Source organism: Acinetobacter sp. HA (assembly GCF_000264725.1).
GTDB classification, from domain to species: domain Bacteria; phylum Pseudomonadota; class Gammaproteobacteria; order Pseudomonadales; family Moraxellaceae; genus Acinetobacter; species Acinetobacter schindleri.
In genome coordinates this window covers 1-57671 of sequence record NZ_AJXD01000039.1, presented here as the reverse complement: position 1 = coordinate 57671, position 57671 = coordinate 1, and the positions used below count along the sequence as shown (strand labels likewise).

The following is a 57671-nucleotide window of genomic DNA, read 5'->3' as shown; positions in this document are numbered from 1 at the left end:
TCGCAAAGGTATTGGTGAAGTCGATGTTCCACTGTACTTTGGCGGCGTGACTTTTCAATCAGGTGAATACGTTTATGCGGACAATAACGGGATCGTGCTGTCTAAAGAAAAACTGGTGGACTAATCCTGTTTATTGAAAACATACAAAAATCAGCTATACCGTGAAAGTCAGTCAGTTTAGATTGCTGCTTTCACGGCTTTAAAACAATAAAGAGGACAGACGATATGTTAGGCCATCAGATTAAAGTAGCACAGGCATTGGCATCCGCATTTCTGGAAGGTGGACGAGGAGTTTCCGGAACGCCATTTCCAAACCAGCCTGAAAAACCCTTAAAGCTTTATGAGTACGAAGGCTCGCCATTCTGTCGCCGTGTCCGTGAAGTGATGACTTTACTCAACCTTGATTATGAAGTGTATCCATGCCCACGAGGCGGTAAACGCTTCCGTCCTGAAGTAAAACAGCAGGGAGGCAAACTCCAGTTCCCATTTTTAGTAGATGAAAATACGGGAGATAAACTTTACGAATCTCAGGATATCATTCATCACCTGTTTAAGCATTATGGCAAAACTGGTAAGACTCCGGCGAAATATTCAAATTATCCAAAGGTGCCGGTGGCTGCAATTGCCGGTACGATGGTCAACGGTTTACGCGGTGGTATGGCAAAACCATTAAAGAAAAATAAACCTGCACCTGAACAGCTTCTGGAGCTGTGGGGGTTTGAAGCCAGCCCGTATACCCGTATAGTCCGTGGTGTATTGTCTGAGCTGGAAATTCCTTATATCTACCACAATGTGGCGAAAGAACGCTGGCAAGATTATGGCCCAGCCAAGCTACGCTTAAAGCCAGGAAAATACGAGCCCTTGCCAGGCGGTAAACGCGAACAGCTGTTCACCATGATGGGGAACAATATCCAGGTGCCTTATCTGGTCGATCCGAATACCAATGTAAAAATGTTCGAATCTAAAGATATTGTGAAATATCTAAAAGGTCAGTATGGCGCTTAATTTTCGTAAATTTTTTAATTAAAGAATTTCCTAGGTCACCAACAAAAAAAGAGGATCAAATGACCCTCTTTTTTTGTTTGTTATTCTTCTTCAGCAGGCGGAACCAGCATGAGGATGGATTCATTGAGCAGATCTGCCAGGTCTTCCAGCATATCTTCATCAGCAAAGTCCAGATTGAGCATCACAGACTCCCCATTGGCGATCAGCTTGAGTTTTTCTGCAAAAGCTTCTGAGACACATAAACCTTCACCATTGCCCCAGAATAGTATTTCATCATCTTCTTCAGTATAAAGCAGGCGTGATGCAGGCTCGAGCATAATGCTATAGCCTTGGTCTAATGCTTCTTCTAGGTCGCCAGTACCAATTTCTTCTGCTTCTGGAATATTTTCTGGGTATTTAGGTTCAGACATCAGGCTCATGATGGCATCTTCAAGTACATTGGAGTTATGTAACTGCTCCATGATTTTACTTTTCAGATATTCAAGCTCATTAGTTGTGACTTCACCAGCAGCACTGATTTGATCACGAATGATATCGGTCAGAGGATTACGTAAGACTTCATTTTCAGCAAACTTGTCTCCAACACGATCCATCATGTCACTGACATTTGGCATACGGAAACCAAAAGAGAAAGTTAAACAGTCATCTTCAGCTACGCCGTAGTGTGAAAGCCCAGGTGGAACATACAGTAAGTCGCCTGGAGCAAGGACTTCATCAAAGTTTACATCCATTTCTGGAAGTAATTTTAATGGCTGACCCGGAACAAGTTCAGTCTCTGCATTACACATCTGACCTAATTGCCAGCGACGGTGACCATAACCTTGTACAAGGAAGACATCATAGAAGTCGAAATGCTTGCCTACAGAACCACCCTGAGGCGCATACGACACCATGATGTCATCACGGCGCCATTGTGGAATGAATGGAAATTTTTTCCAGAGTTCTGATAGATCAAAGGAATAGTGATCTACTGCCTGAACAAGGAGTGTCCATAATTTAGGCATTTTCTGGAAATCAGCTTTTAGTAAAGGTGAAGATTTCACTGACCATTGGTTCGGGTCGCGGTCTTTTTGCTTGATCAGGCGTGCAGTGACGTTTTCATCCAGAGCCAGCTCCATGACGTCGTCAGGTTCAAGCAGGCCAGCAATTTCAGGCATGGCATTACGTACAAGGAGAGGTTTTTTCTGCCAGTATTCAGCAAGGAATTGTTCAGCGGTAATTCCGCCTAATACATCTAAAGGTTGGGACATGGGATTAACTACAAGATAAATTTTGCTTATTGTCCCTTGAGTTATTGAATGGTGCAAGCGAGATAGTGAGAAATAGGTGTTTTATAAATACCAGGAGAGCAAACTAAGTAATATTTATTTTCATAAAATAAATGATGAGAATTTTATTTAAAAATTAATCTATTAAAAAAATTTAGCGCTCTTAAAAAATTGAATAAGAAGAATAGCATTTTGAATTAAGGATAAGAATTACAAAGATATGAACCAAATTAGAGTAGCTTAATTAAAAGTGATAATTACGTAAATAAAATAGTGAAAAACATACTTTGATTGACATTAGTGATGAAATGACACAATTTTTTGTAAGGAGAATAAAAATAATTTGGAAAATAAAATGAAAGAAATTCAATTAATTAATAAAAAAACAAAAGAAAAAATAACAGCTGAATGCTGATACGGTTCGAGTCGATCAAAGCTCCATTGTAAAAATCAAAATTTCTAAATCAGATATTGTCCAGATGTCTCAAGACGGTACAAATCTGATTTTAGTATTGAGAAATGGCGAAAGATTGGTAGTTGAAAATTTTTATGCAAACAATCATGAAGGTTTAACGTCTAGTCTTGTGATTGAAGAGCAAAGCGGTACTTTGTATTGGTTTGATGAGGTGACCAAGCAATATAAGCAGATTTCAAGGACAGATACATTATTACCATCTTCCTCGTTTCTTGCAGAAAATTGGGAGTGGATAGCGATTGGTACATTGCTCATTGGTGGAGTTGCAGCGACAGACAGTGGTGAGGTTGAAGATGATGAACAGTTAGAGCTAAATGAGCCAGTGCCAATAGATCCTGGGCCGGAAGTGCCAGTAGAACCTGAACCGGAAATACCAGTAGAGCCAGAACCTGAACCTGAGCCGGAAGTACCGATAGAACCTGAGCCAGAAGTTCCGGTAGAGCCAGAACCGGAACCAGAAGTGCCGGTAGATCCAGAACCAGAGCCGGAAGTGCCAGTAGAGCCAGAACCAGAACCAGAAGTACCAGTAGAACCAGAAGTGCCAGAACCTGAACCAGAAGTACCGGTAGAGCCTAAACCGGAACCAGAGCCGGAAGTACCGGTAGAACCGGAACCAGAGCCGGAAGTATCAGTAGAACCTGAACCAGAAGTACCAATAGAATCAGAGCCGGAACCAGAAGTGCCAGTAGAACCTGAGCCAGAGCAACCAGAACCAACAAATCCAACACTTCGACTAGCTCGATTTAACCTGGCTGAACAAAATGAAGATAGCGTTATTGATCAAGAAGCTATGAGCAGGTTCAAAACATCACAAGAATTTATGAGGAACAGCTCTGAAGAGCAACAAGTGGCAGTTGATACTAATCATGATGTTATTCCATCAGATGGGAACGAGGACCTTATTGATGCTAAACAGCTCATAGATTTCATTTCTTCGGGCTTGGATAGCAATATGCAAGTTTATAAAATGCTAAATACAGCGGATGCGATTTCAAATTTCAACAATCAGATGAATCTGTTGTTAGAGGGTACAGAAAAAGAAAGTAGTTTGATGGATATCGACTTTGTGCGAACAGATACAGTTTCATTAGCTGAGCTGCTTTCTGATTCTAGTCATGTAGACAATATTATTGTGGTAGGGAATGAAGGGGATCAAATTATGATTCGAACTGACGCTGAAGAGGTTGCACAAGCCAGCGATCCGTTGATATTGGAAAACCAATCAGATCTCATGTTGCAACAGCTTTTATCTGAGCAGCAACAGATTATTGGTTAAATATTTACCTGATCAATAGTTGCTAAAAAGCAGTCCTAAAACTGCTTCCTTACTAATTTTTAAGGTACTAGAATATCCAGCTCACGCAAGATATTGCATAGTTTGATCATCGGCATGCCCATTAACGTCGTCTGGTCCTGACCAATCATTTCTTCAAACAGACTAATGCCTAAGCTTTCACATTTAAAGCTACCAGCGCAGTGCAGAGGCTGTTCAATGTCAATATAACGTTCGATTTCAGCTTGAGATAGCTTGCGGAATTTTACCTTATAATGCTCAACCAGAGTTTGCTCAAAACCGCTAGATTTCTGTTGTACGCTCAGTGCTGTACTAAAATATACAATCTTGTCTGAATTGGCCTGTAACTGGCGAACTGCCTTTTCAGCAGTTAAGGGCTTGCCGATAAAAATATCTGGTGCGCCTTCACGCCAAGCCACCTGGTCAGAGCCAATGACGATTGCATCTGGGTGTTGCTCAGCCACATGTCGGGCTTTTTCAAAAGCCAGTCGCTTGGCTAAGTCATCCGCATGATTTTCACCTTGCGGTGATTCATCGATATCCGGGACGATCGATACGTAGTCAAGACGTAAGCGATTCATCAATTCTTTACGGGTCTGGCTGGAAGAGGCCAGAATAATCTTTGCGGTATTCATTAGACAGCGTATTCTTCTAAAACATGCAGAGGGACATAGGCTAGAACTGCTTTATGGCAGGCTTGCAGCTTGATTGGTGGCGCCTGGCCTGCTTCATAAGCTTCTACCCAGCGGGTCACGCAAATACACCAGAAATCACCTGGCTGAAGCCCCGGAAAACCGACTTCTGGTAATGGTGTAATCAGATCATTACCTACTTTTTGGGAGAAATTTAAAAACTCCGAAGTCATCTGTGCACAAACTGTATGCTGGCCCAAGTCACTAGGGGAAGTGTGGCAGAAACCATTACGGAAGTAGCCGGTAATTGGGTCAAAACAGCAGCTCGCCAATGGCTCGCCCAAAACATTTAAACGGTTTAAATCTGGATCTGGATGTATCGACATGGGTACTGAATCTGATGGATGCTTTTTTCTATCATAACAAAACTTTGGCAATCGTTAGCTTTTCTGCAAAAGATGCTAACCTTTTTCTGCATAATCATTTAAAATCGCCTCGTTTTTAATATCTATAAAGAGAGCTCTAGATGAACTTTCAACGTATGACTGACCTTGACCTTGCGGGTAAGCGCGTTCTTATTCGTGAAGATTTAAACGTCCCTGTTAAAAATGGCGTGATTACTAGCGATGCGCGTTTACGTGCAGCATTGCCAACTATTAAAGCTGCCGTAGAAAAAGGTGCAGCGGTTATGGTGTATTCACACCTTGGTCGTCCAGTTGAAGGTGAGCCTAAAGCTGAACAGTCACTTGCACCTGTAGCAGCATATTTGACTGAAGTATTAGGTCAGGAAGTAAAGTTATTCACTGACTACTTGAATGGCGTTGAAGTTCAACCTGGTCAAGTGGTTTTACTTGAGAACTGTCGTTTTAACGTCGGTGAAAAGAAAAATAACCCTGAACTTGCCGCGAAATATGCAGCACTTTGTGACGTATTTGTAATGGATGCATTTGGTACAGCACACCGTGCAGAAGCATCTACTGAAGGTGTGGCTCGTCTGGCGAAAGTGGCGGCAGCGGGTCCTTTACTTGCAGCAGAATTGGATGCTTTGGGTCGTGCGTTGAAAACTCCTGAAAAACCAATGGTGGCAATCGTTGCTGGTTCCAAGGTTTCAACTAAACTAGACGTATTGACTTCACTTTCTGATATCTGTGATCAATTGATCGTAGGTGGTGGTATCGCGAATACTTTCCTTGCAGCTGCTGGCTACAATGTAGGTAAATCACTGTGTGAAAGTGATTTGATCGACACAGCTAAAGCAATTGCAGCCAAAGTTTCTGTTCCGCTTCCAACGGACGTTGTGGTTGCTGATGCATCTGAAATCAATTTTGATGACTTCCTGGGTTCATTGGCTGCTGCTAAAGCGGTTGTGAAAAAAGTTGAAGATGTTGCTGACAACGACATGATCCTTGATGTAGGTCCAGAAACTGCAAAAGCATTTGCTGAAATTTTGAAAACGTCTAAAACGATTCTTTGGAACGGTCCAGTGGGCGTATTTGAAGTCGATCAATTCGGTGAAGGCACGAAAACTCTATCGTTAGCGATTGCTGAATCGGAAGGTTTCTCGATTGCAGGTGGTGGTGACACGCTTGCTGCGATTGATAAATACAACGTTGCTGACAAAATTGGTTATATCTCGACTGGTGGCGGTGCATTCCTTGAATTTGTCGAAGGTAAAACCCTTCCTGCAGTTGCGGTACTCCTAGAACGCGCTTAATTGCATGTTTTAGCCTAAAAAAAGCTGGCCAAGTGTCAGCTTTTTTTATGTCATTTTTTTTGACAGCGGATACTTACCATTCATGGCTTCGTCATTAAAATGCAATAAATCTGTCATAAGATGCACACATTAAATCACCAAATGATGAGATTACGTGATGAAAAAACAGTTAACTTTAGCGGCATTATTGGCAGCATCATTGGCACTGACTGCATGTGCGAAACAGGAAAATGCCCCAGCAGCTGAAGCAGAAGCTTCGGCAGCTGTTGCAGATGAGACTGTAACGCCAGAACAGCAAGCAGCGATTGATGCAATTGATCAGCCGGTTCTAGATGAAAAAAATACCGACATTCCTGCTGAAATTGCGAATGCTCCGGCAGATGCAGCGACTGCAGACGAGTCAGTTGCAGCAACTTCGGAAGCAGTGGCACCTTAATTGGGTCAATGTGAGACAAAATCCCTGCAAATGCAGGGATTTTTTTAAATAGTGTTATTTGTTGCTGAATTGAAACCTTTGTGCATGTAGAATATGTGGCATTCACTGGGAGGATATTATGGCTCTTATTTCATTGCGCCAGCTCTTGGATCACGCCGGCGAACATGCTTACGGCGTACCAGCATTTAACGTAAACAACTTAGAACAAATGCGTGCCATTATGTTGGCAGCAGACCAAACAAATTCACCTGTAATCGTACAGGCATCTGCGGGTGCACGTAAGTACGCAGGTGCACCGTTCTTGCGTCATCTGATTTTGGCAGCAATCGAAGAATGGCCACACATTCCAGTGGTAATGCATCAAGACCACGGTACCAGCCCTGACGTATGTCAACGTTCTATCCAGTTAGGCTTCTCATCAGTGATGATGGATGGTTCTTTGGGTGAAGACGGTAAAACACCAACTTCATATGAATACAACGTCGATGTAACTCGTCGTACGGTACAAATGGCGCATGCGTGTGGCGTTTCTGTTGAAGGTGAAATTGGTTGTCTGGGTAGCCTTGAAACAGGTATGGCGGGTGAAGAAGATGGTGTGGGCGCTGAAGGTGTACTCGATCATTCTCAGCTTTTAACTTCAGTTGAAGAAGCGCGTCAATTCGTAGCTGATACTAACGTTGATGCTTTAGCAATTGCTGTAGGTACTTCTCACGGTGCGTATAAATTCACGCGTCCACCTACAGGTGATATTCTTGCGATCGACCGCATTAAAGAAATTCACGAAGCACTGCCAAATACGCACCTTGTAATGCACGGTTCAAGCTCTGTGCCACAAGAATGGTTAGCTGTAATTAACCAGTATGGCGGCGATATCAAAGAAACATATGGTGTTCCTGTTGAGCAACTGGTTGAAGCGATCAAACACGGTGTTCGTAAAATCAATATCGACACAGACTTACGTTTAGCTTCTACTGGTGCAATGCGTCGTATGATGGCTGAAAAACCAAGCGAATTCGATCCACGTAAATTCTTTGCTGCAACAGTTGAAGCAATGAAGCAAATCTGTGTAGATCGTTACGAAGCATTTGGTACAGCAGGTAATGCTGACAAGATTCGTCCAATTTCATTGGAAAAAATGGTTTCTCGCTACTAATTGCTAGCCTGAAATCATGTTTGAAAGCCCACAAAAATCTTGTGGGCTTTTTTTGTATTAAAATAGCGTACTTAAAAATACTGATGAGCATGCAATGGAACTGATCTTTGCAGCTGCACTATGCAGCGTCATGGTCTCGATTTTACTCAAGACAGGAAGGAACAGGGGACTCAATCCCATTCATCTGATTGCATGGAACTATGCCACAGCAAGTGTTCTGTGCTATTTCTGGTTTAAACCCGATCTGGCACATGTATCAGTCACTCATACGCCGTGGTTACTGATTTTTGCCCTAGGTATCTTGTTGCCAAGTGTATTTCTGCTACTGGCTCGGGCTTTGCAAACAGCGGGGATCCTAAAGACAGAAATCGCCCAGCGTCTATCAGTCGTACTTTCTCTTGCAGCAGCTTATTTCATCTTTCAGGAACAGTTTAGCCAGCTGAAAATCATTGGAATCGGTCTCGGGATCACTGCGGTGATTTGTATCCTGCTGTCCAATCGAAATGATACTGGCACAGGAATTCGAGGTATGCTGTATCTGGGATTAGTGTGGGTCGGATATGCACTGATTGATGTATTATTGAAATACACCACCAGTTTAGGATTACAGTTCGCTGTGACGCTGAACCTGATGTTCATTTGTGCCTTTATTTTATCAATGGCTTATCTATTGATTAAATATCATCATTTTGGTGATTTGAAGCATATTGGTGCCGGGCTGGTTCTAGGGGGACTGAACTTCGCCAATATAGCGTTTTATGTTAAAGCGCATATGCTGCTAAAAGATACACCAGCGATTGTCTTTGCGGGAATGAATATTCTGGTAGTGGTATTTGGGGTACTTGCAGGCCTGGTCTTCTTTAAAGAGCGCCTAAAGCCTGCAAGCAGTCTCGGGTTGGTGCTGGGGCTTGCCAGCGTTATCTGCTTAGCCTATGCCATGTCTGCTTGACATAGGCACTGGCATAATCTAATGGTAGACGAATCAGGTCTTCTTTTTCAGCTAGGCCCAGAAGCATGCCAGCCTGTCGGCAGTGTGGGCAATGCGGATAACGATGCTGTTCATGCTTATATTGATGTAGATAGATTTTTTCGCAGTGTTTGCATTCAAATTTCATTGGTCTAGATGGAAGAACTGACATGGATACCTCTATTGTTATTCTGAATTATAAGTGTTCTTTAGTTAAGCAAAAATTAGGCCCATAATGACAACTAAAGGGGCTTTGCGCCCCTTTTATAGCATAAAATTCTTACAGTTTGGTGAAAACATCTTCAGCTTTCAGACGGGATTTTGGCAGCTTGGCATTGAAATCATTTTCACTGCGGTAACCCAAAGTCATAATTACAGATGGAATCAAGCCTTGTTCATTGAGCTTCAATTCTTCAGTAAGAATGCCTTCATCAAAGCCACCAATGGGCGTTGCATCTACACCTTCGATTGCTGCAGCAATTAACATTTGACCCAGTGCAATAAAGGTCTGGTTTTCCGCCCAACGCTGAATATCTCCTTTTTCATTACGGTAATATTCAACATAACCTGTACGGGTATTGCGCTGTGCTTCTTTGGCAGTTTCATCTTTAAAACGGCCGAGTACATCATCACGTTCCAGAAGATTATCTAAATGCTGCTCAGTAATGTCAGCTTTAGTGCAGAAAAGAATCGTATGCGAAGAATCCAATACTTTTGGTGCATTATAGGCATATGTGCCCACCAAAGCCTTGGCAATACGTGCTTTGGCATCCACATGATCAGCGATAAAAAAATGCCAGGGCTGGATATTAATTGAAGAGGGAGCCAGGCGAAGAATCTCGGTCAAACGATCAAACTGTTCCTGCGGAATTTTCTTGGATGGATCATAAGCCTTTGTCGTATAACGAGATTCAGAAACCTTAAGTAAATCCATAACTGGACTCCATTCGTCTTTGTTGATCTTGGATGGGGGCATACAGTAAAGTCATGCTGTAACTGAAGTGGATTATTACAATAAATTTCCTTCAGGCAAAGCGTAAGTTGTGCAGATATCTACTATTTATAATGTTAGCACTTAGAGCTTTGGCTAATGATAAAAGAGCTTTTCACTATTGGCACTTTTTGCCAAGAGGCGTTTAATAAGCTTATAAGCAATAACATGCAAGCGAGCGGGCGTATGCAATACACCAATTACTTCAAAAGAAAACTCAAAACTGAACAGCAAATCGGGTTATGGGTCGGTCTGGCAGATGCTTACGGTACAGAAATTGCTGCCAATGCCGGCTATGACTGGCTGCTGATTGATGGTGAGCATGCACCTAGTGATTTAAGAACCACGTTATCGCAACTACAAAGTATTGCAGCCTATCCATCGCAGGCAGTGGTACGTCCACCCATTGGCAGTGTACAGCTCATCAAGCAGCTTCTGGATATTGGCGCGCAAAGCTTACTCATCTCCATGGTTGAAACGGTTGAACAGGCCGAGCTGATGGTAAAAGCGGTACGTTATCCACCAGAAGGGATCCGGGGTGTTGGTGCAGCGCTGGCACGTGCTACTCGTTGAAATAGTATTCCGAATTATTACCAAACCGCCCATGAAGATATCTGTCTGTTGATTCAGATTGAATCGGTAAAAGGTCTGGAAAATCTGAATGAAATTTTAAAGGTTGATGGTATTGATGGTGTTTTTATTGGTGCAGTGGATCTGTCTGCGACCATGGGGTATCAAGGCAATCCAAATCATCCTGAAGTTCAAAAAGCCGTGATTGACGCGATTCAGCGGATTCGTGCTGCTGGTAAAGCGGCCGGTATTCTGTCGACACAACATGATATTACTCAAAAATATCTCGATTTGGGTGCTGAATTTGTTGCGGTCGGCGTGGATACCAGTGTACTGATGAATTCTTTGCGTGAACGGTTATCTAAATATAAGCAGGGTACTGAAGTGGTGAAATCTGAAGGTGGATATTAGCCACCTAGTATTTTCCAAAATAACGAAAGCAACTGATTACAGTTGCTTTTTATTTGTCTTGGTTTTATGAGGTCAGGTTTTTAAACTGTTTCAGAAATCAATGCAAAGCTTTGATTGCAATATATTTAGTAATGCCAGGTCATCAGCTGTATTTCTTGCTCAGGATCACCAGAAAGTTCAAGAATCTGCGCAGATTCTTCTCGCCAGTCGCCTAATACAATCCGCTTTTTTCCATTTACATCATGAATATTGGCACGATGAGTATGACCATGAATCAGCAGATCGACATCTTGTAGTGCGGTGTTAACAGCATCTTGATTCACGTCCATAACCTCATAGCTTTTGAATTGCTGCGCTTCATGGCTTTTTTTACGGAAACCTTGTGCTAACCGGGCACGAAAAGACAACGGCATTTTTCTTAAAAAGCCGACTAACCAGGGATGACGGATAATTTTACGGAATCTTTGGTAGCTGATGTCATCAGTGCAGAGTTCGTCGCCATGTTCTATACGAATATTTTTGCCAGTAATCGTTAAGAACTGAACATCGGGCAAAAGTTGTCCTGTGAACTGATTTAGAAAATCTTTGCCCAAAGCGAAGTCACGGTTACCGACTAGAAAATAAACCTGATTACCCGCTTTGGTAAACTGTTTTAAATGCTCAATAATTTCATCCAGCCAAGGAGCGGTATAGTCGTCACCAATCCAGGCATTAAACCAGTCACCCAGAATATAGAGTTGGGTATTCTTATCTTTATAGGTATCTAATAAATCTAAAAACCCCCGAACGAGTCGAGGGTGATCAGGTGACAAATGTAAATCGGCGATAAACAGATGGGTCACAAATCTTTTCCTTTTATTCCTCTCTAGATCCCTCATTCATATGAGGGATTTTCCATTACACCGTTTTAAAGGATCGCTTTAAAACTCATAAAGAACGGAGAGGACGTTTTTTATTCAGAAATGATTTTTGCAGATTCGATTACAACGTTCTCTAGTGGAACGTCAGCGTGGTAGCCACGGTTACCAGTGCGAACACCTTTGATTGTGTCAACAACGTCCATGCCTTCAACAACTTTACCAAATACTGCATAACCCCAACCTTGTGCAGTTTTGCCAGTATGGTTAAGGAAAGCGTTGTTTTTCACGTTAATGAAGAACTGAGCAGAAGCAGAGTGAGGTGCTTGAGTACGTGCCATTGCAATGGTACCAACGTCGTTGCTCAGGCCGTTGTCAGCTTCGTTTTCAATCGCGTCACGCGTTGCTTTTTCTTTGAAGTTTTCGTCCATGCCGCCGCCTTGAATCATAAAACCATCAATAACGCGGTGGAAAATTACGCCATCATAAAAACCGTCACGTACATATTCTAAGAAGTTTGCCACTGTTTTAGGTGCTTTTTCAGCGTTTAATTCAAGAACAATACGACCTTTATTGGTGTTTAATTCGACTTGAGGAAAACTCATTGTGTAATCTCCTGATCATGACCTTTGAAGTCATGGGTTTTTTTTAATGAGAGAAGCATAAGCAAACTGTAATCGACAAGGCAAGCAAAAATATACTTTTCTCGGATAAAATTCTGAAAATCGTATCTTATTTATGCATTGTTCCAGCAGGCAAATCCAGATGGTTGCCTGCGCTTTACCAATTAACAATGACACATTTTTTGCAAGAGTATGTTTCTTTTCTTAAACAGCGACATGCGATTAGATTTATGAAAAACTTCCGGATCATTCGTCCAAATTTGTATGCAATTGCAGCAGACCTAGCCTCATCATTTTAAAATGATTGAATAGAAAACAAATGCCACAGTTAGCAGTTGAGAGATTGATCACCTAAAGTTAAACTAGGGGACTTTAGTTTATGTTTTACGGCATGTCTAAAGCCTCCCGTAACAGGACATAAAACCCTTAATTTTAACTTTAGAAGTGAATGATTGATCATGAAGCCAAATGATGTTGTTACATCTCTGCCCGAGAACCCGACCCAAAACAAGAATGCAGTCGATTCAGCGCAGCAGCAGGAACAACAACCGGGCTTAGATTTTGTGCGCCAGGTCATCACTGATGATTTAGAAGCAGGCCGTACCCAACAAGTGGTGACACGTTTCCCACCTGAGCCAAATGGTTACCTGCATATCGGACATGTAAAAGCGATCTGTCTGAACTTTGGTATTGCTCAAGAATTTAATGGTTTATGTAATCTGCGTTTTGACGATACCAACCCGGATGCTGAAGAACAAGAATATGTTGATGGTATTGCCAATGATGTGAAATGGTTAGGTTTTGAATGGAATGGTGAGCCGCGCTATGCATCGAGCTATTTTGATCAGCTTTATACATGGGCTATTCAACTGATCGAACAGGGTGATGCCTATGTGGACTTACAGTCTCCAGAAGAAATCAAGTTAAATCGCGGTAACTTTGTAGAACCAGGTAAAAACTCGCCACAACGTGATGCCACTGTTGCTGAAAACCTAGAGCGTTTTGAGAAAATGCGCAATGGCGAGTTTGCGGAAGGTCAGGCTGTGCTTCGTGCCAAGATCGACATGGCATCTCCAAACGTGCATATGCGTGATCCGATTCTGTATCGCATCCTGCATTCTGAACACCATCAGACTGGCGACAAATGGAAAATCTACCCAATGTACGACTATGCGCATCCATTATCAGATGCCATTGAAGGTGTAACACACTCTTTATGTACACTGGAATTTCAGGATCACCGTCCATTCTATGACTGGGTGATCGAGAAAGTTCAATCACCAGCTGTTCCACGTCAGTATGAATCAAGCCGTCTGAATGTCGACTACACCATTACTTCTAAGCGTAAGTTGCGTAAACTGGTTGAAGGCGGATATGTGAATGGTTGGGATGACCCACGTATGCCAACTGTCGTGGGTATGCGCCGTCGTGGTTTCACCCCGGAAGGCCTGCGTGACTTCTGTAAGCGTGTAGGTGTATCTAAGGTTGATGGCAGTATTGTTGATGTAGCAATGCTGGAGTATTGCATTCGCCAGTCTCTGGAAAATGCGGCTGCACGTGGTATGGCAGTACTTAATCCACTAAAAGTGACTTTAACCAATCTGCCAGCGGATATGGATCTGACGCATTCTCGTCACCCAAATGTGGATATGGGCGAGCGTGTGATTCCATTGACCTCTGAAATTTACATTGACCGTAAAGACTTTGAAGAAGAACCACCTAAAGGCTTTAAACGTCTGATTCCTGGCGGTGAAGTGCGTCTTCGTCATGCTTATGTCATCAAGTGTGATGAAGTGATTAAAGATGAAAATGGTGAAGTGGTTGAGCTGAAATGTTCAATTGATCCTGAAACTTTAGGTAAAAACCCTGAAGGCCGTAAAGTCAAAGGTGTAATTCACTGGGTATCTGCAACGAAAGGTATTCCTGCAGAAGTTCGTATTTATGACCGTCTCTTCACTGAATCTGATCCAGAAACTGGGGATGATTTCCTGGCGAACCTGAACCCTGAGTCATTGAAAGTGGTACAAGCCGTAATTGAGCCAGCACTTGCAGAGGCTAAACCGGAAGACCGCTTCCAGTTTGAGCGTGAAGGTTATTTTGTAGCAGACCAATACGATCACTCAAGTGAAAAGCCAGTGTTTAACAGTATTCTGGACCTGAAAGACAGCTTTAAGCCAGGTAAATAAGTTGTTTCGGCTTAGTGACTTAAATTGTATTGATCATTTCCTGTCAAGGAAACCAATTGGCCTCGGCGGATTCAAAACAGTTTGGTTCTAATACCTTTAGATAGCCCAACTCCGGTTGGGCTATTTCTATGGAGAGTAAAACAAAAACATGATCGTCCGTGATAAAAGTAATAGTTTTAGTCTGCTGTTTGCGTGGCATGGCACCATTTTGCCTAAGGTATTACCCGCACTTATGTCAGTAATTTTGATTTCTGGGGTATTGGTGTATTTAAGCCGGGAGCACTTTTTTAGCCTGCCTGCAGTCCCTGCAATTGGCTTCACCATCTTCGGGGTAATTCTTTCGATCTTCCTGAGCTTCCGGAATACCGCCTGTTATGATCGCTGGTGGGAGGGGCGTAAGCTTTGGGGTGCATTGATCGCCACTACACGTCACCTGAGTCGGGATACTCACATACTCGATACTGAAAATAGGGAATTGCTCTTATACCGGATGATGCTGTTTACCCATTTATTGCGCGATCGTTTGCGTCAGCAAGAGAGTAATATTGAGCATTACCAGCCTGATACTCAGTTTGATCCAATTGCTTTCAATCAGCTTAAGCAACAGGTTAATCCTGCACAATGGGTATTGGAACAGATGCAGAAACAGTTAGTAGAATGTTATCGATCAGGGCAGATCTCCGATATTATTTATAATAACCTGAATCAGCATACGGTAGAGCTCGGAAATATTCAGGCAGGTTGCGACCGGATTCTGTCGACGCCGTTGCCATTTTCTTATTCCGTACTGTTGCATCGAGCAGTATATTCTTTCTGTTTTATTCTGCCTTTTAGTCTGGAAGCCAATTTAGGGTTATGGACGCCAGTCCTGGTGGCATTGATTGCCTATCTGTTTTTAGGCTTGGATGAGCTGAGTGCCGAGTTGGAAGAACCTTTTGGACTACAGGACAATGACCTGGCGCTTGATTCAATTGTGCGCCTGGTTGAGCGGGAAACTTTAAGCTCTATAGGACGGGAAATACCTGAACCTTTACAGTCCTGGAAAGGACATCTGAGTTAAGTTGGTTATTTTTGTCCATATTAAAAGCCCCATTTATTTGGAGCTTTTAATTAGCGTTTTTTCAGGTTGCTGAGTATGTTCCTGGAATTGTTCCTGTAGCTCACGGTATTGCTGTAAGCGTCGTTTTGCTTTGTCGCGTAATTTCTTTTTAATATATAGTGCCAATGCAAAGCAAGTGGTGGTTAATGTCAGGAACATACTGTTCATGAAGCTCATCATCGAACTGATATAACCAATGGTGGTTAGACGGTTCATCATGCGGATCACCTGCGGGCTGCTTTCCACGCCAGTAATTGCCCAGGTACATAGATGTTCACAGTTATTGATAATCAGATGATAATTATTTTCATGCATGCGTGAACGCATACGACGCACAACTTTACGGCCTTTGTATTTGGTATGCGCATATTCCTGAACCTGGATTGGTTTACCATGACTAAACTTGTCAATCGAAGTAATTTCAATCGGGTGCTTTTTAAATAAGTGCGCAAAACCGGAATAATGGATCACACGACCTCGTCCGGCATAAATACCATGATGGGTATAGCCGAAGTGTTTGACCATAAGGTGAGCACCTAAGGGAAAACGTTGAGTATGTTGCATATGCCACTGAATGCCAATTGATGTACAAATGTTTCAAGAAACCAAGTTTAACGGGTTTTTGTGATTTTATCGATGTTTATGTCTGAAAAATCAGCGAACTGATCAGTTGTGTTAATAATGGAATGATGAAAAAAAGTAGAAAGCTTAAGATTAAAATAGCCTAAGCACTATTGAGGATCACTACTCAACCAAGACAAGAGCTAGAGCAGAGCATACAGATTGAATAATGCTTCTATTTAAAAGTTTCAGCCAATAAAAAAGCATTTGCTTTCACAAATGCTTTTTTAAAATAAAGCCTGACCACTACTGTAATGGCAAGTGCTGCAGTTCATTCAGTTCCTTACGGCTATAGCCGCGAGAAGCGAGAACTTTTTTGATACCGACAATCACGTCTTCATCAGTTGCTTTTGCCAATGCTTCAAGAAGCTGTTCATTTGACTTACAAGCGCAGTCATTTTCAACACAAGCAATTTGATTCTTGTGTTCATTTTGTTGTTCAGCAGTGAACAACTTTTGCCAAAAACTCATAGAGCCTTCATACATGATCTAACATAGCTTGAAATATAGCCAATTAAATAAATAAAGCAATAGGACCTATGTGATAAAAGCAGCAAACAGTCTTCAAAATTTCCGATTGTAGTAGGTGTTTCAAACGATATTATTCAGTTGAAATACTGGAATTCATATATAAGTTCATTATTTTAAAAACAAAAAATGGAGCTATTAGAAACTCCATTTATGTAACAAAAAAATAAATTAGAAACAATATTTTTAGCGTTTTTCCAGCAGCACACCTGACTCCACATGATGGGTATATGGGAACTGATCGAACAGGGCAAATTTAGTAATTTTATGCGTCTGAGACAGCTGTTTCAGATTGTCATGCAATGTATCTGGATTGCAAGAAATATAGATGATTCGTTCAAAGCGCTGCAGTAACTTGAGTGTTTCATCATCAATACCGGCACGTGGTGGGTCGACAAAGACAGTATCAAAATCATAAGTTGAAATATTAATTTTGGCTTCTTGCAAACGACGGAACACACGTTCACCGTTATAGGCTTGGGTGAATTCTTCAGCAGATAGACGAGCCACCTGAATATTGTCGATACCATTCTGCTGAATATTCCATTCAGCTGCATAGACTGAAGATTTCGCCAGTTCGGTCGCTAATACACGACGGAAGCGGGTAGAGAGTGGTAAGGTAAAGTTGCCATTACCACAGTAAAGCTCCAATAGGTCTTTATCAGACTGCTGTGCAGCATTGCATGCCCATTCCAGCATTTTCTGGCAGACTTGCGCATTGGGTTGAGTAAAACTGCTTTCAATTTGCTTATATTGATACTTGCGATCGAACACAGTCAATTCTTCAACAACATAGTCATCAGTTAAAATGACTTTCTGCCCACGACTACGACCAAAAATCTTAATATTGAGTTGTTCTGATATGGCCTTAGCTGCAGCTTCCCATTCAGCAGTCAGTGGGCAACGATAAACCAGTGATACCAACATTTCACCTTTTAAAGTGGCAAGAAAATGCGCTTCAAAGAGACGATTTGATAAAATAGGCTCAGCCTTAAGTGCTGCCAATAAGAGTGGCATTAAGGCATTAATACTGCGGTCGGCCACCGGAAACTCATCAATACGGATGACTTTTTTATTATTGTTCTCATCACGTTCAAACATGGCATAAAACAGGTCATCTTCAGTATGCCAGATCCGAAACTCAGCACGCATGCGATAGTACTGTTCAGGTGATTCGAATACTTCTAAAGCAGGTGGTTGATATTCGGCAAATTGCGCGCTAATGCGTTCAACTTTGGCATCCAGTTGTTGCTGATAAGATGAGGTCATATGCAGTAAAAATCGCAAATATTTTGAAAGCCAAGATGGTAGCAAAAAATTGCTGTTCTGCCTAAGACTATTCAGGGAAATAGGCTGGAAAAGCTGCTAAAAAAAAGGCCAAATCTACAAAGGGGAGAGATTTGGCCTTAAGAGGAAAGAAATTAAAATAAAATAAGTGATAAAGCTGTTTATAAGCCTGACATGGTCATCAGACTGGCATTACCACCCGCTGCTGCGGTATTAATGCTAATTGCACGTTCAATTACAAAACGTTCTACCGGAATCTCATAATTTCCGGAACTTAGATGAGTAATACCTACAATTGGACCTTGACGTGTTGCAATACGCTGCTGCAGATCAATCAGTGCAGAAGCATCACCATGATGCAGTACAGCTTCGAAATCACCAGATTCGATATCTTTAATCACTTTAATGGCCTTTACCACTTTTGCTGGCATACTTTGTAAATGTTTAAGTATGAAAGTATTGTCTGCCAGTACAGCCGGGCGACTACCCACCGATAAAATCGCCAGTAATTGCTGAATCTGATCAGCATCATTCGTTGCCAGAGATAATACACTTTCACGTGGCAAGATCATGTACTGGTTTTCTTCACCTGTTGGACCTTGCAGGCTAAAGCTGTGCCCAGTTGTGATTTTAGCCGGAGTGGTTAAGGAAATCGTTGGGAAAGTTTTATATACCCAGGCTTTAAATTCCTGTAGCAATGGATTTTCAAGCGTTGCCTGAGCAGAATTCATCGCATAAGGTTGAGCTAACTTTTTCTCGGATACCTGATGCATTAGACGGTAAATATAAAGTGGACCACCGGCTTTTGGACCAGTGCCGGATAGACCTTCACCACCAAAGGGCTGTACCCCAACGACTGCACCGACAATATTACGGTTAATATACAGGTTGCCGACATGTGCTTTCGAGATCACAGTCTGCATGGTTTCATCGATCCGGGTATGTAGTCCCATAGTCAGGCCATAACCCTTACTATTGATCTGATCTAGCAACTGTGGCAGTTGGCCAGCTTTATAGCTAATCAAATGTAACACCGGACCAAAAACTTCACGTTCCAGATCATTCAGGTTTGGCAGTTCAATTAAAGTAGGCGGAATGAAGGTGCCTTGAGCCAGTTCAGAAGCATCCTGATTAAACATCAATTGATGGACTTTATGGCCTTTGCTGCGCATCTGATCAATATGCTTCTGAATGTTCTGCTGGGCTTCGGCATCAATGACCGGACCAATATCAGTTTTGAGCAGAACTGGATTGCCAACACGCAACTGCTGCATGGCACCTTTTAACATATGGCGTACAGTGTCCAGATTATCTTCCTGTACACACAATACACGCAGGGCGGAACAACGCTGACCAGCACTATCATAAGCAGAGTTGACCACATCCAGCACTACCTGTTCGGTCAATGCAGATGAATCCACAATCATGGCATTCTGGCCACCAGTTTCGGCAATCAGGGTTACACTTTCACCAAACTGGTTTAACCGTTTGGCTACAGTTCTTTGCAGAATTTTTGCTACTTCGGTAGAACCGGTAAACATGATGCCTTGAATGCGGGAGTCTTGGCTCAGCTGGGCACCAATGGTTTCACCACGGCCGGGCAACAGTTGCAATACATCTTGTGGAATGCCAGCTTCCCAGAGAATTTGTACAGCTTGGGCAGCAATTAGCGGGGTCTGCTCAGCCGGTTTGGCAATCACAGTATTGCCCGCTACTAATGCCGCAGAAATCTGGCCGGTGAAAATCGCCAGCGGGAAGTTCCAAGGGCTGATACACAGTACGGTGCCCAAAGGCTGGATATGGACATTTTCAGACAGATCTGAAATCTGGCCAGCATAATAACGCAGGAAGTCAATCGCTTCACGTACTTCAGCAATGGCATTGGCATAGGTTTTACCAGCTTCACGCGATAGCAGAACCATCAGTGGCAGCAAACGTTGTTGCATCAGGTCAGCGGCTTTATTGAGACAGGCGGCACGTTCATTCTTTGGCAGATTGGCCCAGAAATGTTGTGCATTGGCAGCTTGGATCAGGGCAATTTCTGCCTGTTCAGTCGTTGCTTCATAAACGGTACCGACGATATCCTGATGCTGGGCTGGATTGATTACGTGTACAGTATTACTTGTATCTGGCTCTGAAAAAGCTGTGCCCATTGCTGCTGCCTGGAACTGGGTATTAGCCAGACTTGCTGCAACTTCATTTAAAACACTGAGTTCCGCGTCATTGGCTAGATCTAGTCCAGATGAATTGATACGTGTGCCATAAAGATCTTGAGGATAGGGAATATGAGGATGTTTGGCACCCAATACATTTTCTTGTTGAGCGGTCTTTATAATTGTCTGACGAGGATTTTCGATCAGATCTTCAACTTTTAAGCTCTTGTCCGCGATCCGGTTCACGAAAGAAGTATTGGCACCATTTTCCAGCAGACGGCGTACCAGATAGGCCAATAGGGTTTCATGATTGCCGACCGGGGCATAGATACGACATGGAATGCCGAGCTTACCAGCCGCTTTGTCACCGACCACATTTTCATATAGCGGTTCACCCATGCCGTGCAGGCACTGGAACTCGTATTGACCGGCATAGTAACGTTCCGGGTTGGCAAGTTGGTAAATGGTGGCCACAGTCTGTGCATTGTGAGTAGCAAATTGCGGATAGATATAATCAGGTTCTGCCAGCAGTTTACGTGCGCAGGCAATATAGGACAGGTCAGTATGTACCTTGCGGGTAAATACCGGATAATCCGCCATACCTTCGATCTGGGCTTTCTTGATTTCGCTGTCCCAATACGCACCTTTGACCAGACGGATCATCAGGCGTTTCTGGCTGCGTTTGGCCAGATCGATAATATAATCCACTACATAGAAGCAACGTTTTTGGTAGGCCTGAATCACGAAACCAATGCCTTTCCAGTCATTGAGTGTCGGTTCAAAACACAGGCGTTCTAAAAGCTCTAAGGAAATTTCCAGACGCTCGGTTTCTTCCGCATCGATATTCAGACCGATATTGTACTTTTTCGCCAGAACCGCCAGATTCAGTACTTTGCTATACAGTTCATCATTAATACGATCCATCTGTGAGCGCTGGTAACGTGGGTGCAGCGCAGACAATTTGATGGAAATGCCCGGGCCGTTATAAACATCTTTATCTGTTGATGCTTGACCAATGGCATGAATTGCATTTTGATAATCCTGATAATAACGTTCTGCATCCGGATCGGTTAGTGCTGCTTCACCCAGCATGTCATAAGAATATTGGAAACCTTTTTCTTCCAGACGTTCGGCATTTTTCAGGGCTTCATCAATGGTTTCGCCAGTCACAAACTGTTCACCCATCATACGCATCGCCACATCGACCGCCTTGCGGATAATGCCACGGCCACTGCGTGCCAAAAGGCCAGTTAACAGACTTGACAGGTTTTTCTGTTGTGGGGTTTCCATCAGCTTTCCGGTCAGCATCAGTCCCCAGGCCGCAGCATTGACAAACATCAGCTGGCTTTGCCCAAGATGTTCTTTCCAGTTGCCCTGATTGATCTTGTCACGAATTAACAGGTCGCGGGTCGCCGTATCCGGAATACGCAGCAAAGCTTCTGCCAGACACATCAATGCAATACCTTCCTGAGAAGACAGCGAAAACTCTTGTAATAGCCCTTGCACAATGCCGGCCTTGCCACCTGAACCTTTACGTTCACGCAAGGAATGCGCCAGATCAAAAGCCAGGCTCTGGATTTTGTCCGTCAGTTCCGAGGAAATTTCACTATGTTCCAGCAGCGTTTCCACGCACTCAGATTCTGCACGTCGCCATGCGGAATTAATGCGCTGTTCATATTCATTTTTATCCTTAAATTCAGCAATATAATTCGATTGCTGTAGGGCATTCGAGTGCGAATTTGGGCGTAGGATGGTGGACATAGTGACTTCCTGTACTGCGTCAAACGGTTCTTTGAGTTGAATGAGTTTTAATCTATAATCCCAAAATAATTGACGAATATCTCACTATAGTTTGTATCATTTTTAGAGAATAATTCTAATGAATAGCCCATATGTAAGCCTTGACCGAATAGATATTCGTATTCTTGATTTGCTGCAATCTGAATCGAAAATTTCCAATATCAAACTGGCAGAAATGGTGAACCTGTCGCCAACAGCAGTACTGGCACGGGTGCAGAAATTGACCAAGGAAGGATTTATTCTCGGTTATGAAGCCCGTCTGAATCCGGTCAAGCTGAATAACGGTTTTGTAGTTTTTGTCGAGATACTGCTGGATAAAACTACACCGAATGTACTAGAAGAATTTTCTGAAGCAGTGCAGCATATTCCGGATATTGTGGAATGTCATATGATCAGTGGTGGCTTTGATTTTGTAGTAAAAATCCGCTGTGCGAATATGGATGAATTCCGTAAAATTTCCGGAGATATTCTGTGGCAGTTGCCGGGCGTAAAGAAACCCGCAGTTATCCGGTGATGGAAGTAATTAAGGAAACCCAGCAGATCAAGCTGAAAGTACCTGCCAAAGCTAAAGTATAAAATGCTGATAAAACAAAAGGGACATAAAGTCCCTTTTAGTTTTTGAAATAGAAAGACTATTTCTTCATTTCTGCCATTTCTTTTTGATATTCGGCTTTCGCCAGTTCAAAACGATTGACTACATCGTGACTTGGAGCTTTATCTAGCAAACTAACAATCACAATGCTAAGCGCTGCCAGAATAAAGCCGGGAATAATCTCGTACAAACCTGTATCGCCCATATAATTTTTCCAGGCAATTACGGTTACTGCACCTACTACCATGCCAACAATTGCGCCATTGAGAGTCATGCGTTGCCAGAACAGCGAGAAGATGATCAATGGACCAAACGCTGCACCAAAGCCTGCCCACGCGTAAGCCACTAGACCAAGAACTTTGCTGTTCGGATTGATTGCCAAGGAAATTGCAATCAGGGAAATCACAATCACCATGCCACGGCCAACCCAGATCAGTTCTTTTTGCGAAGCATTTTTACGCAGGAAACCTTTGTATAAATCTTCGGTAAGAGTTGTAGAACAGACTAGCAGCTGACAGCTTAAAGTACTCATAATCGCAGCCAGAATTGCAGCCAAAACGATGCCAGCCACCCAAGGATTAAACAGGATTTTGGTCAGTTCCATAAAGACTGTTTCAGGATTCTGGTTCACGATCGCTGCAGCAGGTAAATCAGGATTTGCTGCAAAATAAGCAATTCCGATATAACCTGCAGACATTGCACCCACCAGACACAGGATCATCCAGGTCATACCGATACGACGTGCAGCGGGAATGGTTTTTACCGAATCTGCCGCCATAAAACGAACTAAAATATGCGGTTGACCAAAATAGCCTAAGCCCCATGCCAAACTTGAAATAATCGCCACCATACTCAGACCTTCCAGCATATTGGATGCATGTGGACGGGCTGTTTCAAGCAATGTACCGACCTGTTGAGCATTATCACCCAATGCCAGATAGGTAATGATCGGAGTAATTAACAAGGCGAAAATCATCAAACCAGCCTGAAAGGTATCGGTCCAGCTGATCGCCAGAAATCCACCGATACACACATACAGAATCGTAGCAACAGCACCGAGCCAGAGTGCAGTGGTATAGTCCCAGCCAAACAGGCTTTCAAATAAGCGTGCACCTGCAACCATGCCGGAAGCACAGTAAATCGCAAAGAACACCAGAATCACGATTGCAGAGAGCAAGCGTAAAATCCGCTTCTTATCCGAAAAACGGCTGGTAAAATAATCGGGCAATGTCAGGGCATTGTTCTGGTATTCGGTGTGGGCACGCAGGCGGCCAGCCACCAGGAGCCAGTTCAGCCAGGCACCAATAATCAGACCAATCGCAATCCAGACTTCAGACAAGCCAGACAGGTAAATTGCACCAGGCAGACCCATCAGCAGCCAGCCGCTCATGTCGGAGGCGCCTGCCGAAAGTGCAGTCACCACACTGCCCAGACTTCGCCCACCCAAAATATATTCATCAAAATTGGACGTTGCACGATAGGCGTATAAACCAATTCCAATCATGGCGACGATATAAAACAGAAAAGTAATCAGTGTCGGGTTTAGCGAGCTCATAGGCAGAGTATCCTTAAATATTGCACATCATCATCCGGGATGATTTTTTGTACTGCGTTCACAGGGCAGTGATTCAAACACGGTTTAAAAATTACACTCTGTAACAGTTAGGCAGTTTTTATGTATGCTTTATGTAGATTTGATTTTTTAAATATAATCTTATGAAATTTAAAATGGCTAAATAAAGCCAAGAATAGTCTAATTTAGAGCTAAGAAGCTAATTTTTAATAAATAGTTAAAATCATTAAACTTTTGTTATTTTATTACACAAAGTTACAAAACTAACAGCAAATGCGAATTAGACATATTTTGTTGCAAATATCACTTAAAAGATTTCTATTTGTTTCTGACCACTCCGCGCATAGTGAAAGAGCACCATTAAGGTGCATCATCGCCAAGAGTAAAAAATATGGATAATATGCTTCAAATTGACTTGAATAGAATCGAACAGGATTTATTGGGTAAAAAACAGATTCCACAGCATAATTATTATGGAATTCATACTATACGTGCGCTGGAAAACTTTCAGATATCAGGTTTAACTGTAGGACAGCAATTACACTTTATCCGCGCTTTAGCACAAGTTAAAAAAGCGTCTGCACAAACCAATCTACATTTTCAGAAAATTTCAGAACAACAATGTGCAGCCATTCAGCAAGCCTGTGATGAGCTGATTCAACATCCGGAAAACTGGCAGGATGCTTTTCCATTGGATCCTTATCAGGGCGGAGCCGGTACTTCCATCAATATGAATGCCAATGAAGTGATTGCCAACCGTGCGCTGGAACTGATGGGGCATCGTAAAGGGGAATATCATATTCTGCATCCGAATGATCATGTGAATACATCGCAATCTACCAATGATGTCTATCCCACGGCACTGCGTCTAGCGACTTATACACGTTTAGATGAACTGCTCAATGTGCAAAAATCTTTGATTGATACTTTATATAGTAAGGCTACAGAATTTCAGTATGTGATCAAGATGGGCCGTACTCAATTGCAAGATGCCGTTCCTATGACTATGGAGCAGGAATTCCGCGCTTTTGCGACTTTATTAAAAGAAGATTTTAAGCTGATTGAGCAGATGCGTCAGTTATTGCTGGAAGTTAATCTGGGTGCAACAGCAATTGGAACTGGTGTAAATACACCAACGGGTTATGCCAAGCGTGTTGTAGAAACTTTGGCACACATTACTGGTCTGCCTTTAAAAGGCGCGGAAGATTATGTAGAAGCGACCAGTGATTGTGGCGTATTCATTATTCTGTCTAGCAGCCTGAAACGTCTGGCAGTCAAGTTGTCCAAAATCTGTAATGACTTACGTCTTTTAAGTTCTGGACCACGTACCGGTTTGGCAGAAATCCGCTTGCCAGAATTACAAGCAGGTTCTTCGATCATGCCAGCCAAAGTGAATCCAGTGATTCCGGAAGTGGTGAATCAGATTGCATTTCGGGTAATTGGCAATGACCTGACCGTGACCATGGCAGCGGAAGCTGGACAATTACAGCTCAATGTCATGGAACCTGTCATCGCGGTATCTTTAAATGAATCGATTCAATTGCTGACCCACGGTATGCAGACGCTACAGCAAAAATGTATTGCCGGCATTCAGGCTAATGAGCAGAACTGTTTAAATGCTGTAATGCGCAGCATCGGCATTATCACTTTACTGGAACCACTGCTAGGGCATGCCATGTGTGATGAAATCGGAAAACAGTGTATTCGTGAAAATAAAACTGTGCCTCAAGTCGTACTGGAGCTGGGTCTGCTCAGTCAGGCTCAGTTAGATCAAATCTTTGCCTTTGAAAATCTGGTCTCGGAAGTACCTAGCGAGATCAATCAGCTGGAACAAGTATCCTGAAGTTCTTAAGGTTTTGAATCACGATTTATAGGATCGTGCTGATTTTAACCATTTGCCCCAGATCCAGTCTGTGGATTTGGGGTATTTTCATCTAGACTAGATAAATCCCACGATGAATTCGGAACATAGCATGTTTGATAAAATCAGCGCTTTATTCAAATCAAATAAACCTTCTCCTGCACTGCTTTATCTAGAAGAAAATAATATTCAATATACCGAAGAAACTGGCTATATCGTAGATGGGATTAACCTGAATCAAGAGTTAGGTGAAAGACTAGAATATCTGTCTAACCGACGCATGAAAACATTTGATGATCTGAAAGAATTATATTTTACAGCCATGATCATTAATGAAAAAATTGATCTGGAAATTGCCAATCAACGTTTTAATTCAAGATTGGGCAATACTGAAGAAAACTTGCTGCAATTTAAAGTAATCGTAAAAAAGTTGAATGATTATTACCGAAATTTTCTGCGTGAGAAAAAATAGCATTTGAAGTGGAAAGAAACCATTATTTCCTGATAGCAAAGACTGCATAAAAATAACGAAATGCGCAGATACCATCGTGATAGTATAAGAGATATGTTGTTTAGACTTTAAAGCTATATACATGTTCCAACAAGAAATTTCCCAACTCAATTTAAAACAACTCAAGGCTGGTGAACGACGCTGGTTAGGCAACCTGCAGGGATCATCCACAGCATTATTGCTGAAGGAAATTGCCAAGCAGCATAAACAGTTATTTGTGATTGTGGCCCGCAATAATCAGCACCTTGGTCAGCTGGAAAGTGAACTGGAATTTTATGGCATCAAGCCGACTATATTTCCAGACTGGGAAATTTTGCCTTATGACCGTCTGTCTCCGCATCAGGACATTGTCTCTGAACGTCTGGCAATTCTTTCCAATATGCCGCAAACCGGGGTGTTGCTGTTATCTGCTTCTACGCTGGCACAGCGTGTAGCACCAAGCTCATGGGTATTGGGTGAACACTTTGATATTCGTGTCGGGCAAAAGCTTGATCTGGAACAGCAAAAGAAAAAACTGATTCAGGCGGGTTACCATCTGGTTGATACGGTATATGACCATGGTGAATTTGCAGTCCGCGGCAGCATCATGGACATTTATGCCTCTGGTCAGGATGCACCGATCCGGATTGACCTGTTCGATGATGAAATTGAAACGCTGAAATTTTTTGATCCGGAAACCCAGCGCACTACGCAAACTTTAGAACAATTTACCGTATTACCGGCACAAGAATTTCCACTGAAAAAAGGGCGCGCCACTTTCCGGGACCGTTATGGTGAGCTGTTCCCGACAGCAAACCCCAAGAAAAACCCGATGTATCAAGATGTCATGGATGGTATTGCTTCGCCGGGTATTGAGTTTTACATGCCGCTTTTCTTTAGTGCAGAAGCGATGCAAGCTCACAGCACCTTGGCTTCATACTTACCAAAGAATGGCATTGTCATTACAGATCGCAGTCTGGAAGAGTCATTAAACCAGTTTTGGGCTGAGGTGGTACGTCGTTATGAGGATCGCCGTCATAATGTGGATCAGCCAATTCTACCTCCGGAAATGCTGTTTACCCAGACTAATCTTGTGCTGGAACAATTGAACCAGTTTGGTCGCATTATTGCCTCTCAAGATGTTTTTGATGAAAAAGCTGGCGTGATAAATCTGGATACTCAGACACCGCCACGACTGCCGGTCGATCCGAAACGGGAAAAGCCATTCATCGAAGTTAAAAAATATATCGATGCAGCTAATCATCCTGTTCTACTCGTGGCTGAAAGTGCAGGTCGCCGAGAAACTCTAAAAGATGCACTGCGTCCAAGTCTGGGTGATATCCCGACTGTCGAGAACTTTGATGCCTTTGTCGCATCATTACATGCGATTGCCATTACTAGTGCACCCTTAGAACGTGGTCTGGTTTTGACTGATCGTATCACTGTGATTTCGGAAAACCAGCTCTATGAACATCGGGTGGTACAGCGCCGTCGCAAGCGTCAACAGGAAGTATCCGAAGAATTCCTGATTCGCAGTCTGACCGAGCTGACCATTGGTGCCCCAGTTGTACATATTGATTATGGTGTAGGGCGTTATGCCGGCCTGATTACTTTGAGCATTGACGATCAGGACCATGAATTCCTGCAACTGGATTATGCCGATGATGCCAAGGTTTATGTACCAGTCACCAATCTGCATCTGATCAGCCGTTATAGTGGTGGTGATCCTGATCTGGCACCACTACATAAGCTCGGAACAGATGCCTGGAGCAAAGCAAAACGTAAGGCACTGGAACAGATTCACGATGTCGCAGCCGAATTACTGGATATACAGGCACGACGTTCATCCAAGCCCGGGATTAGTTTTGAACTGGATCAAAGCCTGTATATGCAGTTTGCCAGTGGCTTTGCCTATGAAGAAACGTTAGATCAAGCCAATGCCATTGAAGCGACTTTATATGACATGCAGCAGACCAAACCAATGGATCGTCTGGTTTGTGGTGATGTGGGCTTTGGGAAAACTGAGGTCGCAATGCGCGCTGCTTTTGTGGCGGTGCAGAATAACCGTCAAGTCGCAGTTCTGGTCCCAACCACTTTGTTAGCACAACAGCACTATGAATCCTTTAAAGACCGCTTTGCGGACTGGCCAGTACGCATTGAAGTGTTGTCACGTTTCGGTTCTTCTAAGGCACATACTAAAACGATTGACGACCTGGCAGAAGGCAAAGTGGATATTGTGATTGGTACGCATAAAATTTTGCAGGAAAATGTGCAGTTCAAGAATCTCGGTCTGATGATTGTCGATGAAGAACACCGTTTCGGGGTGCGGGACAAAGAGCGTATTAAGGCTTTACGTGCTGATGTGGATATGTTGACCCTGACCGCAACACCAATTCCCCGTACCCTAAATATGGCTTTTAGTGGTATGCGTGATCTTTCAATCATCGCGACACCACCAGCACGTCGTTTGGCAGTAAAAACCTTCGTTCAGGAACAGACCAATGACACCATTAAAGAGGCGATTTTGCGTGAATTGCTGCGTGGCGGTCAAGTTTATTTCCTGCATAACGAAGTGGATACCATTGACCGTGCTGCAGAAAGCCTACGTGAACTGGTACCAGAAGCGCGTGTCATTGTTGCCCATGGGCAGATGCGTGAACGTGAGCTGGAGCAGGTCATGCAGCAGTTCTATCACAAGGAATACAATGTTCTGGTGTGCTCGACTATTATTGAAACCGGAATCGATGTGCCGAGTGCCAATACCATCATTATTGAACGTGCGGATAAGCTCGGTCTGGCCCAGTTGCACCAGTTGCGGGGGCGTGTTGGTCGTTCCCATCACCAGGCGTATGCTTATCTCTTGGTTCCATCGATAAAAGGTTTAAAAGGCGATGCTGAAAAACGCCTGGATGCGATTCAACGGGCTTCAAATCTGGGCGCGGGTTTTATGCTGGCAACCGAAGATCTGGAAATCCGGGGTGCAGGTGAACTCTTGGGTGAACAGCAAAGTGGTTCGATGCAGGCGATAGGTTATAGCCTATATATGGAAATGCTGGAAAAAGCCACCAAAGCCATTCAAAAGGGCAAGACACCGAACTTTGATGCACCATTATCTTTAACGGCAGAAATTAATCTGCATATGCCAGCCTTGATTCCGGATGACTATCTGGGGGATGTACATCAGCGTCTGCTGTTCTATAAACGTATCAGTAATACCAATACCCAAGACAAACTCGACAATATCCGTATGGAGCTGATTGACCGTTTTGGTATTCCACCACAACCAGTGAAGCAGCTATTTGCAGTACATCAGCTTCGTCTAAAAGCAGAACAGCTGGGCATTACCAAAATCGACATTGGCGGTCAGGGCGGGCATATCGAATTTGCTCCGGATACGCCAGTGCAGGCCATGAGTATTATCCAGATGATGCAGAAACATCCGACCTATTTCCGGATGAATGGCGGGCAACGTCTGAAAGTCATGGTCATGCTCGAAGACTATCAGAAACGTATTCAGTTTTTAAACGATTTGCTGGATAGCCTGCTGAAAGAGCTGCATTAAAAAGTTTTTAAAAAAAATGGTTCAGAAAAGGAATTCTGACCATTCGTTTAAATCGATGGCGAAGTCACCCCTCAATGGAAAGAAAGTCTTGATTAATTTGTGTGATTCGGTAAAGTCTGAGTTGTGACCGAGTTCATGACAAATCCTCCAAATTTGTATTTAAACACATTGCTCACAATATTCAGCTAGCACTGGATATGTTAGTATTAGCCATCATTCTAATTTTGCATCATTTATAAAGATATGTTTAGTTTGCATCCTCAACTTGCTCAAGATACGTTTTTTGTAGGCGACTTTCCTTTATCAACATGTCGTTTGATGAATGATATGCAATTTCCGTGGTTAATCCTGATTCCACGTGTGCCGGGCATTACAGAATTATATGAACTTAGCCAGGCCGACCAGGAACAGTTCCTGCGTGAATCAAGCTGGTTGTCTAGTCAGCTTGCGCGTGTATTCCGTGCAGACAAAATGAATGTGGCTGCATTAGGTAATATGGTTCCACAGCTGCATTTTCATCATGTGGTTCGTTACCAGAATGATGTGGCTTGGCCAAAACCAGTGTGGGGAACTCCTGCGGTTCCTTATAGCAGTGAAGTTCTTGCTCATATGCGTCAGACGTTAATGCTGGCTCTACGTGGTCAGGGAGATATGCCATTCGACTGGCGTATGGATTAATCTGATCCCATGCTGCAATCAGGCCTGTAAATTATACAGTGCTGCAAGGAGCAACTGAGTGCAAATAGACGATTGGGTACATAAAGAGCCGAAACAGTTTGAATATTTCCATCGACTGATGGGATATATCATGCTGTCGCTGGTCATCGTCGTTTTTCACTATACAGAGCCTGATACGCAGTACCAGATTTTTATCCCGTTTTTCTTTCTTGCGATTATACTGGCTCTGCCGAAGCTGTCGCGCTGGCTCATCTATCGCTACAATACTAGTATCAAGCGTAATGTCTTCTTTGTGCTCGACATTGCTGTAATTGCAGTCATTCTTTCTGCAATGCATATGAGTCTGGTACTATCTTTATTGGGACTGGTCGCATTGCTGTATACCGCAATCAGTAACAAAATTTCATTTTTGACGTTTTCATTGGCAAGCCTGATCGGTATTGCCATTTTTTATTTCTGCAATATTTTTATCTTTGGTTTTGGTGAATATTTTCAGCCAACCAGCAATGAGTTGACGGTTCTGGGCTTCCTTTGTCTGGTGACCTATTTTGGTGTAGGGAATTACTATCAAACCACGCGTGCACGTTATATGGCGCAGAAAAAGAATCATTATTATGATCAGATGAACCGCTATATGGAATTTGCCAACCAGCTGAGCCGTTATGCACCCTTGCAGCTATGGCAATCAATTATGAAAGGTGAGTCTGAAGCCAAGATTGAATATAAACGTAAGAAACTTACCGTATTTTTTTCCGATATTCAGGGTTTTACGGAACTCTCTGAAACGCTCATTCCAGATGACTTGGCCTTCCTGCTGAATGACTATCTCAGTCACATGACAGAAATTGCCAAGCATTATGAAGGCACGGTAGATAAATTCATGGGTGATGCGATCCTGATCTTTTTCGGTGATCCGCATTCTGATGGTGTTGAGCAGGATGCCAAAAACTGTCTGGATATGGCGATTGCCATGCGTCAGCAGATGAAAATCCTGCGTGAACGCTGGGTGAAAATGGGCTATCCACCGCTACATATCCGTATGGGTATTTCGACGGGGTATTGCCACGTTGGCAATTATGGCGCTAATCACCGTATGGCTTATACGATTGTGGGACGGGATGCCAACCTGGCAGCACGATTACAATGTGCTGCTGAAGTAGATGAAATCCTGATTTCTGAAGATACCCATACACTTATCAAGAATGACTATCTTTGTGCAGGAAAAAAACCAGTATTCCTGAAGGGGATTAAAGAGCCAGTACGTACTTGGCAGGTAATGGAGCGATTTACTTCAGAGAAAATTGATTATCAACGCTGGTTTGATTACGAATATAAAGGTTTCCATCTGTTACTTAATCTGGATGAAGTACAGAACTACGAATATCCTAAACTGGTCAATGTGCTTGAAAATATGATCAAGCGGATTCAGACCCAGCAGAAGATGACCAATTCACAAGGTATTGTAAAGTTAAAACTTGAAGATGAAGTCATTGAACATCTACCAGCGAGTACAGCAGAACCTGTGGTATTAGAAAAAGAGGCTGAGAAGCAGGAACATGAAATCAGGTCAGATCAATCAGAAAAAAAGACCAGTCGCGCGAGTTAAGACAAAAATCAATCGCCATAAAGACGAGATGTAAAAAACCACGCTCAAGCGTGGTTTTTTATGAAAATCGCTTAGTGATTTTCTGAAGCGTGGTTGATGGTGTATTTCGGAATTTCAACTTCCAGATCTTCGTCCACCACTTTGACCTGACAAGACAAACGTGAATCAGGCTCAAGGCCCCATGCACGGTCTAACAGATCTGCTTCAACATCATTCATTTCTTCCAGGCTGTCAAAGCCACGACGCACAATCACGTGACATGTGGTACATGCACATGACATATCGCAAGCATGTTCAATCTTGATCCCGTTATTTAGCAGGCTTTCACATAAATTGGCATCTTGTTCAACTTCAAACTCAGCACCTTCAGGGCAAATTTGCGCATGTGGAAGAACTTTAATACGTGGCATAGTCTTTACCTTAAATTAGTTTGAGTTTGACCAGTCGTCGAGTTTAGTACCTTTCAGTGCTGCATCGATATGCTGGTTCATACGAGCAGCTGCAAATGCATCACTATGTATTTTAAGCTGTTCTACGGCAGATTCAATCGCTTTGATATCTGTACCTTGCAGCTCCTGTTCAAGCTTGGCTTGAGCAGCTTGCAGATCAGTAAGCTGCTGTTTACTTAACAACGCCGCATCCATTTTCAGGGCCTGAGTAAGTGCTTCAAGTTCACGTTGTGCTTCAACTTTGGTTTCCTGAAGATGACGCAGGTTCTTGTCTTCTTCAGCAAATTTATAACCTTCAAGCAGTAAACGCTCTGTATCTTCGCTCGATAAACCATAAGATGGCTTGATATCAATCTGTGCTTTAACACCAGATGTGGTTTCTTGCGCAGCTACGGTTAATAGACCATCAGCATCCACCTGGAAAGTCACTTCAATACGTGCCTGACCTGCAGTCATTGGGGGAATACCGTGGAGCACGAAGCGACCCAAGCTACGGCAATGCTCCACCAGATCACGTTCACCCTGAACTACATGGATCAACATCGCGGTCTGACCATCTTGATAGGTGGTGAATTCTTGACGGCGTGCCACAGGAATCGCGGTATTACGTGAAATCAGACGTTCTACCAGACCACCCATGGTTTCAAGACCCAGAGACAATGGTATTACGTCTAATAATAATGAACCGTCGGTTGAATTACCAATCAATTGATTCGCAGTAATCGAGGCACCAATTGCAACCACTTCATCCGGATTGATGGTACATAGAGGTTCTTGATTGAACACTTCACGCACTGCTTTTTGAACGGCATAGGAGCGGGTAGAACCACCTACCAGAACTACGTTTTGAATATCATCCAGTTCCAGTTTGGCATCACGCATTACACGTTTACAAACGCTAATCGTTTTATCCAGTGCAACTTTAATGATTTCTTCAAACGTTGGACGATCTAATGTTAAGACATGATCCAGCAGTTTTACTTCTACAGATTCAGCATCAGAGAGTGCTTCTTTGGCCTTGCGTGCAGCTGTAATGAAATGTGCATATTCAGCATCATTGAGGGTTTCAATATTCAGCTGTTTCTTGGCCCATTTTAGAATCAGACGATCCAGGTCATCACCACCCAGAGCAGTATGGCCACCAGTCGCTAATACTTCGAATACGCCTTGCGAGAAACGCAGGATAGATACGTCAAAAGTACCACCACCCAGGTCATAGATCACATAGTTGCGATCTGTACTGAGGTTAGTTTCCTGATCCAGACCATAAGCTACAGCAGCAGCAGTAGGTTCATTCAGTAAACGAAGTACATTTAAACCGGCCAATTGTGCCGCATCACGAGTTGCCTGACGTTGTGCTTCATCAAAATATGCAGGAACTGTGATGACAGCGCCATTAATCTCATTTTTCAAGCTTGCTTCTGCACGGTCTTTCAGCTGTTTTAAGATTTGTGCTGAAATTTCGACGGGTGTTTTACGACCTTGAGCAGTCTCAAATGCTGGCATTTCATTCGCTTCACCCACTAAGGTATACGGGTGCTGGAATTTAATATCTGCTTGAGAACGACCCATAAAACGTTTTACAGAAATGATGGTATTCTTTGGGTCGGTCATTATGAATGGTGCAGCTTCATAGCCGTACTGAGTGCTTTGCTCTGCATAATGAACGATAGAAGGAAGTAACACACGTCCTTGTTCATCATTAAGTACTTTGGCTTTACCTGAAAGAACCGTGGCGACCAAAGAATGGGTGGTGCCTAAATCGATACCAATCGCAATGCGGTGTTCATGCGGTGCACTTGATTGACCTGGTTCTGCAATCTGCAAGAGAGCCATAGTGTTACATCCTTTGCACGTTAAATATTAAAGAGAAAAATTAAAAATCGTCATCGAGGTCAAAGCTGTCGTCATCGAGGAAACGGTCTTCCGCTTTATCGATATCGGCCATGACTTTGACAAAGAAGCGCAGTTTACGCACAGTATCGCGAGCCTCAGCCCAGTCTTCCTCTTCATAATCTATTTTGAATTCACGCACCAGACCATCAATCCACTGTTGAACTTCAACTTTTAGGGAAGATAAGTCTTCTGCCGAAGCTGCATCATCAAGCTGCTCACGAATTTCAAGCGCATCTTGCAGAAACTCAAAATCACTGATGGACTGATCCAGATGATAATCCTGTTTTTTCAATGAAAGTAAGTAAGCAGCGCGACTATCCACGGCCGACAACACCTTATATGCCTGATTGATTTCACTTGATTTGATCAGGGCCTGGTCTTTGTCTGCAGCTTTATCTGGATGATATTGTTGCTGTAACTTTAAAAATTCAGCTTTTAAAGCAGCTGAATCAATATCAAGTGCGACAGGGAGGTTGAACAACTCAAAATGATTCATGGGAGATTGGATCCACGATTAATATGCAAATTAACTGCAATGTACAGCTAAAAACTACTGCCTAAATGCAATTAAAACAGTGTAGATGACACTGTTTTAATGCTGCAAGGATAAATGTACGCTAATGATTAAGCCTTATACAGTGAAGGATTCACCGCAGCCACATTCACCTTTTTTGTTCGGGTTGTTAAATTCGAAGCCTTCATTCAGACCATTTTTTACGTAGTCCATCTCCATACCTTCGAGATAAACCAGGCTTTTCGGGTCAACGAAAACTTTAACACCAAACTGTTCAAATACTTCATCATGTGTATCAGCGTCATCGACGAATTCAAGCACATAAGCCAGACCAGAACAGCCTGAAGTTTTCACACCAACGCGAATGCCTTCACCCTTACCACGATTTTTCAGGTAATTGCTGATATGAGTTGCAGCATTTTCAGTTAAATGGATCATGAAAACTCCGTTAATCTTTCTTCAAAAATACACGTCAGCAATTAAGCTTTCACTTTTTTGCTACGATAATCTTCTACAGCAGCTTTAATGGCATCTTCAGCAAGTACAGAGCAGTGTACTTTTACTGGAGGAAGAGCAAGTTCAGTTGCAATATCAATATTCTTGATCGCTTGAGCTTCGTCCAGAGTTTTGCCTTTTAGCCACTCGGTTACCAGTGAGCTAGATGCAATTGCTGAACCACAGCCGTAAGTTTTAAAACGTGCTTCTTCGATTACACCTTCATCATTCACTTGAATCTGAAGACGCATCACGTCGCCACATGCTGGTGCACCCACCATGCCTGTACCTACGTTTTCTGCATTTTTGTCTAAAACACCAACGTTACGTGGGTTTTCGTAATGGTCGATTACTTTTTCGCTATAAGCCATGTTGCTTCTCCAAACCTCGGGGTCAGCCTAATATTAAATATGGGGATTAAAAACTTTTATCAATGAGATAACAACATAAATGCTGTTATCTTTGATGCAAGATTAGTGTTCAGCCCATTCAACTGTAGAAAGGTCGATACCTTCTTTGTACATATCCCAAAGCGGAGAAAGTTCACGTAACTTCTCAACAGCAGCTTTAGTGACTTCAAGTACATGATCAATATCTTCTTCAGTGGTGTATTTACCAAAGCTAAAGCGGATTGAGCTGTGTGCAAGTTCGTCTGATAGGCCCAATGCACGTAGAACATAAGACGGTTCTAGTGTTGCAGAGGTACATGCTGAACCTGAAGATACTGCTGCATCTTTCAGAGCCATCATTAGTGATTCACCTTCAACAAAGTTGAAGCTCACGTTCAGGTAGTTCGCAACATTATAAGTTTCGTGGCCATTCAGGAATACCTGTTCAAGGTCACGTAAACCATTCCAAAGTTTGTCACGAAGTACACGTAAACGCGCTTGTTCAGAATGCAAGTTTTTACCTGCAAGTTCGAATGCTTCACCCATACCTACGATCTGGTGAGTCGCAAGCGTACCAGAACGCATGCCACGTTCGTGACCGCCACCATGCATTTGTGCTTTCAGGCGTACACGTGGGCTACGACGTACGAACAGGGCACCGATGCCTTTAGGACCATAGATTTTGTGTGCAGAGAAGCTCATCAGGTCGACTTTCAGTTGAGAAAGGTCAATTTCAACTTTACCTGCAGCCTGTGCAGCATCTACGTGGAAGAAAATTTTCTTGGCACGAGTGATTTCACCAATTGCAGCAACATCCGTTACGGTACCAATTTCGTTGTTTACCATCATCAGGGAAACAAGAATGGTATCTGGACGAATTGCAGCTTCAACCATGTCTGGTGTAATTAAACCAGTTTTTGGTTGTGGTTCCAGGTAAGTAATTTCAAAGCCTTCAGACTCCAGCTCACGGCATGTATCCAAAATTGCTTTATGTTCAATTTTAGACGTAATAATGTGTTTACCTTTAGATGCATAGAACTGAGCTACACCTTTTAGGGCAAGGTTGTCAGATTCAGTTGCACCAGAAGTCCATACGATTTCACGTGGGTCAGCTTTGATAAGGTTAGCGACCTGTTCACGTGCGTATTCAACTTTTTCTTCCGCTTGCCAGCCGTATGCATGTGAACGAGATGCAGCATTACCGAAGGTACCTTCGAAAGTTAAGCATTCCATCATGCGTTCTGCAACTTGAGGGTCTACAGGAGTGGTTGCTGCATAGTCAAGATAAATCGGACGTTTCATGTCAAATACCTGTAACCGATAAAAGAGCTGAATCAAAAGATGCTGAATTTTGGCGAAGTGAAACGGTTTGAACGTTGTCACGTGCTACGAGGTCAGCAAGCGAGATTTTTGCGAGATAATCGGCAATGTGGTGGGAGAGTTCCTGCCATAAATCGTGAGTCAAGCACATCGCACCATTCTGGCAGTTGCCTTTATGGTCGCAGCGAGTAGCATCAACAGTTTCGTTTACAGCTTCAATGATTTCTAACACAGTGATGTCCTGAGCATTACGCGCCAGATGATAACCACCATTGGCACCACGAACACTTGAAACTAAGCCATGACGTTTTAGTTTCGCAAATAACTGCTCAAGATAGGCAACGGAAATAGTTTGACGAGCTGCAATTTCAGCAAGCGTGATCGTTTGTTCAGTTGGCTGCAAAGCTAGATCAAGAAGAGCAGTCACTGCGTAGCGACCGCGAGTGGTTAAGCGCATGATTCGATACACATGGTTAGACTAGATGTGTCGATTTTAAGAATCCTGACTAAAATAGTCAAGTTTTTTTATTATGCAAAGTGAAACGTTAAATCGTACCAAAAAGAAGGCTTTATTAAGCAAGCCAATTATATACTAATAACGTAATTAAACCTACGGTAATAAGACCAAAGATTATATTAATTTGCTTCTGACGACGTTGCATGCGTCGAATCCGGTTTTCATACTGCTTAACTTCCACTTGCAGGGTATTAATTTTAGAACGTTGCTGGTCAATTTTATCTAGAAGTGGGGCCAGACGATTACGTGAAGTAACGACTTCAGACTCGTCTCTTGGTTCATACAGCCACTGTTTCCAGTCAGCAAGCAGTTTCGGCAGGGCAAACAGGGTCAGCAGATCTCGGAATTCATCTTTCAGGATCTGATTGCCATCAATACGCATAGCCTTAATACTGCGACGATTGCCAAAAATAAAGATTTTGATCAGATCGGACAGATTAGTACGCACATCAAGATCAATGATCTTATTTGGCGCTTTATGGTCAAATAGCAGACCCTTATCGGTAAACTGCACATAAAAGTCGAAATAAGGAATATAACTATTAATCTTAATAGCGATATTTTCATCAATAAACTTTTTAGCTTGTAATGCAACAACGCGATCATGTTTTAGAATAAAAGTGAAAATCGTTTCTAAAACAATTAAAGTCATTGTCAGCAATAAGTGCGGCTGCTTTTGACTTTGCTGCGATTCGCTCATAGATACAACCAATCCTTTCCTGAAAAATTTGAAATATAAAACATCCTGCCTAATTGATATTTCAGGGATTAAACTTAAAACATGAAATAAATTGCTTTGTAGAACAGTTTAGCAAAACTGGCAAGTATTAAATTTGCTAATATGCTGTAATTTTGTAGATTTCTATATAAAATTTGCATAGAAAATAATCAGGAGGCGTGCACATGGACAAATCTGAAGCGGCACTGGATGCAATTCCGGAAACAGAACGAAAAACATCAAAAGCTAAGTCGAGATTAGGATCAGAGCGTAAGTCGGTCCTCGACTTTCGAAAATATACCAAACAAATCTGGCTGGCTGGACTGGGTGCATTCTCTCGTGCCGAAGAAGAAGGCAATAAATTATTCGACTCTTTGGTCAAGGTGGGAGAAGAGTTAGAATCCAAAACGACTGACATTGCCGACCAAACTGTCGAAAAAGTCTCAGAAAAGGCCAAAGAGTCTGTCACAGATACCAAAGATAAAGTTGAAAAATTAATTGATCACTCTGTTCATCATTCCTTGAATCGTATAGGATTAGTGACGCTGAAGGACGTACAGCATCTAGAAAAACTGATCCTGCAGCTGCATGCTAAAGTCGATCAGTTGATGGAAGAACAGGGGAAAATACAGGATGAATTGTCTAAAAAATCACAACGAAAGTGACTTTATTCATTATTCAATGTTTTTTTCGCTTATTTTTTAAAAAAAAGAGGTCGAAGAGTATTGCGTTTAGCCCTAAACCATTGTTATAAAGTCGCTATGGCAATTTAAACAAATTCTTGGACCTTAAATAAACGATATTAAGAGGACGTAATTTTCATGAATAAATCAGAATTAATTGATGCAATTGCAGAGAAAGGGGGATTATCTAAGGCTGACGCTGGTAAGGCTTTAGATGCTACAATTGCTTCTGTTACTGAAGCGCTTAAATCAGGTGATACAGTTACTCTCGTTGGTTTTGGTACTTTCGGCGTTAAAGAACGTGCTGCACGTACTGGCCGTAACCCACAAACTGGTGCTACGCTAGAAATCAAAGCAAGCAAAGTACCTAGCTTCAAAGCTGGTAAAGGCTTGAAAGACGCTGTAGCTTAATCGCCAACAGCAACCAAACGCGCCTCACTAGGCGCGTTTTTTTTATTGATTAATTAAATAGTCAGGATTAACACATTCATTCAGTGGGTTTTTTCGGGTAAAATCCCATGCAAATAAAATATTGGAATACTTATGGAATCTTTTCGTAAAGTTATTAAGGGTTGGCTGGGCAAGGTCTTGCTCGTTCTGTTTTTAACCCCTTTAGCGCTTGTAGGTATTGAAGGATATTTTAGTGGTGGGAACAAAGATACAGCCAAGACGGTAAATGGCACAGATATCTCTAAAAAAGAACTGGAATCTCTGACAAAATCATTCAAAGAACAATATCTCAGTTATGCCAATGGCGATGAAACATTATTAAATCAGGCATTCATTGATCAAAAAGCAATGGATACGCTGGTTGCACGTACAGTTTTGCTGCAACAAGCTGAAAACCTGGGCATCAGCCTCAGTGATCAGCAAATTGAGCAAATGATTGCTCAGCAACCGAGTTTCCAGCAAAATGGTCAATTTTCAAATGCGCTCTATGAAAACTATTTGCGCTCTGTAGGCATGAACAGCCAGCAGCTGATTGCAAGCCTGCGCACTGACCATGCTCTTAAAATGTTGTCATCTACATTTATTGACTATCCATTGGTTAGTAAACTGGAAATTCAGCAGATTGCTGACTTGCAGACTGAACAGCGTCATGTGCATATTGCCAGTGTCAATCTTGAGAACTACAAGAAAAACGTTAAGGTGACTGATGCAGAAATTGCAGCTTATTATGAAAAGCATAAGACTGTATTCAAGCAGCCAACGAGTGTGGATGTAGATTACGTAGTTTTAAAAGCGGGTGATATTAATACCGCTGCTGTTACGGTAACCGATGCCGAACTACAAGATGCCTATAACAGTTTTGTTGCGGCACAAAAATCGACTGCCAAGCCAGAAGTGAAACATATCCTGATCACTGCGGATAACCGTTCTGAAGCTGAAGCGCAAAAACTCGCAACAGATGTAGCAGCTAAGATCAAAGCGGGTACAACATTTGCTCAGGCTGCAGCTCAGTATTCAGAAGATCCTGAATCTAAGGCCAAAGGCGGTGCAATCGCAGTTTATGAAGCGGGTGTGTTCGGTGATGCTTTTGATAAAGCTGTTGCTTCATTACAATCTGGTCAGGTTTCTGCACCCGTGAAAACAGATTATGGTTATCACATCATTGCTGTACAGGCACCTGATGTAGCTGTGCCATCATTTGAATCACAAAAAGCACGTCTGACTGAAGAGGTGCTGGCTTCTAAAAAATCAAATGCATTCTCTGATACTGTGAATAGCCTGAATGATATGGTGGTCAGCAGTGACTCACTGGATGTGGTAACACAAGAAGTTAAAGGTGTTCGCGTACAATCAGCCAAAGGCGTGACATTGTCTACACGGGATCCATTACTCAGTGATGCCAATGTGAAAGTGAAGCTGTTCAATGACGATGTGAAGAATGGTGACCGTAATGTATCTTCTAGCATACAGTTGGCAAACGGTGATGTAGCCTGGGTGAAAGTGCGTGATTACCATGCAGCAGGTGAGCAATCACTGGCGGAAGCGAAACCACGTGTTAAAGCAGAACTGATTGAAGAAAAAGCGCGAGCTCTTGCAAAAGCCCAGATTCAGAAATCATTGGATGAGTTTAAGACCAAACCTGCTGCTTCTGTAGCAAAAGGTAATCTGGTGTTTGAAGATGCGGGTATCTATACCCGTGCTGAAGGCTTGCTAAAGCGTGATGTACAGCGTGCAGCATTTAGCCTGAAAGCACCTAAAGCTGGATTCTGGTCTGTGACGACTGCAAGCTTGCCTAATGAGCTGGTAGTGGTTGCTGTATCTGAAGTGAAGAAGAATCCGATTGATGTCTTAAGCGAAGAACAGCGTACTGAACTGGCAAAACTTTATGCCCAGTTACGTGGTCAGCAAGAATTTGATGATTATACGCGTTATCTGAAATCGCAAGCGAAAATCAAATAACAGATTTTCCTTTAAAAAAACCGGCTTTCGAGCCGGTTTTTTATTTTCTGGGAAAGTTTTTGCTCTATAAGAGCGCCATCTTTAGAGTCAAGGATACATTGAAATGCTGAAACGTGTTTTAAATTTTGGTAGTAAATTCCCTGATGAGTAAATAAAAAAGAGGGACATTTTATCCCGCTTTTTTAAATAGTTCGATTTACTCAGCACGAACCTTAATTTCATAGCCGGTATATTTACGGATATTAATAACACCGGTATCCAGGATCAGGTACTGGCCTTTGATACCTTGTAATTTGCCACGGATCACTGGGGTTTTATCCAGATTATGTGATTTGATCTTTTCAGGATAGCTTTCTACCGGATAAATAAACTCGCGTGGGCGTTCTTGTTCCAGAATCTCGACATTTTCATTAAAGTCCAGACTCATGCTGAATTCATCACGAATACTGGTAATTTGTGGTTCGAATTCATCCAGCAGCTGGTCACGGATATCAATCAGGTTAAGGGGCTCAGCCTCACCTTTGAGCAGTTTGCGCCAATCGGTTTTATCGGCAACCTGGGTGCCGAACATGACTTCCATTTGACCTGAAAGACGACGAGAACCTACTTTCATGATGGGTAAGGCTTGCGTTGCACCCTGATCCAGCCAGCGTCCTGGCATATGGTTGACACGGGTAATTCCGACTTTAAGTCCACTAGAGTTAGCTAAATATACAATATGAGGCTGGAAACATACTTCATGCGCAAAGGTGTCTTCACGGCAGGTACCTAAATGATAGTGGCAGCTCTCGGGCTTCATAATACACATGTCACAAGACGCTTTGGTTTTAAAGCATTTGAAGCAGTGACCTTGAGAAAATGATTTTGATGTTTTGGTACCACAAGACACGCAGTAGATATTACCGGTCCAGTCGATCTCGATTTCTTGACCCAGACTAAATGGAAGATCAATTTCTGAACGATCTAATATGAATTTATATTCAACATTTGCCCTGTGTATATCTTGATCAGTTACACTAAGGTTCTTGAGACCGGCATGCATTTTATGGCAAATGCCTTGAAGTTCCATATAAATTACTCACTTAAATCATAAGGATGCTGTTATGGCTGAACAGAATGTCATCACTTCGATGCTAGACGATTTTGCGCAGGAACAGCCCATAAAAACTGCGATTTGTATTGGTCAGGATTTGACCCAGATCAAGTTTAATCAGTCCATTCAATGGCATTATTTTAGCGTATCTGACTTTTTAAGTCTGCCTTTTCAGCAACGTTATGATCTGGGAGTAGTGATGCTAGATACACCTGAAACGAGTGAGTTATCAGATCAATTGATCAGTCAGATATTAGTCAAGCTGCGTGACTTATTTGCAAAACGTCTGGTCGTAGTAAGCCGTTTGCAGGATGAGAAACTACTCCGTTCTTTAGGACTAACCCAACTTATTGATAAAACAACACATAAGGCCGACTTTGCTCTATGGCAATTTAATATTCTGACTTATAAGCATGTACCAGACTGGTTTAATTCCAAATTCTGGGCCAATCCGGAAAATTGGAATAAGTTCCGCTGGTAAGGAAAAAATCTACTAAATTTCATTGCAAATATTAACATATTCATCCATTTCAACCTTCTGTTCAGCACGTATGCTGTAAGAAAGATTGACAGGATAAGCAGTATGACAAACCTCAGTAATATTGTAGAGATGCTGGCCAAGCAGGCCTTGGGCGGTAGTCAGCAACAGCAGAATACCAATCAGCATCAATCCCAAAACCAGTCGCAACAGTCACAAGGTGGGTTGGGTGGAATTCTTGGTGCCGTACTTGGACAGTTAAATCCGGGTAATACGCATCAAACTGGTCAATCCCAGCAAGGCGGCTTGGGCGGGATTTTAGGTTCTGTATTGAGTCAACTGGGTGGTGCTGGTCAGTCACAGCAGCAGCCAAATCAGCAGACGCATCAGCAACCTCGATCATCAGGATTGGGTGCAGGTGGAACCAAGACCTTGCTTATTGCCGTATTGCCATTGGTACTTGCTTGGATTCAAAAGCAGGGTGGTTTACAGGGAGCATTGGATAAGCTGAAAGGTCAAGGCTTAAACAGTCAGGTTGATGACTGGGTGTCTACAGGTCCTGGTGAGAATGCGCCCGTGGATAACCAGCAGTTACAGCTGTTATTTGATGATCAGGAGGTGGAACAGGTGGCGGAGCAGGTGCATGCCCCAAAGCAGGATGTATATAGCGCCATTTCCAAAGTCTTACCGCAGATAATTGATTCATTAACTCCGCAGGGTGAGCAAACCAGCAAGCAGGAAGCCAATAATGATATTCAGAATGTCCTGAATATGGTGTCAGGTTTCTTAAAGCGTTAACTGAAATTTCTTTAAAAAAAGCCCGGCTATAAATGCCGGGTTTTTTTGTATTTTTATAAATTATGAGTGTTCCAAATCCAAGCTAAACAGACGATTAGATTTGCTGATTTTTTTGGCAACATAATGTGATTTGCGCAGACGTATTAAAATAATCTGAGATTGGAATTCTAGCTCACCAAATTCCGGCTCCACCTGCACATAATGTAGCTGACCAAATTCATCCCTTACACGGGCTTGAGCTGAAAATCCGGGACGAGCATTGCCACTGGAAATGGTTGCCAGACGACCAATCAGATTGACATGATGTTTTTTGTATTTAGGTGGAATCACCTGATCCAGACAGTGAATCATAAATACTGTAAAAAAAATTGCAATAATCAACGCAGGAATAATCAGGTAATACGCCGGTAGAAATTCCTGTTCCTGAGAATAGATCAGCAGTTGCAGCACATAACCGGCAACACTGAAATTCATCAGCAGGAAAAATACAATTAAGATTTTCGAAAATTTAACATTAAGCAGGTCGAGATTGCGGAAGTAGAAAGGGGAAATCTGTTTCAAAAATTTCGTCGGGCGAATTTTGAATAAATAACCTAAGGTTTCTACCACGCCCAGCAAAATCACAGCGAATAAACTTAAATGAAAAGGCATCAAGTTATAGTCTAGGAAAAATGCCGGCATGGTAGCGTCCAATTTCAGAGTTATTCTGTGAGGTAAATCCCACCATCAGAATGCACGTTAATCTCTACTTTTTCAAGTGCTTGACCTTGACATGGACCAGAAATACATTCTCCGGTTTCAACCAGGAATAAAGCACCATGGGTTGAACACTCAATAAATTCCTGATCACGATCTAGAAACTGGTTTTCCAGAAACTCCAGTTCAACCTGCAAGTGTGGACACAGGTTCTGGTAAGCATAGAACATACCATCGCGTTGAGTAATGAAAATGGTGTCGCCATTTGGCGTTTCAAAAGAACGTGCTTCACGTTCCGGGATGTCTTCGGTCATGCAAATTTTAAACATTAAGCGCATTCCTTTTGGAAGTTTTCCAATAACGCAGCATAGTCAGCAATGGCCAGACGTGGGCCAAATTGTGAAACCACCTGACTTGAAATCAGAATTGCCAATTCAGCTGCAACTTTCCAGCCTAGGCCTGCATTCAGTGCATACAGGAAAGCACCGGCAAAGGCATCACCAGCACCATTGGTATCAACTGCAGTTACAGCACGACCCGGTACAGTAAAGCTTTGACCTTCATTGCAGATCAACGCGCCTTTGGCTGACAATGTAATGACAATGTGTTGGCTGATTTCTTGCAATTTAACTAAAGCGGCTTCAAGCGTTTCAGTCTCAGTGTACATCAACGCTTCTTGTTCATTACAGAACAATAGATCTACGCCATCTGCAATCATTTCGTCCAGGCCGGCACGTGCATATTGCACCATGGCTGGATCAGACAAGGTTAAAGCAATTTTCGCATCACTGGCACGGGCAATGGTACGTGCCTGTTCTACAGCATGACGGGCAGTTTCTGAAGTCGACAGATAACCTTCGATATATAGCCATTTTGCAGTTTTGAGAGGTGTGAAATCAATTTGAACGTCAGTCAGTTCCGCAGTGATACCCAAATAAGTATGCATGGTACGTTCTGAATCTGGACTTACCAGTACCATACAGGTACCAGTAACACCTTCACTGATTGAACGGGTTGTGGTTTGTATGCCGGCTTCATTTAAACCATCCAGGTAGATTTGACCCAGATCATCATTCCCGACACGGCAGGCATAGAAAGCTGAACCACCGAGCGCAGCAAAAGCCACAGTCGTGTTTGCAGCTGAACCACCAGATGCCTGGCCTTTATAGTTTTGCGTGGCTTTCAGGTTCTCATACAGCGCAGCTTGTGTTTCACCATCAGTCAGTTGCATGGTGCCTTTTTGCAGGTTGTGTGCAGTTAAAAAGTCGTCAGATACTTTAAATTCCTGGTCAATTAGCGCATTACCAATTGCAAAAAGATCAACATTTGCCATGTCAGAGAGTCACATTCAAAAAACGAAAGTCATAAGTTTACACGAATGCTCAGGTTTGCTATAGGGTGTTAAATCATTTTCAAAAAGTTTTAGGGTATGCTGTAAGGCATTCATTTCGCACTTTGGTCGAATTAAAGCAGATAAATTTCGTAATCCTGCGGTCGTGCCATTGATTTAAATAGCGGATTTTATTTATAAGTGTTATATCACCTGTAACTGCATATTCATGCAAATGCAGGTTGAGCCGAGACTACAATTTCTGACAGTGTGTATATATGGATATTAAAATCGTAAAAGCCGAGCAATTACCAGATCAAATCGAAACTTTTGCTGCTCTGGCAAAAAAGGAAGGCTATGATTTAATTGAGAAATTAGTTGAAGAATATCGCACAGGAAAAAACTCCTTCAGTAAAGATAATGAATATCTTGCTGTGGCTTATGATGGAAACAAGCTGATTGCTTGTGGCGGTTTGAACCAGCAATGGGGACCAGATGGTGTGGAAGAGCGTATTGGCCGTGTACGTCGTTTCTATGTACATCCGAAATATCGCCAGCATGGAGTAGGCAAGCAATTACTGGCTTATCTGGAACAGTTAGCACGTCCGCATTATTCTGCACTTTGCCTGCATACTGAAACCAAACTGGCGGCGAGCTTTTACCAGAAGCAAAATTATGTGTTTGTCGAAAACCATCCGAATTACAATTACTTTAAATATCTGATCTAGCCGATTTTCAATTTTACAAATACGGTTCATAAACTTGGTGATTCAATTTCTGAATGACCAAGTTTACTTAATTCGATCAAAATGATCGGTTTTCAGCGTGAATAATAACAAAAACTACAGCTATAATGCGATCAGTTGTTTTTTATCTAAAAATTAGGAGATCGCATGACTGTAGATGTCACTGAAACCATTTCACAAACTGTACATCCTGCGTTTCAGTTGGTACGTCAACACCATGTTGAAGCTTTAGACATTTTAGTGTCTGAATATAAACATAATGTGACCGGCGCCATTCATTATCACCTGGCGACCAATCACGATGAAAATGTCTTTTTAGTGGCTTTCCGTACGCAGCCAATGGACTCTAAAGGCGAAGCGCATATTCTTGAACATACCGCGCTTTGCGGTTCAGAAAAATTTCCGGTACGTGATCCCTTCTTCCTGATGATTCGCCGTTCCCTGAACACATTCATGAATGCCTTTACTGCGGCGGACTGGACAGCTTATCCGTTTGCCACCCAGAATGATAAAGACTTCCAGAACCTGTTAGAAGTGTATATGGATGCTGCTTTTGCAGCGAACCTGAATCCGCTGGATTTTGCCCAGGAAGGGATCCGTATTGAGCTGGAAAATGGTGAACCGGTTTACAAAGGTGTTGTGTTTAATGAAATGAAAGGTGCGATGAGTTCACCTTCAGATCAGCTCTATCATACGCTGGCGCATTACCTGTTCCCGGATACCACCTATCACTACAACTCAGGTGGTGATCCTAAAGATATTCCTGATTTGACTTACCAGGAGTTAGTTGATTTCTATAAGTCACATTACCATCCAAGTAATGCGGTATTCATGACCTTTGGCAACAAGTCAGCTTATGAACTGCAAGAACAGTTTGAAAACTTGGCACTGTCTAAATTTGAACAGGGTGAGACTTTATACTCAACGCCAGAAACCCGTTTGTCTGCACCGGTATCCGTGACTGATACTTATGCAGTTGATGCAGAGGATTTACGTGATAAAACCTATCACGTTATTTCCTGGTTACTACCGGAAGCAAGCGAAATCAAACTTCGTCTGGGTATGCGTTTGGTAGAAGGTATCCTGTTAGAAGATTCGGCATCTCCACTGCGTCATTATCTGGAAACCTGTGGTTATGCAGATGCAACAGGCCCATTTATGGGGGTTGATGACTCTAACTTTGAAATGACTTTCTATTGCGCAGTTCAAGGCTCAAATCCAGAATATGCTGAAGAATTTAAAAATGGCGTATTCAAGATTCTGGAAGATGTTGCTGCGAAACCGGTAGATCAGCAGGCAGTAGATGCGATTCTGCATCAGATTGAATTGCATCAGCGTGAAATCAATGGTGATGGTACGCCATATGGTTTAAGCCTGATCCTGAACGGTTTAGGTAGCGCAATTCATCACCGTGATCCGGTTGAAGTGTGGGATGTGGATTCTGCAATTGCCGCGGTTAAAGAAGAACTGAAAGACCCGATGTGGCTGTCTAATCTGATCAAAGAACATCTGATTGATAACCCGCACCGTGTGCAACTGACGCTGGTTCCAGATGCTACCAAATCTGCCAAAGAGGCCGAAGCGGAAAAAGCACGACTGGCAGAAATTGGCAAAACACTGACTGAAGAACAAAAAGCTGAAATCGTTGCGCAGACTGAAGCTTTAAAAGTTCGTCAAGATACACCGGATGACCTGAACCTGTTACCTAAGGTTGGCCTGGAAGACGTGCCTGCTGAAATGCAGATCGTACAGGGTCAGTTGCGTGAAGTGATTTCCAATGGCATCGATACGCCATTAAACCTTTATTATGCTGGTACCAATGGTATTTATTACCAACAAGTCCTGGTACAGATTCCTGACGAAGTTGTGCAATCACCATACTTTAACCTGCTTTCGATTCTGGTCGGGGAAGTCGGTGCGGGCGAATATGATTATCTTGAATTCCAGCAAATCCAGACTGCTGTTAGCGGTGGATTGGGTATGGGAGCTTCATTACGTTCAAAAGTAGATGACAAGAATAAGATTTCTGCCTGGTTAACGCTCACAACTAAATCTCTGGTAAATAACCTGCAAGCGATTCAGTTGCTGAAAACCGGTTTTGAGCAGCTTCGTTTTGATGAAAAAGGCCGTATTATCGAATTACTGCAACAGCGTAAAACACGCTGGCATTCGCGTATTTCGGGCTCAGGCCATAGCTATGCGATGCAGGTAGCTTCACGTCAGCACAGTGCTTTAGCGACCCGTGATTATCATAACACTGGTCTTGGTGCATTGAACTGGCTGATGAATCTGGTTGCTCAGATTGAGAAAGATGAAGCTGCTTACGATGCCATGATTGAAGAGCTGAAACGCATTCATCGTATTTTACTGCAAGCTCCAAAACAGTTCTTACTGGTTTGTGAAGAACCGCAAGCGGACCATCTGGTAGAAGAAGTTCAGAATGTTTGGGATAAAGTTGCTGTGGACCGTAATCCGGTACAACTTGCTCAAACTGAAAAAGTATTGAATCAAGCAGATGAGGCATGGCTGATTCAGGCCAATGTTCAGTTCTGTGCAGCAGCTTATCCGGCAGTGGAAGTATCTCATCCTGATGCAGCACCATTGATGGTCTTGGCAGGTTATTTGCGTAATGGATACCTGCATAGTGCGATCCGTGAAAAAGGCGGTGCTTATGGTGGCGGTGCCAGCTATGATGGTAATGCCTGTTCATTCCGTTTCTACAGCTACCGTGATCCACGTTTAGCAGAGACTTTCAAGGACTTTGATGCAAGTGTTCAGTGGCTATTAAATGCGGAACAACAGCCACATCAACTGGAAGAAGCGATTCTGGGTCTGATTGCCAGCATGGATAAGCCGGGTTCACCAGCAGGTGAGGCAATTACAGCTTGTTATGCTTACCTGCATCAGCGTACTCCGGCATTCCGTAAGCAGTTACGTGAACGTCTGCTCAATGTGACGCTGGATGACCTGAAACGTGTGGTTCAGCAATATCTGGTAGAACAACAGCCATCGCGTGCAGTGGTTGCACCAGTAGCAAAACGTGAAGCACTGGAACAGCTCGGATTTGTGATTCAACAGGTTCAATAAAAGAAAAAAGGAAAATTGAATGGCGCTTAATTCGTTTAAGCGCCCAACTTTGCAGCTGAGCATTTTGCTGGGCTGCATGGGTGGGGCGCAGGTGTATGCAGAAGAAAATCAAACAACTATCCCCAGCAGTCCGATGCCAGCAACGGCTGAGGCCTGTGCCGCGGTAGAAACCAGTGCAGAACGTCTAGCGTGTTATGATGCTTTGTTCAAAGTACCAGAAGCTGAAAGAGTGGTACTGGTATCTGAACGCCGCGCAGCTGCTGAACTTGCGCCTGAACCCGATAACCTGAAAGCTAGAATTGATAAAACTGTTTCTACAGTAACGGTCAGTGAAGGATCGCCACTGAAACCAAACCTGTCTTTATTGGACAGCCGTTGGGAACTTTCACCGGAAAGTAAACTGGGTACCTGGAATATCCGTTCTTATCAGCCGGTGTATGTATTGCCAGGATTTTGGACCTCCGAGAAAAATGAGTTTCCTGAAAGTCCGAATGAACGTAATACGGTAACAGAAGATCAGAACCTGAAATCCATGGAAGCCAAGTTTCAGCTTTCACTAAAAACCAAAGCAGTAGAAAATATTTTTGGTAATAATGGTGATATCTGGCTGGCGTATACCCAGTCTTCACGCTGGCAAGTATATAACTCTGAAGAATCACGTCCATTCCGTGAAACCAATTATGAACCAGAAGCCAGTATTGTATTCCGAACCAATTACGATTTATTTGGTCTGGACTGGCGTATGCTAGGTCTGACCTTTAATCATCAGTCCAATGGTCGTTCGGATCCACTATCACGTAGCTGGAACCGGGTGATGCTGAATCTGGGCTTTGAGCGTAATAACTTTGCCCTGATGCTACGTCCTTGGTATCGTTTTGAAGAAGACCTGCCAGATGATAACAATCCGGATATCGTAGACTATGTCGGTCGTGGCGATTTGACTGCATTTTATCGCTGGAAAGATCATGACTTTTCGCTCATGTTGCGTCATACCTTAAAAGGCGGTGATGATAGTCGTGGTGCAGCGCAATTTGACTGGTCATTTCCGATCAGTGGTCGTCTGCGTGGACATTTCCAGTTGTTTGATGGCTACGGTGAAAGCCTGATCGACTATAACCATAAGGCGACGTATGTCGGCTTGGGTGTTTCGTTGATGAACTGGTTCTAAAAAGCATTATCATCAAAAAATCCACGTGCTGACGTGGATTTTTTGTTTTATATCGAAATTACCCAACCTGAATTTCTGAAGGCGGATGTTTAAGGCGGCTCTTTTTCGGTGTGGCAATAAAATAGGCCAAGGTCAAAGGACCTAAACGACCTGCAAACATCAACAGCATCAGAATCAACAGACTGGCTGGCTGTAATTCAGAAGTGACGCCACGAGATAACCCAACTGTACATGCGGCAGAAACCGTTTCAAACAGCAGATCCAGAAAGTCCTGATCTGGCTCCAGAATAAGCAGACTCATAAATCCGGTTGCAATCAAGAGGGCAGTAATACAGACCACTGCCAATGCTTTAAAGGTGGTTTTCTCTGGAATCGAATGCTTGAATAAACGAATTTCATCTTCACGCCGTAGGAAGCTAATTACACTAATCACTACAATGATAAAAGTTCCGACCTTAATGCCACCTGCGGTACTTAAAGAACCACCACCAATAAACATCAGGAACATGGTAACTAAGGTGGACGCATTGGTCAGCTGATCCATCGGCAGACTATTAAAACCTGAAGAACGCGGTACTGTGGCATGGAACCAGGCATTGACCGCCTGATCGCCCACACTCATCAATGCCAGTGTTTGAGGATTAGAAGCTTCCAGAATCCAGATCAGGATAAAGGCAGAAAGATTCAGTGCAGCAATGGTACTCAAAATCAGCTTACTGTTAGTACTCAGTTTGCGCCAGCGTTTATGCTGTCGTACATCCATCAACACCAGAAAGCCAATGCCGCCAATGATATACAGCATGCTAATGGTGAAGGTAATAAGATACTGATCGGCAAAGCTCATTAGGCTATTCGGGAACAGGGAAAAGCCACCATTGTTAAAAGCAGAAATACTATAAAAGGAAGCGTAGAAAAAAGCCTGGGCAAAGTTGTAATCCTGTAACCATGCAATAGTCAGAATCACTGTGCCAATTGCTTCAAAGAACAGCGAATATAGAAACACACCTTTAATGGTAGTACTGATTTTTTTCAGGCTGGTCTGACCGATGGACTCCTGAGCCATGACTTGTTGCCTTAGTCCCATTTTGGGCGCCAGACTCATGGCAGCCAGAATGGCAAAGGTCATAAAGCCGAGTCCGCCACATTGCAGGAGAATCATGATTACGATCTTGCCAAAGACCGTATAAGCTTCTCCGACATTGACCACAGACAAACCGGTAATGGTCACCGCAGAAGTTGCAGTAAAAACAGCCTGAAACCAGGTGACATCACCATGATGAGAAACTGGTAGTATTAACAAGATTGAACCAATCAAAATCAATGCCAGAAATCCCAATGCGATAATGCTGGGTGGACTGAGATTAATGGTCCGGTTTTTATGAGCAGTTATTTTCATAGATTTTTAAAATGTTTGGACAGGCGGCGTAAAGGTTCCAGCAAACCCTCAACAAGCAGAATATCATCTTCTTTAAGAATAAGATGGGGATCGAGGATATATTGCACCACGGGGCCACGCTTATGCAGAATGGTTTTAATTTCTGGTGCATGATCCATCAGCTGATTGAGTTTGATACCACTTTGTTCAGCATGAATCTCAATTTTGACCAGATAACGATCATCCTCAAGCGCCATATAGCGGCTGACCATCGGATAACTTAAGGATTGCGCAATCCGAACACCCATATCTTCCTCGGGATGAATAATCTTATCCACCCCAAGATGGGTCAGGATCATATGGTGAGCTTTGGACTTGGATTTGGCCCAGATTTTTTTAACCCCCATATTCTTGAGGTGTAGGACGCAGAGAATACTGGCTTCAATATCTTCACCAATCGCCACCACCACCGCTTCACAGTTCTGAACATTTAGTTCGTCCAGCACATGTTCATCCGTGGCATCTGCAATCACGGCATGGGTGAGTTCATCTGAAATGCTTTCAACATATTTTTTATTCAGGTCGATGCCAATTACTTCATGTTTGAGTGACATCAGTTGTGTGGCAACAGTGGCACCGAAACTTCCTAAACCGATCACAGCAAACAGTGCCATGTATTTTTCCTAAAGTTGCTGCGCTTATACATGCGCTTTCTATTAATTTACGTGTTTATCTTAGTGCTTAATTAATATTTCAGCCATTTGCTTTACATAAATATTATCAAAGACCTGAGTTCTTATTCGCTTATATCAAAAAACCGCCTCGAAAGACGGTTTTTGATTGTTTGGATATCAGAATCTGAAATTATTTCAGGAAGCGTTGATAACCCAGGTTATTGGTAATCTCGTCATATGGATAGGTGATACTCTCCAGGGTTTCGATCAAACCGTCTGGATTCTGTTTTGCATCTTCCGCTTCCAAACCGACCAGTACACGACCTTCAGCTGCGCCGTGGTTGCGGTAGTGGAACAGGGTGATGTTATGAGTTGGGCCTAGACGTTCAAGGAAAGTCAATAACGCACCTGGACGCTCCGGGAATTCGACACGGAACAGACGTTCATTTTCAATGTCTGCGTGACCACCAATCAGATAACGGATGTGCAGTTTTGCTACTTCGTCGTCAGACAGATCATCAACGTCATACTGGAATTTCAGGTTTTCATAAATTTCCTGACGTTCTTTTTCGCCATTTTTCAGGCTAATACCAACGAAGACCTGAGCTGCGGTTGCATCGCTGGCACGGTAGTTAAACTCGGTGATGTTACGGCCTTGCAGGGCACGACAGAAACTCAGGAAAGCGCCTTTCTGTTCAGGAATGGTCACGGCAAAGATTGCTTCTTTACGCTCACCGAGTTCAGTACGTTCCGCGATATAGCGTAAACGGTCAAAGTTCATGTTGGCACCACAAACAATGGACACGATATTTTTGCCTTGAATGCCGTGTTCAGCGACGTATTTTTTAATCCCTGCCAACGCCATTGCACCAGATGGTTCTACAATACTACGGCATTCGTCATAGGTATCTTTAATTGCTGCACAGACTTCATCGGTATTGACCAGTACCACATCAGGTTCAACAATTGGACCAGAATTATCTGATTTTTGCAGACGGATGACCTCAAATGGTTTTTCACCAATTTGTGCCACCGCAGTACCATCGGCAAATAAACCGACAGATGGAAGAATCACACGTTCATTGGCTTCTAAGGCCGCTTTTAAGCACGCGGATTCATCATATTCCACAGGAATAACTTTGACATGCGGAGCAACATCTCCCAAGTACGCTGCAACACCGGCAATCAGGCCACCACCACCAACAGCAACGAAGACATATTCCACATCACGCCATTGACGCAAAATTTCATTGGCAATGGTACCTTGACCGGCCATCACCAGTTCATCGTCATAAGGTGGAATAAAGGTCATGCCATCTTCTTCGGCACGTTGAATCGCATATTTATTGGCAACATCAAATGAATCACCGTGCAATACGACTTCGCCACCTAAGCGTTTTACCGCTTGAACCTTGATATCAGGCGTGGTTTTTGGCATCACGATAATCGCGCGAATCCCCAGCTTTTTCCCTGACAGCGCCACGCCTTGGGCATGGTTGCCTGCTGAAGCTGTGATAACGCCACGTTCGAGTTGTGATTTCGGTAATTGACTAATACGGTTATAGGCACCGCGTAGTTTGAATGAAAAAACCGGTTGTAAATCTTCACGTTTAAAGCGAATGTTATTATTTAAGCGTTCGCTAATTCGTGGCGCTGCTTCGAGTGGGGTTTCGATTGCAACATCGTATACAGTTGCTTGTAAAATTTGTCGAACCAAACGAGACAGCATGTTAATTTTCCATCTAACAGTTTAAAATAAGCACTTATTGTAACAAACCACGCGGCTTTGCGGTTTAAAAATACTGCGAAAGTCCAAAATAGTTGAGTGATGTCATGAGTCTATATGCAACCCAAGATGAGAAAAAGCAAGCTGCAGCAAAAGCTGCGTTAAAGCACTTACCAAAAGGGGGCATTTTAGGCGTCGGTACTGGAAGTACTGTCAACTTCTTAATCGAACTTTTGCCTGAGCTTCAATTGGAAGCAGCAGTTGCAAGTTCTGAGGCCACTGCACAACGTCTTAAAAAATTAGGCATTGAAGTTGTCGATATGAATAGCGTAGGCGGTCTGGATGCCTATGTAGATGGTGCGGATGAAATCGACCGCCATATGCACATGATCAAAGGTGGCGGTGCTGCGCTGACACGTGAAAAAATTGTTGCATCTATTGCGAAAAAATTCGTTTGTATCGTCGATGATTCTAAGTGGGTGGAACAGTTAGGCCGTGAATTTCCGCTTCCTGTAGAAGTGATTCCAATGGCACGTTCTGCAGTCGCACGTAAAATTGTTGCTTTAGGGGGGGACCCTGCGTACCGTGAAGGTGTAGTCACCGATAACGGTAATGTAATTTTGGATGTTTATAACTTAAATATTTTGAATGCATTAGAGTTAGAAAAAACTTTGAATGACATTCCAGGTGTTGTTTGTAACGGTATCTTTGCCTTAAATAAAGCTGATATTGCTGTGGTTGCTACTGATAACGGTATTGAAGAGCGTACTGCGGTTTAATTAAACTTTCTAGAAAAAATCCCTCTAAATCTCCCTGAGCGAAGTTTTAAAGCACTGCTTTAAAACAAGTGCAAGAAGGGAGATTTTTGAAAGCCCCTCTTTGAGAAAGAGGGGTTTGCGGAGATTAAAAAAGAATAAAAATGACCTTATCCGACTTACCTGAAATTCAAATTGTCCGAAATATTCGCTCAACACGTTTAAAGCTTCGTGTGGATGGTACTCAAATTCGCCTGACTGCACCCGTATTTTGCACAAAAAAACAAATCCAGAATTTTATTAATGATGCCGAAAGCTGGTTACTCAAAACCTGGCAATCCCAGCAGGAAAAAATACAAAGTGTTGATCGTAGTTTACCTGCTAGCTTGCAGCTATTTAATCTGAATCAGCCAATATCAGTTCAATACCAGGCCCAGAAGCATAATTTTATTCTGGATTATGCAAACTATATGCTCTATATCAGTGATCGAAATCCTGAAAGCTACTTAAAAGCTTTTGTAATTGCCTATGCCAAACAACAGTTACCGATTTATCTTGAACAGGTTAGTCTGGAAACAGGATTATCTTTCAATGTCTGTAATATCCGCCAGCCGAAAACCCGTTGGGGCAGCTGTTCTGCCAGACATGACATTATGCTGAATAGCGGTATTATTCTGTTTCCTGAAAATATCGTCCGTTATCTCTGCGTGCATGAACTGGCACATACCCGGCATTTTGATCATAGCCCGCGTTTCTGGACTGAAGTGGCGAAACATGATCCAGCTTATTCAAACCATCGCAAAATTCTGAAAAATACCCTTATGCCATGGTGGTGGGTCAGTCAGAATTAATGCAAGAATCATTTAATAAGGAATAGTTTAAAAATAATATTTAAATCATAAATTTATATAAAAACGAGTTTGAATAATTTCTGCTGCACTTATGAAAATAGATTATTTTTAATTCAGAACCTGCTTTTCTAGAATGCTGAAAAATTAAAAGTTTCTGAGCTGCTTTCGGCATAAAACAAAGAAACGTATTTTCCAGCATATGGGGTAGATGAGGATGGTTCAATCCAGGTTATTATTTATTTTCACGCTAATCTTTAGTGTGCTTTTAACTGCATGTAATAAGGCAGAAGCACCAAAAGAAAAAGTCGAAAAAACGGCTTATACGGCAGACACAGTGCGTATTGGTTACCAGCGTTCTTCTACACTCATGACCTTGTTAAAAGAAACGGGTGAGCTTGAAAAGAAACTGGCAGAAAAGAATGTCAAAGTCAGTTGGCATGAATTTACCAGCGGTCAGCCTTTGGCTGAAGCACTTAATGTGGGCAGTGTTGATGTGACTGCGGATGTGGCAGATACAGTTCCCGTATTTGCCCAGGCAGCCAAAGCGAATCTGACTTACTATGCCAAAGAAACTGCATCTCCAAATGCACAGGCAATTTTGATTCCACAAAATTCCAGTATCAAAACTGTTGCGGATTTGAAAGGCAAAAAGATTGCAGTAACCAAAGCTGCGGGTAGTCATTACTTGTTAATTGCAGCACTCAATCAGGCAGATTTAAGTTTTACAGATATTACTCCAGCATGGCTCAGCCCGGCAGATGGCCGTGCAGCATTTGAACATGGTGGTGTAGATGCCTGGGTGACTTGGGAGCCATATGTTTCAAGTGGTACAGTTGTACAAAATGCAAAAGTCCTCGCTTCAGGTGAAGGGTTAGCAAGTTATACACGTTACTACTTAACTGGTCATAAATTTGCTCAGGAAAATCCTGCAATCTTGAATGATGTGATTGATACCTTAAAAGAAAAAGCAGCTTGGGTAAAAACCAATCCGAATGAAGCGGCAAAAATCCTGGCACCATTATGGGGTAACTTACCTCAGGAAGTGGTATTAAAAGCCAATGCTAACCGAAGT

Annotated in this window: 52 protein-coding genes and 2 pseudogenes (1 of these 54 running past the window's edge); 27 read left to right on the top strand and 27 right to left on the bottom strand. The window is 42.8% G+C overall.

Features of this window, described 5'->3' with window-relative positions:
* Positions 1-124 carry the end of a ribonuclease E activity regulator RraA gene (rraA, locus tag HADU_RS08315; protein WP_005221764.1) on the top strand. 386 nt of this gene lie to the left of the window's left edge, so 124 of the gene's 510 nt are visible here — the last part of the coding sequence; its start codon lies off the left edge, out of view; it ends in the stop codon at positions 122-124.
* 101 nt (positions 125-225) lie between these two features.
* Positions 226-1005 (top strand): glutathione S-transferase N-terminal domain-containing protein, encoded by a 780-nt coding sequence (locus HADU_RS08310; RefSeq protein ID WP_004812679.1) that lies wholly within the window; start codon positions 226-228, stop codon positions 1003-1005.
* Positions 1006-1085: 80 nt separating this feature from the next.
* Here the strand turns inward: HADU_RS08310 and HADU_RS08305 are convergent, their stop codons facing one another.
* The gene (locus tag HADU_RS08305) at positions 1086-2255 is read right to left on the bottom strand and encodes a cupin domain-containing protein (protein WP_008305270.1); all 1170 of its coding nucleotides are present in this window, start codon (positions 2253-2255) and stop codon (positions 1086-1088) included.
* 422 nt (positions 2256-2677) lie between these two features.
* Here HADU_RS08305 and HADU_RS08300 point away from each other — a divergent pair, with 422 nt between their 5' ends.
* Positions 2678-4024: a BapA/Bap/LapF family prefix-like domain-containing protein gene (locus tag HADU_RS08300; protein ID WP_227499347.1), complete on the top strand. Its 1347-nt coding sequence runs from the start codon at positions 2678-2680 to the stop codon at positions 4022-4024.
* Between the two features lie 59 nt (positions 4025-4083).
* Here the strand turns inward: HADU_RS08300 and HADU_RS08295 are convergent, their stop codons facing one another.
* Both HADU_RS08295 and HADU_RS08290 read right to left on the bottom strand, forming a co-directional pair.
* The gene (locus HADU_RS08295; RefSeq protein ID WP_004812682.1) at positions 4084-4677 is read right to left on the bottom strand and encodes a Maf family protein; all 594 of its coding nucleotides are present in this window, start codon (positions 4675-4677) and stop codon (positions 4084-4086) included.
* Positions 4677-5060 carry a DUF2237 family protein gene (locus HADU_RS08290; protein ID WP_005221773.1) on the bottom strand — a complete coding sequence of 128 codons (384 nt, stop codon included), beginning with the start codon at positions 5058-5060 and terminating at the stop codon, positions 4677-4679. Before HADU_RS08290 ends, HADU_RS08295 begins: the two co-directional genes overlap by 1 nt.
* Positions 5061-5200: 140 nt before the next feature.
* Between HADU_RS08290 and HADU_RS08285 the strand changes: the two genes are divergently transcribed.
* The 4 genes from HADU_RS08285 (at position 5201) to HADU_RS08270 (ending at position 8926) form a co-directional block, all read left to right on the top strand.
* The gene (locus HADU_RS08285) at positions 5201-6388 is read left to right on the top strand and encodes a phosphoglycerate kinase (protein WP_008305266.1); all 1188 of its coding nucleotides are present in this window, start codon (positions 5201-5203) and stop codon (positions 6386-6388) included.
* Between the two features lie 157 nt (positions 6389-6545).
* On the top strand, positions 6546-6824 hold the full coding sequence (locus tag HADU_RS08280) for a hypothetical protein (RefSeq protein ID WP_004812685.1): 279 nt from the start codon (positions 6546-6548) through the stop codon (positions 6822-6824).
* A gap of 118 nt (positions 6825-6942) precedes the next feature.
* Positions 6943-7977, top strand: coding sequence for a class II fructose-bisphosphate aldolase (gene fba / locus HADU_RS08275; protein WP_004812686.1), 1035 nt, complete (start codon positions 6943-6945; stop codon positions 7975-7977).
* Positions 7978-8071: 94 nt separating this feature from the next.
* Positions 8072-8926, top strand: a complete 855-nt coding sequence (locus tag HADU_RS08270; protein WP_008305263.1) for a DMT family transporter — start codon at positions 8072-8074, stop codon at positions 8924-8926.
* On the opposite strand, the gene HADU_RS15280 is transcribed toward HADU_RS08270, so the two are convergent.
* Positions 8895-9116 (bottom strand): hypothetical protein, encoded by a 222-nt coding sequence (locus tag HADU_RS15280; RefSeq protein ID WP_004812688.1) that lies wholly within the window; start codon positions 9114-9116, stop codon positions 8895-8897. The two genes, HADU_RS08270 and HADU_RS15280, sit on opposite strands and share 32 nt — an antisense overlap.
* 108 nt (positions 9117-9224) lie before the next feature.
* Positions 9225-9878 carry an oxygen-insensitive NAD(P)H nitroreductase gene (nfsB, locus tag HADU_RS08265; RefSeq protein ID WP_008305262.1) on the bottom strand — a complete coding sequence of 218 codons (654 nt, stop codon included), beginning with the start codon at positions 9876-9878 and terminating at the stop codon, positions 9225-9227.
* A 243-nt stretch (positions 9879-10121) separates the two neighbouring features.
* Here nfsB and hpaI point away from each other — a divergent pair.
* Positions 10122-10916, top strand: a pseudogene (hpaI, locus tag HADU_RS08260) (4-hydroxy-2-oxoheptanedioate aldolase).
* A gap of 125 nt (positions 10917-11041) precedes the next feature.
* On the opposite strand, the gene HADU_RS08255 reads toward hpaI, so the two are convergent.
* A complete protein-coding gene (locus tag HADU_RS08255; RefSeq protein ID WP_008305259.1) occupies positions 11042-11758 on the bottom strand; it encodes a UDP-2,3-diacylglucosamine diphosphatase in 717 nt (238 codons plus the stop codon).
* Positions 11759-11868: 110 nt separating this feature from the next.
* The gene (locus HADU_RS08250) at positions 11869-12378 is read right to left on the bottom strand and encodes a peptidylprolyl isomerase (RefSeq protein ID WP_008305258.1); all 510 of its coding nucleotides are present in this window, start codon (positions 12376-12378) and stop codon (positions 11869-11871) included.
* A 476-nt stretch (positions 12379-12854) separates the two neighbouring features.
* On the opposite strand from HADU_RS08250, the gene HADU_RS08245 reads away from it, so the two are divergent.
* A complete protein-coding gene (locus tag HADU_RS08245) occupies positions 12855-14582 on the top strand; it encodes a glutamine--tRNA ligase/YqeY domain fusion protein (protein ID WP_008305257.1) in 1728 nt (575 codons plus the stop codon).
* Positions 14583-14730: 148 nt separating this feature from the next.
* Positions 14731-15642, top strand: a complete 912-nt coding sequence (locus HADU_RS08240; RefSeq protein WP_008305256.1) for a bestrophin family protein — start codon at positions 14731-14733, stop codon at positions 15640-15642.
* Positions 15643-15675: 33 nt separating this feature from the next.
* Here the strand turns inward: HADU_RS08240 and HADU_RS08235 are convergent, their stop codons facing one another.
* The 4 genes from HADU_RS08235 to putA all read right to left on the bottom strand — a co-directional run bounded on the left by HADU_RS08235 (position 15676) and on the right by putA (position 22031).
* Entirely contained in the window at positions 15676-16245 is a 570-nt protein-coding gene (locus tag HADU_RS08235) for a lecithin retinol acyltransferase family protein (protein ID WP_034592572.1), read from the bottom strand.
* 303 nt (positions 16246-16548) lie between these two features.
* A complete protein-coding gene (locus HADU_RS08230; protein WP_008305254.1) occupies positions 16549-16773 on the bottom strand; it encodes a hypothetical protein in 225 nt (74 codons plus the stop codon).
* A 243-nt stretch (positions 16774-17016) separates the two neighbouring features.
* Positions 17017-18099, bottom strand: coding sequence for a tRNA (uridine(54)-C5)-methyltransferase TrmA (gene trmA, locus HADU_RS08225; RefSeq protein ID WP_008305253.1), 1083 nt, complete (start codon positions 18097-18099; stop codon positions 17017-17019).
* Positions 18100-18278: 179 nt separating this feature from the next.
* The gene (putA, locus tag HADU_RS08220) at positions 18279-22031 is read right to left on the bottom strand and encodes a trifunctional transcriptional regulator/proline dehydrogenase/L-glutamate gamma-semialdehyde dehydrogenase (protein ID WP_008305252.1); all 3753 of its coding nucleotides are present in this window, start codon (positions 22029-22031) and stop codon (positions 18279-18281) included.
* 118 nt (positions 22032-22149) lie between these two features.
* On the opposite strand from putA, the pseudogene HADU_RS08215 reads away from it, so the two are divergent.
* Positions 22150-22646, top strand: a pseudogene (locus HADU_RS08215) (Lrp/AsnC ligand binding domain-containing protein).
* Between the two features lie 56 nt (positions 22647-22702).
* Here the strand turns inward: HADU_RS08215 and putP are convergent.
* Positions 22703-24217 (bottom strand): sodium/proline symporter PutP, encoded by a 1515-nt coding sequence (gene putP / locus HADU_RS08210; protein WP_008305250.1) that lies wholly within the window; start codon positions 24215-24217, stop codon positions 22703-22705.
* Between the two features lie 409 nt (positions 24218-24626).
* Here putP and aspA point away from each other — a divergent pair, with 409 nt between their 5' ends.
* The 5 genes from aspA (at position 24627) to HADU_RS08185 (ending at position 32432) form a co-directional block, all read left to right on the top strand.
* Positions 24627-26078 (top strand): aspartate ammonia-lyase, encoded by a 1452-nt coding sequence (gene aspA / locus HADU_RS08205; RefSeq protein ID WP_008305248.1) that lies wholly within the window; start codon positions 24627-24629, stop codon positions 26076-26078.
* A gap of 130 nt (positions 26079-26208) precedes the next feature.
* The gene (locus HADU_RS08200) at positions 26209-26568 is read left to right on the top strand and encodes a hypothetical protein (RefSeq protein ID WP_008305245.1); all 360 of its coding nucleotides are present in this window, start codon (positions 26209-26211) and stop codon (positions 26566-26568) included.
* 121 nt (positions 26569-26689) lie between these two features.
* Complete coding sequence (gene mfd, locus HADU_RS08195) at positions 26690-30148, top strand: transcription-repair coupling factor (RefSeq protein WP_008305243.1); 3459 nt, start codon at positions 26690-26692, stop codon at positions 30146-30148.
* Between the two features lie 243 nt (positions 30149-30391).
* A complete protein-coding gene (locus HADU_RS08190; protein WP_004894486.1) occupies positions 30392-30826 on the top strand; it encodes an HIT domain-containing protein in 435 nt (144 codons plus the stop codon).
* A gap of 58 nt (positions 30827-30884) precedes the next feature.
* Entirely contained in the window at positions 30885-32432 is a 1548-nt protein-coding gene (locus HADU_RS08185; RefSeq protein ID WP_008305239.1) for an adenylate/guanylate cyclase domain-containing protein, read from the top strand.
* 71 nt (positions 32433-32503) lie between these two features.
* Here the strand turns inward: HADU_RS08185 and fdx are convergent, their stop codons facing one another.
* The 8 genes from fdx to HADU_RS08145 form a co-directional block, all read right to left on the bottom strand.
* The gene (gene fdx, locus HADU_RS08180) at positions 32504-32842 is read right to left on the bottom strand and encodes an ISC system 2Fe-2S type ferredoxin (RefSeq protein ID WP_004812732.1); all 339 of its coding nucleotides are present in this window, start codon (positions 32840-32842) and stop codon (positions 32504-32506) included.
* A 15-nt stretch (positions 32843-32857) separates the two neighbouring features.
* A complete protein-coding gene (gene hscA, locus HADU_RS08175) occupies positions 32858-34717 on the bottom strand; it encodes a Fe-S protein assembly chaperone HscA (protein ID WP_008305237.1) in 1860 nt (619 codons plus the stop codon).
* A gap of 40 nt (positions 34718-34757) precedes the next feature.
* Positions 34758-35273, bottom strand: coding sequence for a Fe-S protein assembly co-chaperone HscB (gene hscB, locus HADU_RS08170; protein WP_004812736.1), 516 nt, complete (start codon positions 35271-35273; stop codon positions 34758-34760).
* 135 nt (positions 35274-35408) lie between these two features.
* On the bottom strand, positions 35409-35729 hold the full coding sequence (gene iscA, locus HADU_RS08165; RefSeq protein ID WP_004812739.1) for an iron-sulfur cluster assembly protein IscA: 321 nt from the start codon (positions 35727-35729) through the stop codon (positions 35409-35411).
* 41 nt (positions 35730-35770) lie between these two features.
* Positions 35771-36157 carry a Fe-S cluster assembly scaffold IscU gene (gene iscU / locus HADU_RS08160; RefSeq protein WP_004812740.1) on the bottom strand — a complete coding sequence of 129 codons (387 nt, stop codon included), beginning with the start codon at positions 36155-36157 and terminating at the stop codon, positions 35771-35773.
* Between the two features lie 102 nt (positions 36158-36259).
* Positions 36260-37477, bottom strand: a complete 1218-nt coding sequence (locus HADU_RS08155) for an IscS subfamily cysteine desulfurase (RefSeq protein ID WP_004812743.1) — start codon at positions 37475-37477, stop codon at positions 36260-36262.
* A gap of 1 nt (position 37478) precedes the next feature.
* Complete coding sequence (locus HADU_RS08150) at positions 37479-37952, bottom strand: Rrf2 family transcriptional regulator (RefSeq protein WP_004812744.1); 474 nt, start codon at positions 37950-37952, stop codon at positions 37479-37481.
* A gap of 115 nt (positions 37953-38067) precedes the next feature.
* Complete coding sequence (locus tag HADU_RS08145; protein ID WP_004812747.1) at positions 38068-38712, bottom strand: hypothetical protein; 645 nt, start codon at positions 38710-38712, stop codon at positions 38068-38070.
* 203 nt (positions 38713-38915) lie between these two features.
* Between HADU_RS08145 and HADU_RS08140 the strand changes: the two genes are divergently transcribed.
* From HADU_RS08140 to HADU_RS08130, 3 genes are all read left to right on the top strand, one after another.
* On the top strand, positions 38916-39395 hold the full coding sequence (locus HADU_RS08140) for a phasin family protein (RefSeq protein ID WP_004812748.1): 480 nt from the start codon (positions 38916-38918) through the stop codon (positions 39393-39395).
* 156 nt (positions 39396-39551) lie between these two features.
* Positions 39552-39824, top strand: coding sequence for an HU family DNA-binding protein (locus tag HADU_RS08135; RefSeq protein WP_004279807.1), 273 nt, complete (start codon positions 39552-39554; stop codon positions 39822-39824).
* A 132-nt stretch (positions 39825-39956) separates the two neighbouring features.
* Entirely contained in the window at positions 39957-41822 is a 1866-nt protein-coding gene (locus HADU_RS08130) for a SurA N-terminal domain-containing protein (protein WP_004812749.1), read from the top strand.
* A gap of 196 nt (positions 41823-42018) precedes the next feature.
* Here HADU_RS08130 and HADU_RS08125 read toward each other — a convergent pair whose 3' ends face one another.
* Positions 42019-42891, bottom strand: coding sequence for a DUF2797 domain-containing protein (locus HADU_RS08125; protein WP_004894506.1), 873 nt, complete (start codon positions 42889-42891; stop codon positions 42019-42021).
* A 34-nt stretch (positions 42892-42925) separates the two neighbouring features.
* Between HADU_RS08125 and HADU_RS08120 the strand changes: the two genes are divergently transcribed.
* Both HADU_RS08120 and HADU_RS08115 read left to right on the top strand, forming a co-directional pair.
* A complete protein-coding gene (locus tag HADU_RS08120) occupies positions 42926-43396 on the top strand; it encodes a DUF6231 family protein (protein ID WP_004894508.1) in 471 nt (156 codons plus the stop codon).
* A gap of 102 nt (positions 43397-43498) precedes the next feature.
* Positions 43499-44191 carry a YidB family protein gene (locus HADU_RS08115; protein WP_008305223.1) on the top strand — a complete coding sequence of 231 codons (693 nt, stop codon included), beginning with the start codon at positions 43499-43501 and terminating at the stop codon, positions 44189-44191.
* A gap of 60 nt (positions 44192-44251) precedes the next feature.
* Here HADU_RS08115 and HADU_RS08110 read toward each other — a convergent pair whose 3' ends face one another.
* The 3 genes from HADU_RS08110 to HADU_RS08100 are packed head-to-tail and all read right to left on the bottom strand — an operon-like array spanning position 44252 to position 46220.
* Positions 44252-44872 carry an OB-fold-containig protein gene (locus HADU_RS08110; RefSeq protein ID WP_008305221.1) on the bottom strand — a complete coding sequence of 207 codons (621 nt, stop codon included), beginning with the start codon at positions 44870-44872 and terminating at the stop codon, positions 44252-44254.
* A gap of 20 nt (positions 44873-44892) precedes the next feature.
* Entirely contained in the window at positions 44893-45201 is a 309-nt protein-coding gene (locus HADU_RS08105; protein WP_008305220.1) for a Rieske (2Fe-2S) protein, read from the bottom strand.
* A gap of 14 nt (positions 45202-45215) precedes the next feature.
* A complete protein-coding gene (locus HADU_RS08100) occupies positions 45216-46220 on the bottom strand; it encodes an adenosine kinase (RefSeq protein WP_008305218.1) in 1005 nt (334 codons plus the stop codon).
* 275 nt (positions 46221-46495) lie between these two features.
* Between HADU_RS08100 and HADU_RS08095 the strand changes: the two genes are divergently transcribed.
* The 3 genes from HADU_RS08095 to HADU_RS08085 all read left to right on the top strand — a co-directional run bounded on the left by HADU_RS08095 (position 46496) and on the right by HADU_RS08085 (position 51218).
* Positions 46496-46945, top strand: coding sequence for a GNAT family N-acetyltransferase (locus HADU_RS08095; RefSeq protein ID WP_004812759.1), 450 nt, complete (start codon positions 46496-46498; stop codon positions 46943-46945).
* Between the two features lie 165 nt (positions 46946-47110).
* Positions 47111-50050, top strand: coding sequence for an insulinase family protein (locus tag HADU_RS08090; RefSeq protein ID WP_008305214.1), 2940 nt, complete (start codon positions 47111-47113; stop codon positions 50048-50050).
* Positions 50051-50069: 19 nt separating this feature from the next.
* Positions 50070-51218 carry a phospholipase A gene (locus HADU_RS08085; RefSeq protein WP_008305212.1) on the top strand — a complete coding sequence of 383 codons (1149 nt, stop codon included), beginning with the start codon at positions 50070-50072 and terminating at the stop codon, positions 51216-51218.
* Between the two features lie 58 nt (positions 51219-51276).
* Here HADU_RS08085 and HADU_RS08080 read toward each other — a convergent pair whose 3' ends face one another.
* The 3 genes from HADU_RS08080 to ilvA form a co-directional block, all read right to left on the bottom strand.
* Positions 51277-52614: a TrkH family potassium uptake protein gene (locus tag HADU_RS08080; RefSeq protein ID WP_008305210.1), complete on the bottom strand. Its 1338-nt coding sequence runs from the start codon at positions 52612-52614 to the stop codon at positions 51277-51279.
* A complete protein-coding gene (locus HADU_RS08075) occupies positions 52611-53267 on the bottom strand; it encodes a potassium channel family protein (RefSeq protein WP_008305208.1) in 657 nt (218 codons plus the stop codon). The genes HADU_RS08080 and HADU_RS08075 overlap by 4 nt, the downstream gene beginning before the upstream one ends.
* A gap of 190 nt (positions 53268-53457) precedes the next feature.
* Entirely contained in the window at positions 53458-54996 is a 1539-nt protein-coding gene (gene ilvA, locus HADU_RS08070) for a threonine ammonia-lyase, biosynthetic (RefSeq protein ID WP_004812768.1), read from the bottom strand.
* A 104-nt stretch (positions 54997-55100) separates the two neighbouring features.
* Here ilvA and rpiA point away from each other — a divergent pair, with 104 nt between their 5' ends.
* The 3 genes from rpiA to HADU_RS08055 all read left to right on the top strand — a co-directional run.
* Complete coding sequence (rpiA, locus tag HADU_RS08065; protein WP_004894532.1) at positions 55101-55772, top strand: ribose-5-phosphate isomerase RpiA; 672 nt, start codon at positions 55101-55103, stop codon at positions 55770-55772.
* 140 nt (positions 55773-55912) lie between these two features.
* The gene (locus tag HADU_RS08060) at positions 55913-56599 is read left to right on the top strand and encodes a SprT family zinc-dependent metalloprotease (protein WP_008305205.1); all 687 of its coding nucleotides are present in this window, start codon (positions 55913-55915) and stop codon (positions 56597-56599) included.
* A gap of 208 nt (positions 56600-56807) precedes the next feature.
* The coding region (locus tag HADU_RS08055; RefSeq protein ID WP_264653520.1) for an aliphatic sulfonate ABC transporter substrate-binding protein at positions 56808-57671 on the top strand (864 nt) is incomplete at its 3' end.

Coding starts and splice junctions, on each gene's coding strand:
- HADU_RS08310 (WP_004812679.1), top strand. CDS start 226: ATGTTAGGCCATCAGATTAAAGTAGCACAGGCATTGGCATCCGCATTT.
- HADU_RS08305 (WP_008305270.1), bottom strand. CDS start 2,255: ATGTCCCAACCTTTAGATGTATTAGGCGGAATTACCGCTGAACAATTC.
- HADU_RS08295 (WP_004812682.1), bottom strand. CDS start 4,677: ATGAATACCGCAAAGATTATTCTGGCCTCTTCCAGCCAGACCCGTAAA.
- HADU_RS08290 (WP_005221773.1), bottom strand. CDS start 5,060: ATGTCGATACATCCAGATCCAGATTTAAACCGTTTAAATGTTTTGGGC.
- HADU_RS08285 (WP_008305266.1), top strand. CDS start 5,201: ATGAACTTTCAACGTATGACTGACCTTGACCTTGCGGGTAAGCGCGTT.
- HADU_RS08280 (WP_004812685.1), top strand. CDS start 6,546: ATGAAAAAACAGTTAACTTTAGCGGCATTATTGGCAGCATCATTGGCA.
- fba (WP_004812686.1), top strand. CDS start 6,943: ATGGCTCTTATTTCATTGCGCCAGCTCTTGGATCACGCCGGCGAACAT.
- HADU_RS08270 (WP_008305263.1), top strand. CDS start 8,072: ATGGAACTGATCTTTGCAGCTGCACTATGCAGCGTCATGGTCTCGATT.
- HADU_RS15280 (WP_004812688.1), bottom strand. CDS start 9,116: ATGTCAGTTCTTCCATCTAGACCAATGAAATTTGAATGCAAACACTGC.
- nfsB (WP_008305262.1), bottom strand. CDS start 9,878: ATGGATTTACTTAAGGTTTCTGAATCTCGTTATACGACAAAGGCTTAT.
- HADU_RS08250 (WP_008305258.1), bottom strand. CDS start 12,378: ATGAGTTTTCCTCAAGTCGAATTAAACACCAATAAAGGTCGTATTGTT.
- HADU_RS08245 (WP_008305257.1), top strand. CDS start 12,855: ATGAAGCCAAATGATGTTGTTACATCTCTGCCCGAGAACCCGACCCAA.
- HADU_RS08240 (WP_008305256.1), top strand. CDS start 14,731: ATGATCGTCCGTGATAAAAGTAATAGTTTTAGTCTGCTGTTTGCGTGG.
- HADU_RS08235 (WP_034592572.1), bottom strand. CDS start 16,245: ATGCAACATACTCAACGTTTTCCCTTAGGTGCTCACCTTATGGTCAAA.
- HADU_RS08230 (WP_008305254.1), bottom strand. CDS start 16,773: ATGAGTTTTTGGCAAAAGTTGTTCACTGCTGAACAACAAAATGAACAC.
- trmA (WP_008305253.1), bottom strand. CDS start 18,099: ATGACCTCATCTTATCAGCAACAACTGGATGCCAAAGTTGAACGCATT.
- putA (WP_008305252.1), bottom strand. CDS start 22,031: ATGTCCACCATCCTACGCCCAAATTCGCACTCGAATGCCCTACAGCAA.
- putP (WP_008305250.1), bottom strand. CDS start 24,217: ATGAGCTCGCTAAACCCGACACTGATTACTTTTCTGTTTTATATCGTC.
- aspA (WP_008305248.1), top strand. CDS start 24,627: ATGGATAATATGCTTCAAATTGACTTGAATAGAATCGAACAGGATTTA.
- HADU_RS08200 (WP_008305245.1), top strand. CDS start 26,209: ATGTTTGATAAAATCAGCGCTTTATTCAAATCAAATAAACCTTCTCCT.
- mfd (WP_008305243.1), top strand. CDS start 26,690: ATGTTCCAACAAGAAATTTCCCAACTCAATTTAAAACAACTCAAGGCT.
- HADU_RS08190 (WP_004894486.1), top strand. CDS start 30,392: ATGTTTAGTTTGCATCCTCAACTTGCTCAAGATACGTTTTTTGTAGGC.
- fdx (WP_004812732.1), bottom strand. CDS start 32,842: ATGCCACGTATTAAAGTTCTTCCACATGCGCAAATTTGCCCTGAAGGT.
- hscA (WP_008305237.1), bottom strand. CDS start 34,717: ATGGCTCTCTTGCAGATTGCAGAACCAGGTCAATCAAGTGCACCGCAT.
- hscB (WP_004812736.1), bottom strand. CDS start 35,273: ATGAATCATTTTGAGTTGTTCAACCTCCCTGTCGCACTTGATATTGAT.
- iscA (WP_004812739.1), bottom strand. CDS start 35,729: ATGATCCATTTAACTGAAAATGCTGCAACTCATATCAGCAATTACCTG.
- iscU (WP_004812740.1), bottom strand. CDS start 36,157: ATGGCTTATAGCGAAAAAGTAATCGACCATTACGAAAACCCACGTAAC.
- HADU_RS08155 (WP_004812743.1), bottom strand. CDS start 37,477: ATGAAACGTCCGATTTATCTTGACTATGCAGCAACCACTCCTGTAGAC.
- HADU_RS08150 (WP_004812744.1), bottom strand. CDS start 37,952: ATGCGCTTAACCACTCGCGGTCGCTACGCAGTGACTGCTCTTCTTGAT.
- HADU_RS08145 (WP_004812747.1), bottom strand. CDS start 38,712: ATGAGCGAATCGCAGCAAAGTCAAAAGCAGCCGCACTTATTGCTGACA.
- HADU_RS08140 (WP_004812748.1), top strand. CDS start 38,916: ATGGACAAATCTGAAGCGGCACTGGATGCAATTCCGGAAACAGAACGA.
- HADU_RS08135 (WP_004279807.1), top strand. CDS start 39,552: ATGAATAAATCAGAATTAATTGATGCAATTGCAGAGAAAGGGGGATTA.
- HADU_RS08130 (WP_004812749.1), top strand. CDS start 39,957: ATGGAATCTTTTCGTAAAGTTATTAAGGGTTGGCTGGGCAAGGTCTTG.
- HADU_RS08125 (WP_004894506.1), bottom strand. CDS start 42,891: ATGGAACTTCAAGGCATTTGCCATAAAATGCATGCCGGTCTCAAGAAC.
- HADU_RS08120 (WP_004894508.1), top strand. CDS start 42,926: ATGGCTGAACAGAATGTCATCACTTCGATGCTAGACGATTTTGCGCAG.
- HADU_RS08115 (WP_008305223.1), top strand. CDS start 43,499: ATGACAAACCTCAGTAATATTGTAGAGATGCTGGCCAAGCAGGCCTTG.
- HADU_RS08110 (WP_008305221.1), bottom strand. CDS start 44,872: ATGCCGGCATTTTTCCTAGACTATAACTTGATGCCTTTTCATTTAAGT.
- HADU_RS08105 (WP_008305220.1), bottom strand. CDS start 45,201: ATGACCGAAGACATCCCGGAACGTGAAGCACGTTCTTTTGAAACGCCA.
- HADU_RS08100 (WP_008305218.1), bottom strand. CDS start 46,220: ATGGCAAATGTTGATCTTTTTGCAATTGGTAATGCGCTAATTGACCAG.
- HADU_RS08095 (WP_004812759.1), top strand. CDS start 46,496: ATGGATATTAAAATCGTAAAAGCCGAGCAATTACCAGATCAAATCGAA.
- HADU_RS08090 (WP_008305214.1), top strand. CDS start 47,111: ATGACTGTAGATGTCACTGAAACCATTTCACAAACTGTACATCCTGCG.
- HADU_RS08085 (WP_008305212.1), top strand. CDS start 50,070: ATGGCGCTTAATTCGTTTAAGCGCCCAACTTTGCAGCTGAGCATTTTG.
- HADU_RS08080 (WP_008305210.1), bottom strand. CDS start 52,614: ATGAAAATAACTGCTCATAAAAACCGGACCATTAATCTCAGTCCACCC.
- HADU_RS08075 (WP_008305208.1), bottom strand. CDS start 53,267: ATGGCACTGTTTGCTGTGATCGGTTTAGGAAGTTTCGGTGCCACTGTT.
- ilvA (WP_004812768.1), bottom strand. CDS start 54,996: ATGCTGTCTCGTTTGGTTCGACAAATTTTACAAGCAACTGTATACGAT.
- rpiA (WP_004894532.1), top strand. CDS start 55,101: ATGAGTCTATATGCAACCCAAGATGAGAAAAAGCAAGCTGCAGCAAAA.
- HADU_RS08060 (WP_008305205.1), top strand. CDS start 55,913: ATGACCTTATCCGACTTACCTGAAATTCAAATTGTCCGAAATATTCGC.